Here is a 54,596-nt window from a genome sequence, read left to right on the forward strand (position 1 = left end):
TGGCGGTACCCCAATTATGAAAAAGGACTTGCTCAATTTAGAGTAACAAAAGTTTGTGAAATAATTAGAATCGACTCATTCAGCAACTGGGTGCGATGCTTTTAAAAGGCATTGCATTTTTTTATTAGCGTAGAGATTGTGAAAAAGTACACTTAAAGTAACGGGTAGCGTTAGTTCAACAAGAGAAAGTAGTTAAGATCTTCAACAATCGAGCGTTATTATTGAACAACATAAATAAAATATGTCCAAAAAATATGCAGGATTTTATGCGAAAAGTAGAGAGGATTATCAAAAAATGAGGAAGCCAAAAGCCACGCCACTCAGGCATTGCATAAAATCCTGCATACTTGATAATTTCGGAGATTGCGAGAAACCCAGTGTTGGTGCGGATGCCCTGGGCATGGCTACTTCCGATAATGAGATGTTATGTAAACTTGATATGAATGCGGTATGTATAAAAACCCTCCAATCTTATGTACCTTCGAGATGGTACAAGAAAGATGGCATTGGCGAAGAGGGAGAACTTTACTTGGAGGGGTGGGTATAAATAGGCTTGTACGCCTACTGAAACATCTGCTTCAGCCTTTCAAGACCAATCATGCCCACTGAGGCTCCAAGTCAAGTCCTTGACCATTTCATGTAAACAAAGATAAAAAGTGCATTCTATCAATCATTTTAGGCTGATCCTGTATATAAGAGGAAGTTACTTTAATAATGTACACCTTCAATTATTGGGTCAGATTATTAAGGAATATTTTAAAATAAATCTTCTTCTTCAATTTTCATGTCTTTATAATAATACTTCATATCATGCTCATTGATTTCCCGCATTACCCTGCAAGGGCTTCCTATTGCTACTACATTGGATGGAATATCTTTTGTAACTACACTACCAGCACCGATTACTGTGTTTTCCCCAATACGAACCCCTGGTAAGATAATTGCACCTGCACCAATCCAAACATTATCTTCAATTACCACTGGCAGGTTATACTGTGCTGATTTTCTCCGCAATTCTGGATGAATCGGATGAGTTCCAGTATCAATCGTTACATTGGGACCAATTAATACATTATTTCCTATATAAATATCGGTGTCATCTACCAATGTCAGGTTAAAATTGGCGTAGACATCATTTCCTACATGTGTGTGTTGTCCCCAGTTTGCATGAAGTGGTGGTTCGATATAAACGTTGGTACCTACTTCCGCAAACAATTTATGCAAAAATTCCTTTCTCTTTTCTACTTCAGAAGGTCTAGTGCGGTTAAAGTCATATAATACCTCTAGACATTGCATCTGTTCTTTCCCCAAAGCTTCATCATTGCAGCGATATAATCTTCCACTTTTCATTTTTTCCCTAATTGACATATATACTCACTCCTATTTTCAATAGTTTATTCAATTTTCATTGTTTGTCTAACTTTATTTCAATATTTTACTTTTAAGATATTTGCAATAAACTTACCTCCAGAGAAGTGAAACAGAGACCATCTATCTTCTGAAAGAGGATAAAAAATTGCTTTTAAAAGTAGATTATTACCTCTTATTCAACTTTGTATTTTTTGTTGTTATAATAATGGTAAAACGATTATACACTAACTTCAATGGTAAGTTAGTGTGGTTGGAGGGTAAAATATTGTCTTTTACTCGTGAGAGAAAAAATGTGAAGGATCATGGAACGTACGGTTTTCGTTTTCAGGAAACACTTCCTAACGATGTGGCAACCGTTATAGATTTTAACGTTTGCTTCAATACATAGCATTGTTGAACTAAATTGCTGCTATTTAGAATAATACCAATTACTTCAAATTCACAATATTTGCGTAATCGCTTATTAAACAATCTGGACTCTTTAATGGAATAATATGATTGGCATTTTTAAAGGACTTTATTATTTTTCAACCAACTTTATTGTCACTTAACATCCATTTTGAACGCAATTTAGCGTTTAAAAAGTGTGCAATTCATCTCTTAAAGTCACAGTTGGTATAGCTACATTTTATTCCTGTGTCCAATAGCATAGGATTATGTGAACACGAATCCCCTTCAGATCGCTTAGCTGGAGGGGATTTTTTGTAGGCTCCTAGATACATTGAATTCCGATAATGAGGGGTTATGTAAACTTGACATGAATAGAATATACATCGTTCCTTGTTCAACTACCATGAGTGCTTCCCCTAAAGGAGCGACAGTCTGTGGTGCACTGTGGTCGTTGGAGTCAGACTAACAGGTGGGCTCTAAGGCACATAGTTCATCGGCCTTCCTCTCCCAGCCTTAGCTTAGAACCAGTATGGACGGATTCAATACATTTTCATTCTCTGTGGTGAAATGCTGATTTTTGCGATTCATAGATGGCTAACGGGACAGTTTAGTGAAATAAGGGGGAAGGGATTTCTGGATAAAAGTATAGCAGAATATACTTTGAATAGAGGAGAATACTAAGCAAAATATTAAAAGGGAGATTTTGCTATGTATACGCTAAAACCGATACAATTAACTTCAAGTAAAACAAACACTACAGAACCATTAACATCATCAGAAATGGGTAAACTTTGGGCGACATATATGGGAAACAGTATGGCAAAATGCATATTAAGCTATTTTCTTCAACACGTTGAGGATGAGGATATTAAAACATTAGTGGAAAATGCGTATAATTTAAGCGTAGATTTCATGGAAATCATTACAGAAATATTTGAAAAGGAAAAATTTCCTATCCCTCAAGGGTTCGGCAAAGAAGACGTTAACCTTAGTGCACCTCGGTTATTCCAAGATGAATTCTACGTCCATTATTTAAAATACACAGCAAAAGCAGGAGCGAGTATTTATATGGTCGCCTATCCCCTTGTTTATAGAAATGATGTAAAAGAGTTTTTTAATTATTGTATAGATTCTACCAAGGCTTTGATGGACCAAATCAAAGAAATTTTAATGAATAAAGGATTCATCATGAAACCACCTATTATTCCAGTACCAGAAAAAGTTGAATTTGTTCATAAGGACTTTTTAAATGGTTTTTTAGGACATGTGCGTCCTATGCAAGCATTGGAAATTACCCATTTATACGATAATACTGAAAACGATGTCGCGAGTAAAGCACTCATTATGGCATTTGCCCAGGTTGCCAAAAATGAAAAAATTCGGGACCTATTTGAAAGAGGGAAAACCCTTACACATTTAAATGTGGAACGCTATATGAAAAAGCTACATGATGAAAATTTGCCTTCTCCATCTTTTTTAGACCATTTGGTTACAACATCAACGTTTTCACCCTTTTCAGACAAAATAATGTTATACCATAAGATGGACATGTTCTCCATGAAAGTGAGAGCGTTTGGAAATTCAGTAGCAGTAAGTGCAAGACATGATTTTGGGTTGCTCTATTCTAGGGCCTTAATAAACATCCAAGGTTTTGTAGAAGATGCAGTGGAAATTTACATAGAGAACGGCTGGATGGAAAAACCCCCCTATGCAGTTGATAGAGAATAACATGGCATCTGATAAATAATCATCCCGTATCCTACAAGAACATATTTTGCATTCGAAAAAAATACAATAAAGGGTTAGAAAAAGGTGAATCCAAAAGAAAAATTGTTATGGAGTATAGCACTTCCAGGGTTTGGTCAATTACTTAATGGAAGGTATCTCAAAGGGATTCTTTTTATCGTATTAGAATTTACGATTAATGTTCAATCTCATTTTAATGAGCTAATCCTGTTTAGTTTTAATTGGGATATTGAAAAAGCCGTTGAACATACTGAATACCAATGGCTCATGTTTTATCCTTGTGTTTATTTCTTTGCGATGTGGGACGCATTTAAAGATGCAGGTGGGGGCAAGGAACCATATTCCTTTTTACCATTTGTTTTTTCAGCCTATTTTGTTACTGCAGGACTTATGTTTTCTGCAAAAGTAAAAATATTTGGGATATTGTTAGGGACTGTGTGGTTTCCTATGCTATGTGTAATTCCTGGGGTTATTATAGGTTTACTGTTAAAAAAATTCTTAGGAAAAGGATAATCGTATTTTGGTGTAAAGGAAAATTGAAAAGGGAAACATCAACGGGTGTTCCCTTTATTTTTATATAAAAGTTAACCAAAAAATCAAGATTGTGAAATAATGCACTTAAACTACCATGAGTACTTCCTGTAAGGGAGCGACAGTCTGTGGTGCACCGTGGTCGTTGGAATCAGACTAACGGATGGGCCCTAAGACACCATAGTTTATCGACCTTCTTCTCCCAGCCTTAGAACCAGTATGGACGGATTCCATACATTTTACGTATCCTACAATTTAGGAACGGAACTACCAATAATGACGGGTTATGTAAATCTGACGTGAATATCCTATACAGCCAAATATCCACGTCCAGTTTCCCATTCTGAATGTTGTATTTCAGAACGGCAGAGAACTTTATAAAAAGATTGAGTACTAATCCCATTTTTAGATTTTTACTTTAAAATACTTTGTTGTCACAGTATGGTTAGAAGAAGGACTTTGTATTGTCCTTGCGTTTTAATAGTCTTGGCAGCATCTTTCTTAAGTTATATTTTCTCCCTAACAAAAAGGGAAATAAGTGGTTTATGATAAAACTAACTGGAATCAGCATTAAGATAGCGAAACCTGTTATAAATATGGCTAATATATTCGGATGGTCTTCTAAAGACAACGGTTCTCGAAAATATGTGTTAAACACATTGAAAGCTAAAGTCACATGCAAGGCCATAAAAATGATTGAGTTTTTCCCTACATAATTAATCAAGGGACTGTACACTAAAAATTGGGAAATGTAGATAACAAAAGATATCGCTAGACAAGCCCAAATAACACCACTGAAATAACCATAAAACTCCGGAGGGAAGTCTAATAACTGCCATCCTTTTTGATAAACAGTTGAATCAATAACAAACCAAATATAGAGACTTGAAAGACCTATTAAAACTACTGATTTCTTTATGTCTCTTTCAAGCCAATGCATACGCCGTACAAAATACCCTATACCAAAATAGGTAAGATAATAAAGAGACTGGTCTAAACTCCATGGTAATATACGGGTTCCCATTGTAGCTCCTAATTTTGCGAACGCTAAGAAACCGATAATAAAGACCAATAGTAATATAGCAATCTTATTCTTTATAAACTTCACAATAAAATAAAATAAGACTTCCATTAAGAATAGAGAAGTTAAAAACCACAAAGGGACATTATAATAAATGAAATTTCTTTTTGATTCTAAAGTTGACTCTAAAAAAGCTCTAAACTCAATAGGTTGACCTGAGTAATGAGAAAATAAAAATAGCGTTAAAATAGCGAAAGCAAAATAAGGAACTAATATTGACCTAAGTTTAACTAAAAGAAATTCCTTAAAACTACCTTTAGAAGAAAATAAAAAACCTGATAAAAAGAAAAACAACGGCATATGAAAAGAATAAATCTGAAGTCGAGGTTTACCGATCAACATTGTGTGTCCAAGTATAACTAAAAATATACCAATGCCTTTGCAAGTATCAATCCAAGTTATCCGATTATGCATAGGAGTTATGTCCCTCCCTATCTTAATTTTTAACTTCAACAAATAAGACAAAATAAAAACCCTCTTAAGAGGGTTTTTATCGTACCCATGATATTGTAACTGCATGACCTTTATTAAACTACTGGATATTTTTTCCTGTATTGAAGCTTTTGTCAATAGACAACCAAAAGGGCTGTTTTTTTATTGTCATTTCTTAGGAATTCTGAAACCTCGCAGAACGTGACAATCGTATATTTAAGGTTTTGGCACTTCCCTTGCTTTTGGTCTGTCGGCTTGGTGAGAAAGCAAGAACGAGCCGAAAAAAATACTACCCGTTCCTTTACAGATAGTGATAATAAGAGAGATTCGGTTGAAAGTGTGTTAAAACCTTGATATGACTGGGTTTGTTGAGGTTTTGAGGGTGTCACGAAAAGGTGACACCTAAAATTACCCAAAATCAATAAAAAGTTAGACGGAAATAAATGAAGTCATGTCTTTGCCCTTCTATTTATGAACCACAACACGAGAAGAATAATTGTAAAGAAAGCCGGTAAGCAGTTAAAAAAATAATTCGAATATAAGGTGACCTGATATTTTGTTAGGTGGGAGGAGTTTACCTTTCATTTCCTAGAACCGGAATTATGTAAACATGAACCCCTTTCAGTGATCTGAAGGAGGTTTTTAGCATTCTAAATACATTGACTTCCGAATAATAAACTATTATGTAAATGTGACGTGTATAGCATATTCATTATGCTTTACTTAGCTAAAAGGAACATTTCGTTGAAGAAGAGAGATGAAAATCCATCTCTCTTTTATATCATAATTGATCCAAATCCCAGAAGTGCAATGCTCCATAATAATCTTTCTGTTTTCTCTTGATGCAGAACTTTCACCACTTACTCATCTTTGATCAGAGCATCTCGTTCAACTGCACCTGGCATCTTTTCCATCCACCTATTTTTAATCATTAACTCGGCACAATCATCGACATAGGTCCCAACCTCCGCAGCAAGCCGGAGGTAATTTGCTGCCAAGTCTCTTCTGGCATTTGCAGCAAGTGACAGCCCATAATTGCCCAATCCCATTGCAGAAAGACTCATGGTGTGAAAAAGCATCAATTTATCAGAAAAAGGGGATTCTGTCGCCTTTGACACTTCTGCTCCCCAGGTCACAGGAGCAGGTAAATTATCATCACGTAATAAAGAACTGAATACCTCTATATGCTTCGTTGCTATGTCTCGTCCTCTAACAATGAGGTCAATCACTTTCTCTGACTTTGCTACTTGAGAGAATCCAATCATCAGTGCTTGACCTATCGTATTTGTTGCTATATTTAAGTACAAATGAGTGATTTCAGCAGCATTAAGCGGTCTTCGGTCTCCCAATATTCCATTTAACCAGCCTTCCTTTTGGACATACTCAACTGCTTCTGGATATTCGATATGTGGGGATCTTGTGAAAAGTCCCTTAGACTCCAATAACGTTGTGGCTTTATTTAGTAGCTCAGCTGCGGTTTTTAGATTGTGATTAAAAAACTCACGTATATCTGCACGAGCAGAACTTCCCAAGGCTAAAGCATACGTCCCTACTCCAGAGATACCCATTTGTCTTATGTACAGCAGCATAAACCCATCCGAAAATAGTCTTGGCACATGAATATTTACATCTTCATCTGTAAAAGCATGAGGGATAGGAAATTTCTCGTTTTGAAATAGTCTGTTTTTAAATTCCATATGTTCTCCCGTTAAATCGAGGGCATATTCAATAATAGGTTTTATTTCAGTGTCTTCAACTGTATTGAGGAAGTATTTAAGTACACAGTTTGCCATACTGTCAGCTAAATATCCACTCCAAAGAGGGGCTATTTCAGACGAAGTTAATCGAATGTTATATTTTGTTTCCATGTTTTTTCCTTTCGAAGTTTGATTAAGATACAATTTATATATATTTGTTTCTATACAGTTTTATAATGTCCTAATAATTGAATTAATCTCCAAGTAATGAGGGTTTTTCAAAATAGACAGACTGTTTTGTTTTCAACTTCCGAGAACGGGAATTATGTCAAATCATAAGAAACTGTCTGTCATTTTATAAGAATCTTTGTCATATGTATTCCAATCCTATAGGTTTTTTCACATAATATTACTTGTACATAAAGAATTCTATTACAATGTACAATGGATGATCAGGGGAATTATTTATTATGTTGTTTACAGATATTAAGGACTTAGAAAAAAAGATTAACCAGTTTAGAGTAATATTACATCAAACAGTTAAAGAAACAAGCTTAAATAGTCTTGAAACAGTTAATTGTAGTCAACAACTAGACCAACTTATCCTAATCCATCAAAAACTTTCTTATGAAAAAAAATAGAACTATGTTGTTGAATGTGAAGCTGGCGCAGGCCGGCTTTTTGTTTTTCTCCCTACTTTTTCTGCTTGTAATTTATTATGGGATCTTTGTAGGCATCCTAGATGCATTGAATTCCGATAATTCCGACTTATGCAAACTGGAAATGTATATAATATACAGTAGATATCATAGGAAATTCTTTAAAATCATAACATTGAAAATAGTTAGATGTCTAACTATAATAGGCGTATGATTAGAAAAAACGCAATTGCATTAATCAGTCGGATTAGGGAAAATGCAAGTAAATTAATTGTTTCTGAACTAGAGAAACATGGAATAAAGGGCATGGCACCGTCTCATGGTGATGTTTTAATGGTTCTTTATCACCATGAACGAGTGACGATGAAGCAATTAGCAGAAAGTATTAAACGAACGAAGCCGACTGTTACAATTCTAGTGAACAAACTGGTTGATTTAGGTTTTGTGCAAAAGCAAAAAGATAACAATGACAGTAGGGTTACGTATATTACATTAACCAAGGAAGGCGAAAAATTAAGAAGTATGTTCTTTGAAATATCGGATAAACTAAATGCGGTAGTTTATAATGGTTTATCGAATGAGGAACAAGAACAACTACACAATATATTAGAAAAGATTTTAGACAGATTTTAAATCTGTCTTCTCTTTGAATAAAAGGTTAGATATCAAACTATATAAGTAAGGAGAGACGAACATGAAACATTTAATTATTTACGCACATGCAAACCCTGAAAGTTTGAACCATTCCATATTAGAAACGACAGTCAGTACATTAGAGAAAAATGGTCATGAGGTTGTCGTCCGTGATTTGTATGCACTTGATTTCCAACCTGTTTTAAAACCAGCAGATACAAATGCTATGAAGGCTGGAGAAACTCCGAAAGATATTAAAACAGAACAGGAGTTTATCACTCAGGCAGATGTTATTACATTTATTTATCCTATTTGGTGGACAGGACTTCCTGCTATCCTTAAAGGATATGTTGACCGTGTATTCTCCTACGGTTTTGCTTATGCTTATGGTGAAGAAGGTATTGTTAAAATGCTGACAGGCAAGAAAGGTTTCATCATTAATACACACGGTACTCCAAAGGAGTATTATGATGAGATTGGTATGACTGAAGGTCTAAAAATCACGTCTGATATTGGTATCTTCGGGTTTGTTGGCATTGAACCTGTTGGACATTTACTTTTTGGAGGTGTGGGTTCTCTCAATGAAGAAGCATATAAAGGGATGTTAAAGGAAGTTGAACATACTGTTGATTCTCTCTTCTCGTAAATAAATACAATTAAAAAGGACTGCCTAGGTAGCCCTTTTTGTTTGGTAAAGTTCAGTTCCTACTAAAAGGACTAATGTTTAAAGAGCAATTCAATTTACTTCCTATATAAGGAATTATGTAAACATGAACCCCCTTCAGTGATCTGAAGGAGGTTTTTAGCATTCTAGATACATTGACTCCCGATAATTAGAGATTATGTAAACCTACTATGTATACACTATACATGAGTCTTTGTTCAACTAACGAGGCAGTTGGTTGAAGAAGGAACTTGTTTTTATTTCTTGAATTTCTAATTTAATCGAAAAATTAAAGAAATTAGAGAAGGGAGCGAGTTTATTATGATGATAAAAGGTTTCGGGGGAATATTTTGGAGGACTAAAAATCTAGATGCTATAAAAAAATGGTACAGTGAAGCGTTGAAGATTGAAATTGAAAATTGGAATGGGACTATTATTAAACCCCATTCAGGAAATGAAACTATCTTTTCTTTCTTTACTGAAGATGACCTTTACTTCCCAACAGAACAGCAAGTGATGTTAAATTTCCAAGTTTATAATCTAAACGAGACTATTAAGCATCTTGAACAAATTGGTGTACCTCTTGTAAAGGAAAAAGAGATTAGTGAATTTGGTAAGTTTATTTGGATTAAAGATCCTGAAGGTAGACTGGTTGAGCTATGGGAAAAATAACGGGTTGTAATTATTCATATTTGGTTGAATAAACGGGTGCTTGAGCGAAACAAGGAGTTGTAGTTGCGGCTCCTTTTTCTTGTTCCACGATAGGGCAGGATAGTGGAACAAGACATTTATCGAAAGTGAAACTTTGCTAATCTCCTGATTAAAAATTTTGATTATATTTCATATTGGTAATCAAGTCCATCATAAAAAGGATAAAACAACATAGTTGACACGAGCAACTATGTTGTTTTATCCTTTTTTGATATAGTTGACAAAGTCAATCATTTCAATTTAAAGGAGTTGTTTAGGTATGACGCAATCCACTGATTCAACAGTATCTGAAGTTAGAAAGTTTAATCGTTTTTATACCAATGTTCTTGGTTTACTTAACCAGCAAGTATACGATAGTCCTTTTTCTTTAACAGAAACACGGATTTTATTTGAAATCAATAGTACAAGTAATTGTACGGCAAAGTTATTACAAGAAGAACTAGGTTTAGATCGTGGGTATGTAAGTAGAATATTAAAACGTTTCGAAGAACAAAATATGATCTATAAACAGAAATGGGAGGAAGATGGTCGTACTTATTTTATTCATTTAACTGAGAAAGGGGAAAAAATTTACCGTGATTTGGAAAATAAAGCAGATCAGCAAGTTAAATTTCTACTAAGAAATTTAGATATTGACAAACAACAAAAGCTTATCGACTCAATGAGTACAATTAAAGGGATTTTGTCGGAACACATTGATCAAAATGAATCAGTTATTTCCATAAGAGACGATTATACTGCTGAAGATAAAAAATATCTCATTATCGAAAAGCAAAGAGCTTTTTATACAGATAACTTTGGGTTTGATGAAACATTTTTAGACTATCTTCACGAGACCTTTGATGCGGAAATTGAAAAAGTTTGGATTGCTGAAGATAACAAGGAATTTGCAGGCTGTGTGGGATTAGTCAAAGAAAATGAAAAAACGGCTATGTTAAGATGGTTCATCGTTGAATCATCCATTCGCGGAAAAGGAGTAGGTACACAATTGGTTCAAACGGTACTTGATTACTGTAAAGAACAACAATATGAACGAGTGTTTTTATGGACAGTGAGTAGCTTACCGATAGCAAGACGATTATATGAAAAATTCGGGTTCAAAATTACTGAAACAAAGGATGAAAAAGTAGTGTGGGGGCAAAGGCTTGTGGAAGAACGCTGGGATTTGGAATTGATATAATCAATAAGCTCTCCCTTTTGTCCCATAGCGAAAAGCTTCAAAATGTATAATGACGTTGATTTTATCAATTTATTCTTATTCAATTAAAGGAGTGCGTTAGTTCAACAAGAAAAAGTAGTTAAGATCTTTGATCGAATGCTATTATTGAACAACATAAATAAAATATGCAAAAAAATATGCAAAAAGGCTTGTCAAAAGACCGGGAGGTCAAAAGCCGCGCCGCTAGGGCATTGCATAAAATCCTGCATACTAGAAAGTCTATTTATCAAAAAATATGGTACAGGAAATGAGGGATGAAAAAATGTACAGTCAAACTGACAAGATGGGAAGCAAATTTCATTCCTTGCAAACAGATATATGGCTTCATCACGATTTATTCATTTCTTCTATTAACGAAACACCGGAAGAAGTCATTAATAGACTGTGTATCAGGATGTAAAAATTAAATTCAAATTATATAGCAATATTTTTTGAGAGTTGCTTGTACACTGTTTATCATTTTCCGACAGAAGACCCCCGCTTCAAGCAAGTGATGGGCGTAGCCCAGTGGTAAGGAGGCCACTGAAAAAGTGTGTGATTTCGGTAAATAAAGAAACTTTTATCAATATACAGAAAATAAAAACAAGCTAATCCTCTACATATAGTAGATGGTCAGCTTGTTTTTCTCTTTAAGTGGACTTTTTCAGTGCCCTCGTGGTAAGTGGGGGATGAATGTCCGCTAGGCAACTGCCTAGCATGTTTGATAAATAGGGAAATGCAACTAGACAAACGTATGTTCTTTTGGTGGTATAAAATTACCAAAATAAACCAAAAAGAGAAGGGGGACTACTGGAAGCAATAGGGTGCTTTGACAAGGAGATGCAAAGCGCTTCACCCGCATTTGTCCAAAAGTTTGGTGAGAAGAAATAGAAACCTGACCTCGTTTGGAATAGCGCAGCCTGTTCTTGTATCACCACCATTTTGCTGCAAAGGCCAGAGGATCTAGCTCCAGAATGGTGGGCGCATTGGTGCAAGAACATCGCAACACGTATAGGGTGAAAAAAGAGAAGCAGCTATCACTCCTTGTAAGGGACAAAGTCACCTCGGTGATGTTTGCTCCTTACAAGGAAGTGTGAGCTCTCCCTATTTGCTCTATGAGAAGCCTGTTGAACGGCTCTGTATTTCGCTTCCTAGGAAGAGGATACGGAATCTCCCACCTCAAGGAGCGTTAGCGAGTAGGTGGGGGTAGTTCAATAGAGTAACAGGAGCTAAAGGTAAATAAACCAAGTATGGTTTACTTCCGCTTTCGATTGTTATGTTAACTGGTAGCTCCAAACAGGCTGTTTTCTTGTTCTTGGCGTAGTGAGATTCCCTTAGATAGAGGAAAAGAGACAAATGAAATCACTCTCATTTGCCTCTTTTGTTTTCAAAACCATTACTGCTTTTCTTCTTTATCTGTATGTTGCGTTGTATCTGTCACTTCATCTGTTTCGGATGTTAATCCAAGATGTTGTTTTAATGTTTCTTTGATTTCCTTTACGCTCTGTTCATCAGGCTTCGCGTAATAAATGCCGTTAATGTACTCATCAATATCTTTAACCTGCAGTTTTTCCATGTTTAGCTGTGTTCCCAGCATGGTTTTTACAACACCGATCATATCATCAAAAGTCAAGTTGGTCTCCATCTTGCTTCCTGCTGCTTCAATTAAATCTGCCATTTTTGTGACAGAATTAAGGGAAAGAGCTTTTTTTGCAATTGCTTCAATGATCAGTTGCTGACGCTGTCCGCGCATAAAATCATTATCAATATGACGCGCTCTTGCTAGAACAAGTGCCTGTTCTCCATTCAACTTTTGCTGCCCTTTTTCCACTGTCACAAAACCACTTTTTTTACTGTTAAAATCGGTAACGGAAATCGGAACATCCATTTCAATTCCGCCTAAAGTATCAACAATTTTTACAAAGGAATCGAAGTTTACTTTTACGTAATAATCAACCGGTACATCTAAAAAGTTTTCTACGGTTTGAATCGTACCGTTTGCACCATCATATGCGTAGGCATGAGTAATTTTATCTTTTCGTTCTTTACTTGGAATGTATACATATGTATCACGAGGAATACTTACCAGCTTAATGGATTTATCATCTTTATTTAACGTAGCTAAAAGTAACGCATCTGTTCGGAAAGAACCTCCAAAATTTTTTGTATCCTCCTTCCGTGCTTCGCTTTCATCCACACCCATAATTAAGATGGAAATATTGTCTTCTAAGGGCTTTACTGCTTCTAAGCGTTTACTAGATTTATTGCCGCGATCTAAGCCTTTATAGGCTGCCTGAGCGACATGTTCCGCTTTTGTATATAAATACGCTGCATAACCTATTCCCCCAATGAGAATGCAGAGAAGGGGGAGCATTAGGAATACAGTGACTCTTCTCCTTCGTTTTTTATATTGAGAGCTATGACGGAAACTGTGAGACATTAGTAATCCTCCTGCTACTATTTTATACGTAACTCCAAATGAGCATTTTAAATCGAAAACATTACCATCCAAATGGAAATGACAGATATCCTATGCTACCTGTACCTCTTTTTTTAATTTGTTCAAGGGACATAACGTTTGTTGATACTTGATATACAAACCCAATGATATTATCCATTTTCCGTGCTCTGGTTTCTAGAATCGCAAGAGAAAATGCTGTCTTTCGCAGCTGCATCGCAAACACATACGTAAACTGGGCGATGATCCCAAAATGACGAATGGCTCGTTCACTTTGGACTTGGTAGCCGTGAAAACCAACCATTCCCTTCATGTGTTTAAAGTATGTCTCGATGCATCAGCGCTGACAGTAATAAGTCAGAATTTCTTCTGTTTTCATCATCAGCTACACAACCTGATGGCCCAGAACGTCTTGCCAGCACTGTGCGAAAAGTGATACATCCATTCCCGTGTTTATATGAGTTTTATCCTTCTATTGATAGTAAACTTGTAACAATTTGGACAGCACTAGCGTCATCTATATATCCAATCGGAAAAATATAATCCGGAATAACATCTACTGGTAAAATGAAATAGATTAGCGCACTTCCAATTAAGACGAGCGCACGCTTTGTACTCTTCTTCAAGAAAAATGTCTCATACATAGCCATCAACTGATTAATAAATGGACCTATACTGCCTACTTTCTGAAGCTTCTCCTCAAATCCTTTAAGTATGATTTCTTTCCCTTCTTCTGTTTGCGAAAATTGTTCATACTTAGCTAACTCTTGTTCAACACTCTCTATACTAAATTTTTTAGTATGAAAATTAGAAGAATCGAGGAGATCTTGAATACTATCAATCGATGTATGAATATCTGGCTGTTTCTGTTCAATAGGGTAACCAGCGGCTACAAACAACTCTGACATAGGAATTCCAAGGCAGTCAGCAAATCGTTGTAAGTGTTCTGGAGTTGCCTTTCGTTTTCCGTTTATAATTCGTGAGATTGTAGCTGTATCAACTCCAGCGATCTCACTAAATTTCCGTAAGGACAATGACCGTTCTTTCAATAACTCTTTTAATATCAAACCTAGATTACTCATTTTTTTTTCTTCAGACATATTTTATTTCCTTTCTATTAATCAATCAGGATCGTCATAGAATGGTATCTATAGATGAATGAATACATTCTTCTTCCTACAATTCATATCATAATATTATATGGAAAATAAAAAATAGTATAGCATTCCTTTGTAGAACTATACATAATCGTTGACAACATGTCAACGGTATGAGTTAATATTACCAACATTACTTGTTATTTCCTTAACAATGTATAGAAAGATGAGTGTTGTAGAAAAAACAATCAGGGTCTTGCCGTTACTATGTCTTGTATGAAAAATTTGTTATAGATGTTGAGGATGTAGATACAATGGGTGGATGAATCATGGTGCAAGATCATGATATCCAAGAGGGACAGATCATAGAAGCAGATGGCTGTGAGTTTAAGGTATCGTCAAAAGATGTACATCAAATCAAACGAATTGAGATTTGCAAAATACAGTTGGAACAACAAACAGCAACCCCTTAAGTTGCTGTTTGTCTCTATATATTTCATTCATACATATATGTACAACAACACAGAAAAATAAAATATGAGGGAGAGACAAATATGTTTAAGAAATTTTTAGCTCGTTTTGGGAAAGGTGCCGCTACGGTTGATTTGCGTTTTGAAAATCGTCCCTACTTTGCCGGAGAAACAATACATGGCGAAGTTCATATTCACGGGGGGGAAGTAGAGCAGAAAATCAATCACGCTTCTGCCCGTTTCATGATGAGTGTAGCGACGAAGCAAGGAACTGCTACGCGCGAAGTGGCTGTGGTTCCATTAAGCGGAGCGTATTCCATTCTTGCAAAAGAACAAAAAGTGATTCCTTTTACGTATCAAATTCCAACAAACTTGCCTGTTTCCAGAGGTTCAATTGCTTATTATTTTGACACGCAGTTAGACATTGAAGGCGGTGTGGATCGTACGGATGTGGATCGTCTGATTGTTGAAGCTCCTAAGAGGGTACAATCCATCTTTCGAGCGCTGGAAGGCTTAGGGTTTCGGGAAAAACCGAACTCTGGAAAAGTAGATCAATATGGACAAGAATTTGCGTTTTTTCCAACACATCTCTTTGCAGGACACGTAAGCGAGGTAGAACTTCGGTTCTCTTATGAAGAAACAGGGGTTTATATTTGGATGGAAATAGATTGCCGAAGCGGGTATCAAGAGATAGAAGCTAAGCGGGAATTCTTCTTAGAGGATTCTATTTTGCAAAATGAAGAGCGATTGGCAGAACTGTTACATCAATATATCACAGAATCTGTGGAGCATCCTTATTCTTATACACAGCCGTTCTCCTATGCTTCGCATTACGGGCATGCCTCTCATCATAGTCATGGTCATCATCATGGTGGCAGTTCGCTAGGTGGAATGATAGGCGGATTGGCTCTGGGGATTTTGGGCGGTGTGCTGATGAGTGAGATGCTGGATGCTTTAGGTGTCGATGAAATGGTAGATGAAATGATTGAAGATACAGCAGAAGCATTTGGATTCGATGGAGAAGATGAAGGGGAAGAGGATGAAGGCGGTTTTGGCGATTTCTTTGGCGGTGATGACGAAGAGATGTAAAGAACAAGACTCCTTGCCTGTGTTTCTCCACAAGTGTTCTGTAGTCTGTGATGACACATACAAAAAAACCAAGGGATCCCTTGGTTTTTTGTATGTGTCATGCTAAATAAGATGTTTCCAAACTCATCCTTGTATAAAAAGTACTCTTTAGTACATTCTCCATCATGGGGATTTTTTTTTGTACTTTTGTCGTATAGGTAAAATCCCCGAAGCAATACAGATAACAGAAATTCCCTTTGAATCGGCCGCAAGTGTACAGATCTGGAGGGCGCTTTTATAGGAGTTTAGATACATATTGACTCCCGGCAATGTGACATTATTTCTATCCGACATGCATGGAATATACATTGTTGCTTGTTCAACTAAAATTATTGCTTTCTAAGCTATTCCTTGTTCTTGACCAACATTTGCCTAAAATCTACTTCCATAAGAATAATGGAAAGCATAATAAGCATTCCTCCAACAACTAACTTAACTGTAAATGTTTCAAAACCAAACACCACTGAAAAAATACTTCCAAAAACTCCTTCAAGCATCATAATTAGTCCAGCAGACGTTGCGGAGGTATGCTTTTGAGCTAAAACCTGAACAGTTTGACCAACAAATGAACATATGATTCCCATATATAGCAATGGTACTATTGCAACAGACCAATTGACACCTGTAAGCTGTCCTTTCTCTACAAAGAAGAAAAAAGTCCTTCTCTAAGCACCAAGTGTCATTTAAAATGTTAGGATAGTTGTAAGCAAACAGAATGGAGGAACAGGAAATGAGCATAATTGCCAAAACACCTCAGCCGCCCTACTATGCTGTTATATTTGTCTCTCAACGGACTGAAGGTGACAATGGGTATACAAAAATGGCAGAGAAAATGATAGAATTAGCATCCAAACAGGAAGGATTCCTGGGCATAGAGAGTGCAAGGGGTTCTGAATTAGGCATTACTGTTTCTTATTGGGATTCATTACATGCTATCCAACGATGGAAGGAACATTCTGCACACCAAGTTGCACAGAATAGAGGGAAAGAAGAGTGGTACAAAACCTTTGTATTACGGGTATGCAAAGTTGAGAGAGATAGTTTCTCTGGTCTATAAATACTTAGTGTATTTGAGGAGCAAGTACATATCAGTAACTTCTTGCAACGCTAATTATATGAACACAAAAGCCTTTCAGGTTATTAACCGAAGGGCTTTTTGCAGTGTCCTACATACATTGACCCCCGATAGTGATGGGATAGAGTATACAACATCAGTTTCCAACACTTGACTTATATAACCATAAAGGGATCGCCTTCTCATAGACAGCCTGAAATAAATGGAATTATTCTTTTGAAATGTAGGATATCAGTTTTTCAAAAAACTCAATATTATTTGTAATAAGAAAAACTGGAAGGAGCAACATAGCAAGGGGTATAACTAAATTAGATCCAATCCCGACTATTAAAAACTTTTTTAAGAACTTCATAGTACTTATTTTCCCTCCTATCATTTGATATAAATATATTATTCAAATTGATAGAAATGGATTGGGCAAGTTCTCCATTTTATAGTTACATAACTGGCAAACACCTAGATCGTCCTAAAATAAAACATAGGGGATAAACGTCCATATTGATTATAGTAGTTCAAATGTCTAGTTCTTTTTTAATAGATTTGCATATAAATAAAGTAGAATAAGAATTGGACAAGCAAGTATGCAAATTACTTAGGACTCCAAAAAAGAAAGGAAGAAACAATACAACAATGAATATTCAAATCATCATTCCAATTTTGGTGTTCCTTCTGACAACAGTAGTCATATTTTGGAGACCAAAGGGAATCAATGAAGCGTGGCCAGCTGCAATTGGCGCAGGGATTATCTTATTAACAGGGACTGTATCCTATGCCAATATTATGGACATTATCAGTAAAATCGGCGGCGCCTCAATCACTATTATGGCAACGATTGTTATGGCAGTTATACTAGAAAGCTTTGGCTTTTTCCACTGGTCAGCTGCACGGCTCGCAAATGCGGCAAAAGGTTCAGGTTACCGTTTATATTGGTATATCCAGTTATTGTGTTTTTTAATGACGCTTTTATTTAATAACGATGGCAGTATCTTAATCACTACCCCTATTTTAATCCTACTCCTCAAAAATCTTAGACTAAAGCCACACCAACAAATTCCATATCTTTTAACAGGAGCGTTGATTGCCACAGCTTCCAGTGCTCCCATCGGTGTAAGCAATATCGTTAATTTAATTGCTTTGAATATTGTTCATATGACCCTTTATATGCACACTGCCATGATGTTTGTACCGGCAACGTTAGGACTATTGTTTATGTCGTGGTTGATGTACGTAGTAGTAAAACGGAAACTGCCTAAACGTTTGCCAGATTCAGTATATGATATCGAGCACATATTCTTCACGAAAAACTTTCATCCGTTAAAAGGGAGTCTTACGGTTGAGACGAAACGGCAACGTACAAGATTTATGTTAAAAGTATTATTGTTTGTTTTCATCATGCGCTGTCTTCTTTTTGTTGCATCCTATTTCGCAATCCCAATCGAAATTGTTGCGGTACTCGGATCAGTTGTTTTACTTGTGTGGAGATGGTATCACTTACGTACAAATCCCGTAGATATATTGAAAAAGACACCTTGGCACATTTTGATTTTCGCCTTTTCTATGTATGTGATCATTTACGGTCTCCATAATGCGGGACTAACAGCAATGCTGGTAAAACTATGTGAACCGATTGTAAATGAAGGATTACTTTATGCAAGCTTTGTCATGGGTGGTTTGGTTTCTGTGCTATCTAATTTCTTCAACAATCATCCAGCTTTGATGGTCGGAACAATCACTTTAACAGAAATGGGATTGGATCCGGTCACATTGAAGACGATTTATCTAGCGAATATCATTGGCAGTGACATGGGCTCTTTACTCTTGCCTATCGGGACACTTGCCTCCCTCATCTGGATGCACATACTAAGACAAAATAAAATCAAGGTCAAATGGAAGGATTACTTGAGCGTATCGTTAGTTGTAATTCCGCCAGTAACAATCGTAACGTTATTTCTATTGTTCTATTGGGTACAGATGATCTTTGCGTAATACAATACGAAACTGCTTTGAATACTTAAAAAGAACTCCACTGGAGTTCTTTTTAAGATTTTATTCCCTTTTCTTTCATAACCTTGACCCTTCCCTTACGTTTGGGAAGAGGCGGTAGAGCCCACCACGTATGCGTGTAGGCATATGGTGAGAGCAACAGCTTTATTTTCTTTACACCAGGATTGATTTTTTACTCGCTATTACTTACTCTAATGTTAATCAAACAAAGTGAATTATCGGTTAGTCACTTCATCATCTGTTTGAGCATCTACTGGAACACGTTTTCCCATTCCGAAAGCATAAAAACTAATGACAACGACAACCAGGAAAATAACCCCTACAATAAGCGAGATACGTGTATCTTCATTAAACCACATACCGATTAATACCAAAATTAAATAGGCAATCGTTAAATAGTTTGTAACAGGCGCAAAGGGCATTTTGAATGGATGATTGTCCATTTCAGCTCCCTTTACTTTTCTGAATCGAATTTGACTAATTAGAATGACAAACCATGGAACCATACCAGGAAGAACACTTGCACTATATACATACACGAATAAGTTTTTTGGTGCAATATAATTTAAAATAACGCCAATTGCTAAACCAATTAGCACACCAATCGTACCGAATAAAGGCACACCATTATGGGAGACTTTTGTAAAGTATTTTGGTGCTTGTCCATTCATTCCTAATGTATAAAGCATACGTCCTGCACTGTAAATACCACTATTACAGCCAGACATTGCAGCTGTAATCACGACAAAGTTAATAAGTCCAGCTGCTGCTGTAATCCCAACCTTTGCAAAAGTTACAACAAACGGGCTGCCAATTGAATGTAGTTGATCCCACGGGTAAACAGTTACAATAACAAAAATCGCACCAATATAGAAGATTAAAATACGCCAAATAATATTTTGAACCGCCTCAGTTAGCGTTTTTTTCGGATCTTTTGCTTCGCCAGCTGTAATCCCAATTAATTCGACACCTTGATAAGCTCCAACAACTAATGATAGAGCAAAGAAGAACCCTGACCATCCACCTGTAAAGAAGCCGCCATTTTCCCAAAGGTTAGATAATCCGATTGCATCTCCTCCGTTACCAAATCCGAAGAAAATAAGACCAAATCCTGCAATAATCATCAACACAATTGTAACGACTTTAATCATTGCAAACCAAAATTCAAATTCACCAAATGATTTAACAGAAATTAAGTTCGCTGTACCAAGAATCATCATTGTGACGATACCTGGCACCCAAGCAGGCAGATCCGGGAACCAGTACTGCATGTATGCCCCAACTGCTATAATTTCTGACATTCCAACGATAACCCACTGGAACCAGTTACTCCATGCAGTAATATACCCTGCTAATGGATGTATGTATTTATGACCAAATAACGCAAATGAACCTGTACTTGGCTCTAAGTACAACATTTCTCCCATTGCACGCATAATGAAGAATATAAAAATTCCTGAAATTGCATAAGCAAGCATTACTGACGGGCCTGTCCATTGAATTGTGCTCGTTGAACCCATAAATAAACCAACACCAATTGTACCGCCCAAAGCAATCATCTGAATATGACGAGCTTCCAAGCCCCTTTTCAGTTCTTTGTGTGCCACTCTATTTCCTCTCCTTACACCATTAATAGCGAAATTTTAACCAAAATACTATCATACAATTTCTAAAATGATGAAGCAAGCATCACTTTTTTGAGTCTATCTTAAAAGCTTCCCCCTAAAAAAAGCATTCTTCACTTCTTGTTAAACATTCCAGTTCTGGTACTATGGTCTATATAAGGCGTATATTGTTAACGTAGGTCAATTTGAGTGGGCTCATGAAGGGGGCGGACAGGGGGGGTAATACTATATTTCGGAGGTTATAGAGCCAAATTTGCAGGATAAAATTCAACAATCATGGCTTAAAACAGTTAAATTAGATTGAATAAACGCTTTCTTAGGCCTCCGACAGAAATATCCATCGGTATAATTTGGATTCAGGAAAGAAACAAAAGGTAGATTATGCTTCCATACAGAATTGATAGTAGTGAGGTGAAAGTATGAAAGAAAATACTATTAAGAATTTAAAACACGAAATCATAAAAAAGCACGAAAGGTTATTTGTAAAGAGATTGGAACTGGAGAGTGAAGCAAGCCGTTTGATGTTAGAAATTAATTTATTGGATGCCCAGCATACGCTTGAGAAAGTAAGTCAGTTAAACCAACAGATAGACGATATAACCTCTGAAATGGATTATTTGAAACAAGCACTTGAATCCTTTTTGGAGTAAGAAATACAAATAATAATTTACAATGATTATCGTTATTATTTATTATTTATTATTTATTATTTGTATTGTCGATGATTGCTCTCACGACAGTTGTTCACCATCTCAATACATATTCCAAAGGGACTGATTATTTTTCCCTTTGGAACCTTTTTCATAAATAAGTTCGTAAAACTTGAAGCATTCTGAATGATTCGCTTCATTACGATCATCAGCTTAACTTTTATCAATTTACTTACTTCATACCGTCTACCTAAACGACATGCTCAAGCAAATACTGCTAGATTCAATAGTGAGAATTATATAAATACGCGGTTGGTTTCCTCGTTGAGCAGGGGTTTCAAGCATTTATCCTTTGGTCAGATTTTACTTTCAAGCGCTTTGTATGTTCTTTAGGTGGAAAACCAAACATGCGCGAATATTCACGGCTAAATTGCGTTGGACTTTCATAACCTACCCGAAATGCCACATCAGCGGCATCTGTTGACTCGGATAATAACAGACGCCGTGCTTCCTGAAGTCTCAGTTGTTTTTGGAACTGAATGGGACTCATGGCAGTTACCTCTTTAAAGTGTCTATGAAGCGAAGAAACGCTCATATTGGCAATTTTCGCAAGCTCCTCAATCCGAAAAGGCCTATCATAGTGATTCTTAATTTGTTCGATAACATCTTTAATGCGATAGATAGAGCTTCCTTCTATTGCTATTTGTTTTAGCGTATTCCCATGCGGCCCTTGCAGAATTCTATATAAAATTTCCTTTGTAAATAGAGGGGCAAATACTGGAATGTCTTCAGGAGTATCCAGTAGACGGGCTAATCTGATTACCGCATCCAGCATAAATGATCCTATCCGCTCAACAAACATCCCTCGCTTAGTATGTTCTTTTAGGACAGCTTTGGTTTCAAAATCTCTTAAAACCTCTAAGATTTGACTCGGCGTAAATTCAAGCTTGAGAGCTAAATACGGAACGTCGGAAGAGGCTTCCATGACTTGGCTGATAGCTGGTAAGTCAACGGATGCAACAAGGTAATGGGCAGGATCGTATCTAAAGCGCTCCTGTGCTAGTAATACCTCCTTCATACCTTGCACGATAATACATAAAGAAGGCTTGTAAACGCTGTAAGTGGGGACGGTGACATCAGAGCGACGAACAAAAGATAAAGACGGAACAGCTGTCGTATGAACACCATCCCGGTCTGTATAACGTTCAATGAGTTTAGCAAGTTCCCCCTGCTGTATATATATTTGTTCAGGCATAGGTCCGATCCCCCTTGTTTCTTTGTTCTTAATACCCTCATTGTAATGCTTATTCGTTGGCTACGTAAACATTTGTGAGAGGATTAGGCAATCATTTGGGAGGAATGGGCTAACCATCTCTCCTGCCCTTGTTCCATAATAAGGATACAAGGCTTTTTCAATAACCTTTATTATGATCGAAAGGTTGCTAAATCCTTCTGGTAAAGAATAGAGAAAATCCATGTTGAAAAGAGTGTTTGATCATTTTTGGGGTTGAAATAATTCCATAACACTCTGGCTAAGAAAGGAAGATAAATGATGAAAAAGCGTACATTAGGCAAAAGTGGATTGGAAGTTTCGGCGATTGGGCTCGGTTGTATGGGAATGAGTAGTGGTTTTGGTCCGGCTTCTGAAAAGAAAGAGATGATTTCTCTGATTCATGAGGCAGTTGATCGCGGCATTACTTTCTTTGATACCGCCGAAGTTTATGGGCCTTATCTGAATGAGGAATTGGTAGGTGAAGCGCTTACCCCGTTTAAGGGGAAAGTGGTTATCGCTACCAAATTCGGAATCAAAAATATGAATGGCAAGCAGGTGCTTGATAGTAAGCCTGAGACTATTCGGCAATCCGTTGAAGGCTCACTCAAACGCCTTAACATTGAAACCATTGATCTGTATTATCAGCATCGAGTTGATCCAAATATACCAGTTGAAGAAGTAGCTGGAGTAGTGCAAGACCTAATCCGGGAAGGGAAAGTTAAATATTGGGGACTCTCTGAAGCAGGCGTGCAAACGATTCGCCGCGCACACGCGGTTCATCCGGTTACTGCCATTCAAAGTGAATACTCCATGATGTGGAGAAGTCCTGAAGAAGAACTGCTGCCTACACTCGAAGAACTTGGTATCGGCTTCGTTCCGTTCGCCCCGCTAGGCAAGGGTTTTCTTACTGGAACAATTGATAAGAATGCAACGTTTGTTAGCTCTGACTTCCGCAGCATTGTTCCTCGCTTCAAACCGGAGAATCTTGAAGCAAATCAGGTCTTGGTCGAACTGATAAAGACGATTGCAGCAGAGAAAGATGCAACATCGGCACAAATCGCACTCGCTTGGGTGCTTGCTCAGAAGCTATGGATTATCCCGATTCCCGGTACGCGTAAATTGGAACGACTGGAAGAAAACCTTGGCGCAGCGGACGTTGAGTTGAGCGCAGGGGAACTAAGGGATTTGAACGAGGCACTCTCGAAAATTGAGATTTCAGGAGATCGCTATCCAGCAGAATATGCGAATAGGGTGGGTAAATAACAGACACTTATTATTAAAAAGCAGGAGGATTTCATATGCAAAGCGTAATTTTGAACAATGGCGTTGAGATGCCGATACTCGGATTTGGCGTGTATCAGATTCAAGATGCAAAGGAATGTGAACAATCCGTTTATGATGCTATTATGGCAGGTTATCGTCTGATTGATACCGCTGCGTCTTATTTAAATGAAGAAGCAGTCGGCAGAGCAATCAAGCGTAGCGGTGTGCCGCGTGAGGAATTGTTTATTACTACAAAACTCTGGGTTCAGGATACTGGCTATGAGAGCACAAAGAAGGCATTTGCAAAGTCACTAGAAAGACTGCAATTGGACTATTTGGACTTGTATTTAATTCATCAGCCATTTGGCGACGTATATGGTTCTTGGCGTGCGATGGAGGAATTGTATCACGAGGGGAAAATCAAGGCAATCGGAGTTAGTAACTTCTATCCTGACCGTCTGGCGGATTTGATCACTCATAATGATGTGGTTCCTGCTGTAAACCAGGTTGAAACGCATCCTTTCTGCCAGCAAATAGAAAGTGCTAGACTGATGAAGGAGAACAATGTTCAGATCGAATCCTGGGGGCCATTTGCTGAAGGAAGAAATAACATGTTCCACAATGAGATTTTAGTATCAATAGCTGAACAGTATATTGAACTACCCCCACCTACTCGCTAATGCTCCTTGAGGTGGGGGATTCTGTATTTTCTTCCTAAGAAGCGAAATACAGAGCCGTTCAACAGGCTTCTCATAGGGCAAATAGGGAGAGCTCACACTTCCTTGTACGTGACAAAGCCACCGAGGTGACCTTGTCTCATACAAGTAGTGATAGCTGCTTCTCTTTTTTCACCCTATACGTGTTGCGATGTTCTTGCACCAATGCACCCACCATTCTGGAGCTAGATCCTCTGGCCTTTGCGGCAAAATGATGGTGATGCAAGAACAGATGATGCCATTCCAAACGAAGTCAGGTTTCCCTTTCTTCTAACCAAATTTTTGGTACATACTTCTGCAAACTATCACGTTCTGCTTGTGTCAGCCCATAGTTACAAATCTCTTTATTGAATAATGGATAAGATTGGCCCGATACATGATAGAATACATGCGGACGAAGCGCTTTGAATGCTTTTGTCAACACACTCCATTGTTTCCAGTGATGCTCCCCATCCTTGCGTTCTGTATAGATTCGCAACAGCTTTGGTACCTGCTCCTTCAGATTCATGCCGCGTCTGCCAATGACGTAGGACGCCGCTTGATGGATCGAAATCATATACTTCATCTTCCCGATCTGGCTTGTGAAGGCAGGATTCACCTCAAATACAGCGATTCCCATTTTGGCAGCTCGGCTGTGAATGCTATCCTGCATCTTTTTATAGGCAAACAGGCTCATTCTTCGGTTTTGCTTCCGATTGCGGTAACGTCCGGCAGACTTTGATAGAGTTGTATCTAATACTTCTAAAACAATCGGTTTATTTCTTTGAATGGCGATGTCCACCAAACGAATCGCTTCTGCTTCTAGAATTTTTATGATTTGTCCGCTTCGTTTTCCTTCTAAGGAGAAATAGAGACAAGAGGAGGAAAGTAATTGTCCTTGTCCATTCACGTTGGAGAAGGCAATATGATTGTAGTTGACGTCCACACCGATGACACCGTCTGCTTTTGAGTGATTGAGATGAGGATGTTCTGGATCTTCTACGATACATTTAATGATGTAGTACGTACCATGGTCTTCGATGGACCAACCCATTGACTGGCCATCCTTCTTTTTATTTTGACAGGAAAGCTGCGTGGCGATGGATTCTTGCATCCGGTCTTGTCCATAAGGAACATACACATACGGAAGTATAAGCGCTCGCCCCGTGGTACTTCTGATATGTAAGGTTTGGCTTGGCGCATCATATTGGAACACAAAGTTCCCATACTTCGCATCCTTCCGTCCAGAGATGGTCATCTTGGCGTTTCGTTTGTAACGGAATGCATGTCTCCACGCCGCATGACTCTTTTGATCTTTATGCATTGTATATTGCTTACGAAAGAAGGAACGAGAGCCAAACAAAGCAGAAGAAATCGTCTGTTTCAATTTCTCCTTTTTCTGCTCCTGCCGAAGGAGACGATGCCGGAGTTGTCCAATTCTTGCCTTGAGGCGTTTGATTTCTTTATCTAGATGCCGATGTTCAAACAGATAGAGGGAGAAACAAATGTGTGTCTCGTTCTTACGATGAAGCGCATATACCGCACCGGAAGCTGTTTGATGCACTCGATACCCCATTCTCTTATGCAATTTCGGTTTTCTATCCACAATTGATTGCTTCATGTTTCGCAATGCCGTCAGCTTGCGGCGTTCGTTTTTTAATTTCTTTTGAATCGATTTCATGACACTGTCTATCTGTTTGACATACAACGCTTGTAGTTCCTTTTGCGATGTCCGAAGGGCGTTTGCTTGTTGGACTGCGCTATTCGTATAGTAGTCATCCAGTTGAAATCGTTTCTTAATCGCAAGGTGAAGAGTGCCTTCATACGGCTTGTTCCCCGTGCGTAGATGTTTTGTTTGCCAAGCATAAGCCGTGCGCATGGCTCTATTATAGAGACGGAGAGAATGAGAGAGTTCCTGATTCAAATCGTGGGGGACCTTGTGTTTATAGATTCGATTGGAAAAATAGCACTTCTTCATTCCTTCCTTCTCCCTTCTGGTTCATTTTGATAATTACATATTACCAAAGGAACGTACGTTTGTCTAGTTGCATTTCCTATTCACCAAACAGGCTAGGCGATTGCCTAGTCGACATTCATCCTCCACTTACCACTGGGCTACGCCCTTCGCATTCCTTGAGGAAGGGGACTTCTTTTCAGAAAATCTGTTAAAAATATTATCTGATATTGCATTTGATATATTTTAATTTTTGGAAAATATATCAAATTTCATTGACTAACAATTATAGGAAAATATATAATTTTTTGTATTAGTATATATTTCCATATCTATTTTTGCAGAAATAGAAAAAGTCTAATTTTACTAAGGAGGAATTTTTCTGATTGCCTTCAAGGACGTTAACAAATATTACGGATATTTTCATGTTTTGAAAAATATTAATCTCGAAATAAAAAAAGGCGAAGTCGTTGTGGTTATCGGCCCTTCCGGCTCTGGAAAAAGTACGCTTCTTCGCTGTATGAATTATTTAGAGACCATCTCAGACGGCGAGCTTATCGTAAATGATGTAAGAGTAAACGACAAAAAGACGGATCTCAACAAGTTGCGCCGCAACATCGGCATGGTATTTCAGCATTTTAACCTCTATCCGCACAGAACCGTTCTCGAAAATATCACGCTGGCGCCAATGAAGGCTCTTGGAGTCTCAAAATCTGAAGCTACTCAAACGGCCATGTTTTACTTAGACAAAGTAGGCATTGCTGATAAGGCGGATTCCTACCCTTCTCAATTGTCCGGCGGTCAGCAGCAGCGTGTGGCCATCGCAAGAGGCCTTGCGATGAAGCCGCAATTAATGCTGTTTGACGAACCTACTTCCGCATTGGATCCGGAAATGATCGGGGAAGTGCTTGATGTTATGAAAGCATTAACGCAGGATGGCATGACGATGGTTGTCGTGACACATGAAATGGGATTTGCACGCGAAGTGGCAGATCGCATTTTGTTCATGGATGAAGGACGAATTGTTGAAGAGGCAACTCCGGCTGAGTTTTTTGCGAATCCGCGTGAAGAACGTGCTCGCCAATTTCTCAGTCGTGTATTAAACCATTAAATGAGGGGGCTGACTATGTTTAAGCTAAAGAATTTTTTCCTATTCACCATCCTTTCTTGCCTGTTGATCGCGCTTGTTGGTTGCGGCAGTGCAAAGGAAACATCAACGAAAGAAACTTCAAACGAAGCACAAAATGCACTTGAGAAAATCAAAAAACGGGACAAGCTTATTGTTGGCGTAAAGTATGATACAAATCTTTTCGGCTTAAAGAATCCATCCACTGGAAAAGTAGAAGGCTTTGACATCGACATCGCAAAAGCTCTTGCAAAAAAGATTCTCGGTGATGAAAGCAAAGTGGAGCTCAAGGAAGTAACGTCCAAAACGCGTATACCAATGCTGAAAAATGGCGATATCGACATGATCATCGCTACTATGACGATCACAGAAGAGCGCAAACAAGAAGTAGATTTCTCTGATGTTTACTTTAAAGCTGGACAAGCCCTTCTTGTAAAGAAAGGCAGCAATATCAAAGGAATCGACGATATTAAAAAAGGCACAACGGTTCTTGCGGTAAAAGGTTCTACCTCTGCCGTAAACATCCGTCAAAAAGCGCCTGAAGCAACAGTGCTTGAATTCGAGAACTACAGCGAAGCATTCCAAGCATTAAAAGCTGGGCAAGGAGACGCATTGACTACAGATAACTCCATTCTCTTGGGAATGCAAAAGCAAGATCCGAACTATGTGATTGCTGGTGACATCTTTACTGACGAGCCTTACGGCATCGCTGTGAAAAAAGGCGAAACTGAGCTTCTACAAGCAGTCAACGATTTCTTGAAAGAATACAATGCAAGCGGCGAGTACGACAAGCTGTATGAAAAATGGTTAGGCGAAAAGCCGAAAAAATAATAAATTGCAAACAGGATGATTCTATCATCCTGTTTGCTTTCATATTCAGAAAGGAGCGGCAGCCATGTTGGATTTCTCCATCTTAACCGAAAATCTTGATATGTACTTACAGGGCTTTAAAAATACATTAATTGCAAGCCTTATCGCTTTAGGGGGCAGCTTCGTGGCCGGCACCTTAATAGCGGTCCTGCGCATTGCTCCTTCTCGCCCGCTAAACTGGATCGGTGCGGCCTATGTGGAATTCATTCGAAATATTCCAATTATATTAATTACCTTTATTTTTTACTTCGGATTGCCCACGTTGAATATTCGGATGGATGGTTTCACTGCCGGAACGATCGGCCTGGCTGTATACACGGCTGCGTTTATTGCGGAAGCGATCCGTGCCGGTATTCAATCCGTTCCAAACGGACAAATGGAGGCTGCTCGTTCATCTGGTCTCACCTACGTACAAGCAATGTATTATGTGATCTTGCCACAAGCCATCAAAATCGTCATTCCGCCACTTGGCAATCAATTCATTAATCTGGTCAAAAACTCTTCTATACTTGGTGTAGTTGCTGGTCTCGATTTAATGTATTTTGGGGATTTAGTTGCTTCCAAGACATTCGTTACATTTGATGTATATATTTTCGTTTCGCTTTTCTATCTTATTATAACGGTTCCATTAAGTCTGAGCGTCAGTTATTTAGAAAAACGTCTGGCGAGAGGCTATTGAAGGAGGGAATGTCTTGGACTTTGCAGGTGCTTATACAGGAGATCACGTCAAATTTTTGCTGGAAGGCTTTCTCGTTACATTACAAGTAGCATTCATCTCCATTATTTTTAGCTTTTTGATTGGCAGCATTATCGGAATTTTACGATATGCAAAAATACCCGTTCTTTCTCAAGTACTCATGCTGTTAGTGGAAACAATCCGAAATTTACCGCTTCTGCTGATTATCTTCTTTACCTATTTTGCACTTCCAGAGATGGGCATGAAGCTGGAGATTAAAACTGCCGCCATCGTAGCCCTTACTATTTTTGAAGCAGCCATGCTTTCGGAAATCGTTCGCAGCGGTCTTCTGTCCATTGAAAAAGGGCAAATTGAAGCTGCACGCTCATCAGGACTTACTTATTTACAAACACTGCAGTACGTTATTTTACCGCAAGCGCTCCGCCGCATGGTTCCGCCAATCGTCAGTCAATTCATTTCCTTGCTGAAGGATACATCATTGGCTGTTATTATCGCGCTACCCGAGCTTACACACAATGCGCAAATTATTAACGGACAGAGTGTAAACTATACGATTCCGACTTACTTGCTAGTCGCTGTCATGTTTTTTGTCGTGAACTTCAGTTTATCCCTTGTAGCTAGGCGGCTCGAAACAAGGCAAAAAGCAGGAAAACATAAAACAGAAATACAAAAACTCAAAACACAGAATTTGCAAGCATAGCCATGCGGTCGGATCCCCGAAATAAACATTGAAATGAAAAGTCTGTATCAATAATTACCAAGTAATTGTTAATACAGACTTTGGTTCTGGTGCAAAAAACTCCAGCCCACTTACAAATAATTTCTAACTCTTGGACATACTAATACTACTATTCTAAAAAAGGACGTGATTAGTATGGAAAAGCAAAATTTATTTAAGTGGAAACATTATCAGCCCGACATTATTTTGTTAACAGTAAGATGGTACCTGCGGTACAACTTGAGCTTTCGTAACGTAGTGGAGATGATGGAGGAACGTGGTTTATCAATGGCTCACACAACGATTATGCGTTGGGTTCATCAATATGGACCGGAATTAGACGAAAGAGTACGACATCATCTTAAGACAACAAATGACTCCTGGAGAGTCGATGAAACGTATGTGAAAGTAAAATGTCAATGGATGTATTTATATCGTGCAGTCGATTCAGAAGGGAATACCATTGATTTTTATCTAAGTGAATCAAGAGATAAACAAGCAGCCAAGCGCTTTTTCAAGAAAGCCTTGGCTGCATATCATATTTGTAAACCTCGTATCATAACAGTAGACAAAAATCCAGCCTATCCTATAGCAATTCAAGAGTTAAAGGAAGAGAAAGGTATGCCAAAAGGCATACAAATCAGGCAAGTTAAATATCTTAACAATATCGTGGAACAGGATCATCGCTTTATTAAAAAGCGTATTCGCCCGATGCTTGGCTTAAAGTCCTTCCGAACTGCCAAATGGATTATTGCGGGAATAGAAGCTATGCATATGATCAAAAAAAGACAAACTCTCTAAGGGGAGAAGTCTGTCCAAAGCCAAGTGAACCTCGTTCATCAACTATTCGGCTTTCCAGCATAAAATAGTTCCACTAGGAAATTTCTCGTCTCTTTATATATCTCTCAAGTGTTTGCACCAGAACCGAAACTACAAAGTTGGCAACGAATTTGTAGTTTGGGTTCCGGTGCAAAATAATTCGCTAGAGCCATAGAACAGCAATATCCTATTAACCCTGGGATTAAGCAGCTAACTTAAATAACTTATGAATAGTTTCAACCTCATTTTGGGCATAGTTCATCCTTTGGTGAAGTTGCCCTTTTTTTATGGATTCGTAATGTTTCCATTTAAATTTTGTTGGCTTTTTCATACGGATACACATCTTTTTTAGAATAATAGTATCAGTATGTCCAAGTTCCCTAGATTTTTTTGCACCAGAACCAAATTATTTTTATCCTTCTTGAAAGAGGTGATTGATTGAAAAATAAGAACACCCAAATAAAAAAATGATTGGAGATATACTATATACTATGGCTCTTTTAAGCGATTTTTATTTATCAAATAGTAAACCTGAAGATATTGCCATCAAATATCAAGATAAGAAAATAACATACAACAAAATGCATGAAAATATAATCAAATATGCTGCCTACTATCAAAAAATAGGTATACAACACGGAGACACAATTGCGCTTAGTTCAATTAATTCTCCTGAGTTTATATACGCCTATTTTGGAGCAACAAAAATTGGGGCAACTGTTGTTCCTCTGAATTTTATGTTGACGTTAGAGGAAATCTCATACATTATTTCAGATTCTAAAAGTAACACTTTAGTCATTCATAAAAAGATTTTTGAAAAAATTGGAGTTACCGAAGAAATTATAAAATGTAAATTGAGTTTAAAAAATGTCATCGTAATTGATTCTATATTTACAGATTCTATAATTGAAAATGATAATATTTCTATGCCTGTATTATCCGAAAATGAAGTTTCAACTTTACTTTATACATCAGGAACGACGGGCAAACCTAAGGGTGTAATGTTAACACATCATAATCTTTTATCAAATACAAAGTCATTTATTAAAGTCTTGGATGTAAAAAATGATGAAATCTTCTTGTGTGTGTTACCGATGTTTCACACGTTCGGATTTACAGTGACTATTTTAGCTCCTTTTTATTTGGGTGCATCAATTGTGATTCATGAGACTTTTCACCCTAAAGAAACTATTCGTTCATTAATAGAAGATAAAATCACAATATTATGTGCTGTTCCATCCATGTATGTAATTTTATCTCAACTATTAAAAGCAGAAAATATTTCTCTTCCTCAATTGAAATTAGCTATTTCAGGAGGTGCACCTTTACCTGTTGAGGTTCTTCAATCATTTAGGAATCAGTATAAAATACCTATGTTAGAAGGATACGGATTGACGGAAGCTTCCCCCGCATTATGTTTTACTCCGATGAATGGTAAGCCTAAAGTCGGTTCGATAGGACTTCCTATTCCTGATGTAGAGATCAAAATAGTGGACGAAAATGGGGATGAATTAAAGACTGGTGAAATTGGAGAAATACTTGCAAAGGGACCAAATATCATGAAAGGATATTTAGGAAAACCTGAAGCAACTGCAGAAACTGTAGTGGATGGATGGTTACACACGGGGGATTTGGCATATAAAGATGAAGACGGTTATATTTTTATTGTTGATCGAAAAAAAGATTTGATTATAACAAGAGGATTAAATGTTTATCCTAGGGAAATTGAAGAATTGTTGTATCAATATCCGGGGGTTTTAGAAACAGCTGTTATCGGTGTAAAAGAAGAAACTAGAGGAGAAGTTGTGAAGGCAATTATTGTTCTAAAAGAGCACGCTACTGTAACTAAAAAAGAAATAATGGATTATTTAAAATTACACTTGGCAAGTTATAAATTACCTAAAATTGTCGAATTTGTACAGTCGCTCCCTAAGAATGCTACGGGGAAAATTTTGAAAAAAGAACTTAGTTAATCAAGAAGCCTCAACCTAAAATTAGTTGGGGCTTTTCTTGTTTAAAAAATAGTTATTAAAATTATTATCAATCATTCTTACTTAGCGAAAAGAGTGGCGGCTAGTAAAATAATGCCAAAAACAAAGAAAGAACATGCGTTTAAAGTATTTATAATAAATTCTTTTTTATTGTTGTTATACACGGCACTACCCCTATTTTAAAAAGTCCATAAAGTTGAATTTTGCAACGAATTCTTGTTTCTCTTACAAATATCGAAATTGATATTAGAATATTCAGAAAAAATACGGTATAATAGAAAAAAGGATAAGGAGTTGATTTCTCGATGGAAAATAATTTACTTAGTGTATCAAAACAATCTGAAGTAGAAGTCCTGGATTCTGTATATGCTAAAATGGTGTTAGACAAAGCTCTTCGTGATTTTCGAAAAAAGCAAATCCAAAAAGAAATCGACCAATCATTACAAGATAGAAATAAAGAAGAATTCCTACGATTAACAGCGGAATTAAAGGATATTTCTTAAAATGGATGTATGTATATCAGACAGATTTTGAGATAAAGTGGACAAAACCATAACAAGAAGAGGAAGAGGTAAAACACTTCTTCCTTTTTTATTTGGTCTAGGAGAATCAACATTACTTGAGTCGATCATAACATAACCGAGATTACAAGAAGTAAAGAAGTACAATCCGGAGTTCTTTGTTTGTTCGTAAAGATGTATCTGTAAATATTTGATAATGTTTGAGATTGCGAGGAGCCCAGTGTTGGCGCGGATTCCCTCGGGCAGGGCACTTCTGATAATGCCGACTTATGTTAACCTACCATGAATATCCTATACATCCAAGAATATACAACAACGCATTTCTTTTGAATGGTACAATAAGGAAAGGGAGGTGTAAAATCATGGATAAGCTTTTAGGATTCCTGTTTGTTGCGGTTGGTATGTGCTTCCTCATGTTGACTTTGACAATGAAGGTTCAGAATGTTGCATGGGCTGTAATGTTAGGAGCCAGCATTGTGTCTAATATAGCAGGGACAACCTTGTTGTTCAGATACATTAAGGAGTATAGGAAACAAGCATTTTAATCATTTTTACATTGTTGAAAACAGTGTAAAGCATGAACCCCTCTCCATTTCGGGAGGGGTTTGCTCTTTTTTTAAAGAGACAACAGAAACTTACGTTGGAGGGAAATATGAATTTTTGGTTTTTAGCAATTTTAACAGATTTTCTGAAAAGAAGTCCCCTTCCTCAAGGAATGCGATGGGCGTAGCCCAATGAGTAGGGAGGCCACTGAAAAAGTGTGTGATTTCGGTAAATAAAGAAACTTTTGTCAATATACAGAAAATAAAAACAAGCTAATCCTCTGCATATAGTAGGTGGTCAGCTTGTTTTTCTCTTTAAGTGGACTTTTTCAGTGCCCTCATGAGTAGGTGGGGGATGAATTTTCAGTAGGCGTAAGCCTATTTTTTCTCTTCTTGCGCGCCCAGGCAAGCTGTGGCCTGCTAGCTGGTGAAAATCCAGTCCGAGTAAGTACCAAGACGCTCGGTAGCACGATTGGCAACTGGTGGAGAAATCCTAAGGTTGAAGCCCGACGACAACGCATCTTCTTTAGGAAGGGCAAGCAACTCAATAGGTTGTAACATAAAGTGAATCCTGCCGCCTCGTCAAAAAGCCCTCTTTAAGAGAATAAAGGGAAGTCGAGCCTGGAGGAAGTAGGCGAAGACCATGGACGGTGTGAAGAACTTGGAATGCAACACCTAAGAATCCCTCGGGGTAAGGGGAGCGACATGTTGAGAAAGTAGACCACGGAACTGGGGAGACCCTCCCCCGCACTTTTTTTTAGTAAAGCAGATACCTATAAGGAAAACCAAAATGGTGGATGGCGGGAAGGGAGTCGGAGGAGGTCATAGTACCGAAGACATTCATGATAACATAACGTGAATGAGGGAAGGACCTCTACTTTGTTCACAGGTTGAAAGGAGGTAAGAGTCGTGAATGCCGGAAAACTGGCTAACTACACCAATATCAAAACTCGAGAACTTTGGACAACCCTATATCTTTGTGCCAAGGAAGCACCAAAACGACGATTTCACGCCCTGTATGACAAGATGTATCGCCCAGATATTTTGGCGGAAGCTTGGAGAAGAGTGAAGCGAAACGGTGGCTCGGTCAAATCGATCGGTATGTAATAGAACGGCTTACACTGTTTTGGAATAAGAAGAGAAATCGGAGAAAGAAACACGGAAGAGTTGGAGATATCGTAAAATGGACAGAACCGATACTCGCGAAATTAGCGTTGTAAGGAGCACGAACGCCAAAGAAAGAAGAACATCGGAAAGCCGTATGAGGGAAAACCTCACGTACGGTTTGATGAGGAGGAACTGAAAGTAAACGAGAAAGCCCTTGAGCTGTCTTGAAGAAATCAGTTCTTTACTCTACTAATTCTTAAATTTATATAGGATAAGTCTGATTTTTATCCGCTGTTATGACACGTGTCTGAGAAACATGAAAAGACCGCAAAGCTTTCTTGGAGAAGCGTTTTGCAGCCTTATAATCTCTTGTTTTGTTTAGGTGAAAATCAATCGTACTTCCTTCGGAATCAACTGTACGATATAAATACATCCACTGACCTTTTACCTTGATATACGTCACCAAGAATCGTTGGTTTTCTTAAGATAATGACGAAATCTCTCATCTAGCTCAGGACCATGTTGGTGAACCAAACGCATAATCGTTGTATGAGCAATGAATAATCCCTGTTCCTCCATCATTTCGACTAAATCACGAAAACTTAGGTTGTATCGTAGATCCCATCTTACCGTTAATAAGATGACATCAGGTTGATAATGCTTCTACTTGAATACATATTCCTTTTCCATACCAATCACACCTTTTGTAAAGTAATAGGATCAGTATATACGAGTTTTAGAGATTACTATCGCGTATATTAAAATTTTTGCACCAGAACCCTTTATGTCTGGGAGTGTGACTTTCCTACGCTCTAATTTATTTTACCCATTGTTTTATAAAGACCCATAATAGATAAACGGGTTAGTTGTAAAGCCATATAATGAGGGGCATAAATCATATTATTTTCCACCCATACCTTTGTAATGCCTAAAGTAGATGAACTACTATAATCGAGCAATATTTCTAATGGTACTAATAATTTTTGATCTTTCTCCATACTTGATACGCGGATGTAAAAACTCTCCCTAATCACTTCAAACATTTTTGAGGTAAATTGGGAAGGTTCCACTTTGGTGAACATTGTGTGGTAGAATTTGTTATTCTTAGCTAAATGTTCAAAGAAAGTTAAAAAGTAGGGATCGGGAACATCAATGTTGGACTGATAATTCATATAGTCGGATTTGGATTTTATTAATAATTCATTTAATTCTGTTAATTTTTCTTGAATCATTTTATCTAATAAATCATATTTGTCTTGATAGTGTGCATAAAAGGTAGATCGGCTGATATTAGCCTGATGAGTAATTTCTTTTATAGATATTTGGGTAAATTCTTTTTCTGAAATTAAAGATATAAAAGTTTCATATATGATTTTACAAGTTTTAGCAATTCGGCGATCTAGATTTGGTTGAAATCTCTCCATTTTGCATCCTCCAAACGTAATGAACAAAATCATTTAACTTATTCCTAGTCATAAATTTTCTATTCTTTTAGATTTTTTTCTGAAATCTATAGAAGAGTAATAATTTAAGTAGAACATAAAGTACTACTCTACGGAGAAAATTGTGATATATACAAAATTCCATCCTCTCTTTACTAATAGGATTTTTCAGTTTGATTTATGACACAGCAATTTTATATCAAATTAAAGATCTGAATATACATGTCGTACACTTCTGAATCAATTGTCCATTAAGCGTCAAAAAGTACTGAATTGTTTGTTAATAAGATCTCACTGAATGCTATTATAATAAACATAAAATCCCTATTTAATCAATAGGAATTATTAGTTTTGGTATAGGGATTTTGTGAAATTGATGTGAATTAGATACAATGGCAAATTATTTTAACTCACTACTTGTGTTAAATTTTCAGCATGGTTAATTTCCATATGTATCAACATACGGAAAAGGATGAAATAAGTAAAAGGTTTTATTGAATTTTTAAAATACAATTTAGGTAATAATGTAGTTTAAAATAAAAATATCGAACATTTTGAAGTTTAATATTTATTAAGCTTCAAAATAGTGTTAATTGTTTGTTGCAATGGAGCTTAGGTTTGCTATAATAAATATCAAATTCCGATTTTATTCATATGAATTATAGGATTGTAATAACCTCCCTTAATTTAATATGTTCGACTGGACCACCAGAGACATTTATGTAGGCTTTAATCTCCCTAAAGTTTAAGCCAACAATAAAGGTCTCTTTTTTGTTTGTTGACATTTTGACGACAAAAGAAATTTGTCGTTTGATCATTTTCATTTGAATGGAGAGAGATTACTAATGCTAAGCAGGGGAGATCGCTTTATTAATAGCTTAAATGATGGACGTAGTGTATTTCTTGAAGGTGAAAGAATAGGGGATGTGGCAGGTCATCCAGCGTTTAAAGGAACTCTTGAAACCATTTCACGTCTTTTTGATTCACTGGATGATCCCAGTGAAAAAGATCACATTGGTTTTAAAGTTCCAGATAGGGGGGCATATGCACACAGTTCATTTTTAGTACCTTATACACTAGAGGATTTACGAAAGCGCAGCATGGCGTTTCATTACTGGTCTAAAGAAACCCATGGGATGATGAGCCGGTTATCTGATTATGCACGATCTATGATAACGGGATGGTATGCTGCTAGGAAAGAACTGGGGAAGTTAGATCCACATTTTGAATCTAAGATTACGGCTTACTATACAGCAGCAAGAGATCAAGATTTGTTTTTAACCACTGCTATTATCGATCCACAAATTGATCGCTCCAGTGGTTTGGAGGATTTCAGGGTGGCTGATCGGTTTCTCCATGTTGTAAGAGAAACTAGTGATGGAATTATTGTACGTGGTGCTAAAATGATTGCGACAGGAGCTCCATATGCGCATGATATCATCATCTCTTCCTTTCTCGAATTTAAACCTGAACATACGAAACACTCACACGTTCTAATTGTTCCAGCAAACTCTCAGGGGCTTCATATCGTTTGTCGGGAATCCTTCGCTGATGTAAGGAAAAACGATCATATTTTAAGCTCTAGATATGATGAAATGGATGCAGTACTATTTTTCGATGATGTCTTAATCCCTTGGGAAAGGGTCTTACTTCATGGAAACTCAGAAACTATGGCAGCATTTCGGACTAATACAACAGCCAATTCCCTTGCTTTTCATCAGAATATTGTTCGTTATGTAGCAAAGTTGGAATTCGTAACTGGTATCGCCTTTGCGATAGCAGAGTCAATTGGTGTTAATGAATATTTGCATGTGCAAGAAAAGCTTGGTGAGCTGCTTACCCAGATTGATACCATAAAAGCACTTGTTATTGCATCAGAAGTTCAAGCAAAGCCGGACGAATTGGGAGTTTTAGTGCCTGAACTATCCTATATCAATACAGCCCGAAACATCGGAACCCGTTTTTATCCGAGGGCCATCGAGATTTTACAGCAAATAGGTGGAGGAGGATTTGTTCAGGTTCCTTCTAGGTTAGAAGATTTCTTTGGAGTGGTTTCTAAACATATGCATCAGTACTTTGAAGGAAAAACGGTCAGCGCAGAGAAAAAAGTACAACTATTTAAATTAGCATGGGATTTAATCGGGAGCCCTTTAGGGTCACGACATGAACTTTATGAACGATTTTATGCGGGGGATCCGGTTCGTGCTTATGCCAAACAATATATTGAAGCAGACCAAGATTCGTTCACAGAGCCAATTTGGCGGTTATTAAGGGAAACAAGTAAGTAGATTGAAAAATACCTTACAAGTTGAAATTTTAAATCATGGCAGAAAAAGCGAAGTCAATTGCTTACTATTAAACATTTTAAACATCAATTATTGAGGGATATTCAGTATGAAATATGAAAATTTAAGCTCATTAAATCTTTTTGAAAATCTAACACAAAAGGAAAGTCTAGAAGAAATTGAATATCTCAATTTACCAGATTTAGACTTTTTTCTTTGGTGCCAACAGCAATATAGGGTGAATAAGGGGGTATATAACACGATCGATCATTGGTTTTATGAATATGGGATTATTAATATTATTCAACGTCGAATCTATCTTTTAGCCTTTTTGGAATATGTTACAGAAGGAAGTTTGAAATCTGATCATCATAAATATATAAGATTTGGAAATGGGGGACTAACAAGAAAGCTCCACCAATTTAATAAGGAAAAGGAACCGAAGAATATATTATATAAACACGGTACTTTTAATCTAAGTGGTAGGGTTGAAGAAATACTGAGTCCTCTTTAAGGATTTACTTCAGTTTAAAGAAAAAGAAGGAGGGGTATTCTCATTTATGGATATGGTAACAAAAGAAACAAAACTTGATTACCTTGAAATGGCCAACGTATTAGCAAAAGAATTTGCCAAAACGGCAATCGAACGGGATAAAAAAGGTGGAACAGCAAAAGTAGAACGTGATCTACTTCGTAAAAGTGGATTACTCTCTCTTATCATTCCAAAATCCTTAGGGGGACATGGTGAGAATTGGAAAATTGTTTTTCAAATAACCCGTGAACTTGCGAAGGTGGATGGGTCGATGGCCCATTTATTCGGCTATCATTTTTTGTGCTTGACCTCTGTTTATTTATACGGATCTCCACAGCAAAAAGAAAAGCTTTATAGAGAAACGGCTGAAAATAACTTATTTTGGGGAAATGCCTTTAATCCTAGAGATGAAAATTTAATCATTAAGCAAGATGGAACCAAGTGGAGACTAAATGGAAAGAAAACCTTTTGTTCCGGCTCCAGAGATTCAGACCGACTGCTTATTTCAGCTAAAAGTCCAGAACATAGCAGACCTGTTATTGCTGTTATTCCTACTAAACGAACAGGAATAGTAGTAAAAAGTGATTGGGATAGCTTTGGGCAGCGGCAAACGGACAGCGGAACTGTTATTTTTAATGAAGTGCTGCTAGAAAAAGATGAAGTACTGAATTTTTATGAACAACATCCAGTAGGTTTGTTTTCTACAATACGGACGCATATTGCTCAAACGATTTTAGTTCATGTTCTCCTGGGAGTGGCAGAAGGAGCATTTGAAGCAGCCAAACATTACACAAAAAACGTTTCTCGTCCTTGGTTAACCTCCGGTGTTGAGCAGGCAAATAATGACCCCTATACGATTCGCCAATATGGAGATCTGTTTGTGCAGTTAAAAGCTTCCGAAGCACTGGCTCAAAATGCAGTAGATGCTTTACAAGAAGCATGGGAAAAACAGTGGTCGCTAACAGAACAGGAGCGAGGCGAATGCGGGATTATGATAGCAACAGCAAAAGTTTCAACTGCAAAAACGGCACTAGAGGTGACGAATCGCATGTTTGACGTTATGGGAGCAAGGGCAACTTCAGCGCAGTATCAATTCGATCGTTTTTGGCGTAATGTGAGAACTCATACCTTGCATGATCCGATTGAATATAAAATACGGGATCTTGGAAACTGGGCTCTAAATTATCAGCTTCCTGAGATTACCTCCTATTCTTAAAAAATAAAAACACATTATTTAGGTTCCATCTCAATATACGGAAAAAAGGAGAAAAGCAATATGTCAAGTATCGTTATTATTTCCGGAAGTCCTTCACAACCATCCAGAACTTCAGCTATTTCTACCTATTTGGAAAAAATATTAGTCATTGGAGGAAAGCAGGTAAGTACCATCACTGTTCGTGATTTGCCAGCAGAAGACCTTTTATTTGCAAACTTTAATAGTCCGAAGATTAAGCAAGCTCAATCCCTGATTGAACAGGCTCAGGCCGTAATTATTGTAAGTCCGATATATAAGGCAAGCTACCCAGGCTTGTTAAAAGCATTTTTAGATTTGATACCAGAAAAAGGACTTGTTAATAAAGTAATTCTTCCGGTTGCAACAGGTGGAACAATTGCACATCTTTTATCATTGGAGTATGCATTTAAGCCACTTTTCTCAGTATTAGGAAGTCGGGAGATCATTAACGGAGTCTTTATTGTCGATTCAGACATTAACTACAAGAATCAGCTTGCTTTTGCTGATACAGGCATCGAACAAAGACTAAAAACTGCCTTGAATGATTTAGTAAATCAGCTACCAAAGGAAGTAACAATAAAATAATAAACTTGATTACATACAGAGAGGATGGATAATTAATGGAAATTTTTTGGTTTATTCCTACAAATGGTGATTTTCGTCAATTAAATAATAGTGAGGGTTCCCGTTCTGCAACGTATAACTATTGTAAGCAAATTGCAGAGGCAGTCGATGATTTAGGCTACACGGGTGTTTTAATTCCAACAGGAAAAACATGTGAGGAAGGATTTATTGTTGCTTCTACACTTGTACCTTTAACAAAAAAACTAAAGTATCTAGTAGCGGTACGTCCGGGTCTAATGTCACCAAGCTTTGCGGCACGCATGTCTGCAACATTAGACAGATTTTCTGATGGCCGGTTATTAATTAATGTTGTTGCTGGAGGTGATCCGGTCGAACTTGCAGGTGAGGGTGTATTTTTAGATCACGATAAACGCTATGAGTTAACAGATGAGTTTTTAACTATTTGGCGTCAATTATTTACAGAAGAAGAAGTGAGTTTAAACGGAGACCATTTACGAATTGAAGGAGGACAATTACCATACCCAACAGTTCAAAAACCATATCCACCACTATATTTTGGAGGATCTTCACCTGCTGCGATGAATGTTGCTGCAGAGCACGTCGATGTTTATTTAACATGGGGCGAGCCGCCAGCCCAAGTGGAGAAAAAGATTAAGACAATGCGTGAGCTCGCAGCAACTCAAGGAAGAACATTAAAATTTGGTATACGACTACACGTCATTGTACGTCCAACAGAAGAGGAAGCATGGGTAGCCGCTAATAAGCTAATTGAACACGTGGACGACGAAACCATTGAACAGGCGCAAAAAGTATTTAAGCGGATGGATTCAGAAGGTCAGCGCTTAATGACGAGCCTTCACGAAGGAGACCGTGCTCGATTAGAAGTGAGTCCAAATCTATGGGCTGGCGTGGGATTAGTGCGAACAGGCGCAGGTACAGCACTTGTAGGAGATCCTGATACGGTTGCAGCACGTATGAAAGAATACGCTGATTTAGGCATCGAAACGTTCATTCTATCCGGTTACCCACATTTAGAAGAGGCCTATACAACAGCAGAATTATTATTTCCTAAACTTCCAATAGAAAGAAAGGATACTTCAAATAAACGAACATTCCTTAGTCCATTCGGTGGTGATATTAAATCTGCCATTGTTAAATAACAAGATTAATAGAATAAACCAACTAGAAAGCTAGAGGTCTTTCGCTTATATAAAATTTAGTCACTAGAATGTTGATTTAATTTCTCAAGACGACCTTTTTACACCGACTTTTTATGAGAATAATAAGAAGAATTTATTGGAGGTCTTTTGTTTTTATTAGGATTTCTAACACCTTTAGCTGCCATTTCTAAATTTATTCTTTCAGGAATAGAAGCCATGTAATAATGCAAAAGGATAACTTCCTTCACAGGGGAGGATCTGCATCATAATCTGTCATTAAGCAGTTCATGTAGGCTCTATCAAATGATTTTTGTACCAGGATCAACCGCTAGACTAATTTTCAAAAAACTCTTAATACTTACTTAACATATATATTTAGTTTGAATTTCTGTAATCGGAAAATTAAATTAATAGTGTTTAAATTCCGTCTATAAAGTTTTTTGAAATCTTCTAAGAATAAAATAATGCCTACCAGGCTACTGGCGGCTTCTATCATTTCTGACTTAAGGAAATTGATAGAAGTTTTTTTATCAGTTAGGGAGGTGATCATTTTCTAGTACGTAAAAATACATTTAAGACAATTAAATAAGGAGGCTCTATCAAATGAGTTTACAATTTGCCTACTGGGCCCCGAACGTAAGTGGGGGGCTAGTAATTTCCAACATTTCACAAGCATATTTAAAATAAAATGTAAGGAGTTGCATTAATTTATGTCTTATCAAAAACAATTAAATTTCGAAGAGAACATTAAAAATAGGGGGTATTCAACTTCACCAACATTTACTACTCCCGTAAAAATGGATTCTCCTGATTTTAATTTATTGCTAAATAAAATAGTTCAAGATGCCAAGGAACGTAGAAATGCTGGTAGTGAAGCGCGTCCTTACTATGCAATAGATTTAATTCGTCAAGCTCGACTAGGCGCCCTCCGTTTACCTGTTGAACTTGGTGGTGGAGGTGCTAGTATTCGCGATGTTTTCGATGTCATCATACGTTTAGCTGAAGCAGACCCCGATGTTGCACATTCCCTGCGTTTTCATTATTACCAAGTGGAAATTTTACTTCTAAATCGCGATACCGAACAAAATAAAATATGGTTGAAGAAAGTTGCGTCAGGAGAAATTATTGGAAATGCATTTACTGAGATATCGTCAAAAAATGTTGGAACTTTATCCTTTGAAACAACTTTATCACCGGAAGGTAAGGGCTACCGATTAAACGGAACGAAATATTTTAGTACAGGTACATTATACGCAGACTGGGTAGTTGTGATGGCATCAACTACAGATGGAAAAACAGCATCAGTATTCATACCAACTAATCGCGAAGGTCTCATTATTGAAGATGATTGGGATGGAATCGGACAAAGATTGACTGGAAGTGGAACAACTCGTTTAAACAATGTATTTGTTAATAAGGAAGAAGTGACTTTTATTCATGAGGACGAGACACCATTTAATTCACATTTACAGCTTTATTTGCAGGCAGTTATAGCGGGTATATTGCGTAATATAGTAACGGATGCAGCAGCCCTACTTCATGGAAGGTCCCGATCATTTACTTTTGCGGCTGCTGACACTCCGGCGTCTGATCCACAACTTTTACAAATTATCGGTGAACTTTCAAGCAGCGCATTTGCTGCTGAAGCGATTGTACTAGCTGCTGCCGATGCACAGGACAAAGTTATAAATGCTGCAGTAAATGGAGTGATTGACTTTTCTCTTAGTCATGAGGCTTCCCTTCTTGCTGCTCAAGCTAAGGTTGTTGTGGATAAACTTGCTTTGCAGGCTTCCACATTGCTTTTTGATGTAGGTGGAGCATCAGCGACAAAACAGTCGGCAAATCTTGATCGCCACTGGCGTAACATTCGCACTATTGCTTCTCATAATCCAGTGGTCTATAAAGCTCGTGCTATTGGTAATTATGTTGTGAACGATACTGAACTTCCAATAAGAAATGTTTATTTTTAATTAAGGAAATTATTTTTATAAAGTAGTTTATTAGTTTTTTATCACTTTAATTAGGAGGAAAATAAAATGAGTTTACAATTTGCTTATTGGGCTCCAAACGTGAGCGGAGGCTTAGTGATTTCTAATCTTCCACAAAACACAGGATGGTCTTTTGAGGACAATAAACGCTATGCACAAATTGCTGAAGAAAATGGATTTGAGTATGTATTATTACAAACGAGATTTTTTGCAAGCTATGGTGCTGAAAATCAATTAGAAGCAGCTGCCCTTGCATCAGCTCTTGCTGCAACAACAAAAAAGCTCAATATTATCACGGCTGTGCTTCCGGGCTTATGGCATCCTGGTGTTATGGCTAAGATTATTTCAACAATTGATCAAATTAGTAATGGTCGTGCCTCAGTTAATATTGTCAGTGGCTGGTTTAAAGGGGAATTTAACGGATATGGGGAACCTTGGTTAGATCATGATGAACGCTATCGTCGTTCTGAAGAATTTATTAATGTCCTTCGCGAACTGTGGACAAAGGATTCTTCCAGTTATCGTGGAGATTTTTATCGCCTGAACAATGCACCATTAAAACCAAAACCAATTAAACTACCAAAAATCTTTCAGGGTGGTAACTCAAAAGCAGCTAAAGAAATGGCTGGTCGTGCAACAGACGTATACTTCATGAATGGAGGCACTCTTGAAAAGATTAAAGAACAAATTGATGAAGTAAAAGCATTAAGAAAAGCAAATGGCACTGGGGATATCCAGTTCGGTTTAAATGGATTCGTTATCGTTCGTGATACAGAAGAAGAGGCCAAACAAGTATTACGCGATATCGTAACGAATGCTAATAAAGAAGCTGTTGAAGGTTTCGGTGATTCGGTGAAAACAGCTGGGGCATCTTCTCCTGAAGGAAAAGGAATGTGGGCTGAATCGACTTTTGAAGACCTAGTTCAATACAATGACGGTTTCAAAACTGGCCTAATTGGAACAGCTGAACAAGTAGCAGATCGCATTATTGAGTATAAAAAAATTGGAGTAGATATCATCTTAACTGGCTTCCTCCATTATGATGAAGAATTACAAGCATTTGGTGAAAAAGTAATTCCGCTCGTAAGACAAAAGGAAGAACAACTAAAGGAAAAAGCAGGGACAGTATAAGACTTCAGCCTGCTTATAAAAAATGATAGCACTATTTTATTATAGAAATTCATTCTTAATATAAAGATAAGTCTTAGAGGAGGTAGAAACCATTATGTCTTTAGAGATTGTGGCACGAACATTATATAATAAAACGAACCGTGAATATTACGAGAGAATCCGTCAAGAGATTCGTAAAGTTGTAGATACAGTGGTACGACCTAATGCAGAAATTACTGACAGGGAAGGAAAGTTTCCTAGAGAAAACTTAGAAGCTCTTATTAAAGCGGGATGGGGAAATATTCTTGTTCCTAAGAAATATAACGGTTTGGAGCTAGACCATGTAGCGTTTGCTATTGTGGCAGAAGAAATCGGAAAAGCATGCGCCTCCACTGCCCTTGTTTATGTGATGCATGTAGGGGCCGTCCAAACCATTACTCTTTTTGGAAATGATGAGCAGAAGGAGCGCTGGTTAAAACCAATTGAACGAGGGTTGATTAGCACCTACTCAACAAGTGAAAAGGCTTCCGGCGGACACTGGTGGTACAATTTCAGCCAGGCACAGCGTGATGGTGAGGATTATATTTTAAATGCCGATAAATCTTTTACTACAAGTGCCGGTCAAGCGGATTTTTATATCGTCCAAACAAGGAGTCCTGAAGCACAGGATGCTGCTGATATCAGTTTCTTTATTGTAGATGGAAAGCTGCCCGGAATCAAAGCCAGCCCGTGGGAAGCTCTGGGTGTACGCGGGAATCACAGCGGTCCTATCTCCTATAAGGATGTATTTGTTCATAAACGTGATATTTTAGGAAGAGAAGGTCGGGGAAAAGAAATCCTTTTGCATGGCGTATCCCCTATTTACCTAATCGGTTTAGGTTCCGCGTGGTTAGGCGTAGCACAACATGCTCTCCAATTAGCGGCAGAACACGTTACAAACACTATCCATCGGGATTTTGATAACCGTTTAAGTGACTATCAAGTAATCCGCCAGCAAATTGCAGAAGCCAAAGTATTAATTGAAAGTACAAAACCATGGCAATTCGATCTTGCTGAGCAATTAGATATATTACAATCAGAAGGAAAAGAACAGGGAGTGCTGACCCTTCCTCTTACAGAATTCAAAGTTCATGCTTCCGAGGTAGCGAATAAGGTTACGAAAATTGCATTGGATGTGAGCGGGGGATACGGATATAAAAAAGGGCCGATTGAACGCCTTTTCCGTGATGCACGTGCTGGGATTGCTATGGGGCCATCGAACAATATTGCAAGAGAATGGATCGGTAAGGATCTCGTAGGACTACCTCTCGAGCTTTGGGTCAAGGGCGGAGAATAAAGAAACATAAAAAAGGAGAGAAAGAATGGGGAGCGTAAGGAAGCAGGAATTTCAACGCAAAATGCAAGAACGGCATATCGTCATGCTCTCGCTTGGAGGGGTCATTGGAACTGGATTGTTCCTAAGTTCGGGGTATACGATTCAACAGGCAGGCCCATTAGGTACAATTCTGTCTTACCTTGTTGGAGCAGTATTCGTATATCTCGTCATGCTCTGTTTAGGAGAACTATCCGTTCATATGCCGGAGACAGGTGCGTTCCATAGCTATGCAGCTAAATACATTGGACCAGGGACAGGTTATACCGTAGCTTGGCTGTACTGGCTCACCTGGACGGTTGCATTGGGTTCGGAATTTACGGCTGCAGGATTATTGATGCAGCGATGGTTTCCATCCATCAGTGTCTGGATTTGGAGTGCGTTATTTGCTGCTTTAATCTTTGGGTTAAATGTAGTGACTGTTAAATTTTTCGCAGAATCTGAATTCTGGTTTTCGTCGGTCAAGGTCATAGCTATTGTCATTTTTATTTTGTTAGGAGCGGGCACAATGGTAGGTGTGATTCCTATGACGAATTCACAACAAGCTCCATTTTTCTCTAACTTAACAAATGCAGGTCTCTTTCCCAATGGGGCTTTTGCCATTCTCATGACGATGCTTGCAGTTAATTTTGCATTTTCGGGAACAGAATTAATCGGCATTGCAGCTGGAGAAACGGTAGAACCAGACAAAACGATACCCAAGGCCATTCGTACAACCTTGTGGAGACTGATTTTCTTTTTTGTAGGTACCATAGTTGTTTTATCTGCGTTATTGCCCATGTCGGATGCGGGAGTTTTAAAGAGTCCCTTCGTCGCTGTCCTTGAGCGAATTGGAGTTCCCTATGCAGCGGATATCATGAACTTTGTGATCTTAACGGCTATTTTATCTGCCGCGAACTCCGGCCTATACGCGTCTTCTAGAATGCTTTGGTCACTTGCCGATAAGCAAATGATATGGCCAATTTTTTTGAAATTAACAAAACAAGGTGTACCAATTTATGCAGTTATTTTCAGTATGTTGGGCGGTGGTTTAGCTTTATTCTCCAGTATTGTTGCACCTGATACGGTTTATATCGTACTGGTATCCATTTCGGGTCTGGCAGTGGTGGTCGTTTGGATGAGCATTAGTCTTTCACAATATTTGTTTCGCAAACGCTATATACAAGAGGGTCATTCCGTAAAAGACCTAGTCTACCGAACGCCATTTTATCCACTGATACCAATTGCTTCGATTGTGCTATGTCTGGCTTCATGTATCGGGATTGCTTTTGATCCTACTCAGCGTATTGCACTCTATTGTGGAATTTCATTTATCTTGTTTTGCTATGGAAGCTATTATGTAACCCAAAAAGTTAAGAAAAGAGGGTTCGAGTATGTCGGTCAAAATCAATCCAATTGAAGCAATCCTACGTGATTATTCTATTATGATTCTGGATGGAGCACTTGCCACAGAGCTAGAGAAGCATGGATGTGACCTGAACGATCCGCTATGGTCAGCTCGTATATTGCTTGAGAACCCAGAAGTGATATATCAGGTTCATGCTGACTATTTTCGAGCGGGAGCGGATTGTGCGATAACGGCAAGTTATCAGGCTACATTTGATGGTTTTATCAAGCGTGGATTAAGCAAACAACAAGCAGTGGAAGTTATCAAAAATACGGTGGTGCTTGCTAAAAGAGCAAGAGATGACTTTTGGAAGGAAGAGATGCAGAGTATTAGACCGAAGCCATTGGTTGTTGCATCCGTTGGACCTTATGGAGCTTACCTAGCAGATGGTTCAGAGTATATAGGAAACTATGATGTAACCGATGAAGCTTTAGCTGATTTTCATCGTCCCAGAATGGCAGCATTGATTGACGCAGGTGCTGATTTATTAGCACTTGAAACCATTCCTTCTTTGAAGGAAGCTAAAGTACTGGATTCGCTTTTGAAAGATTACCCAGAGGTGTGTGCCTGGCTGTCTTTTTCTTTGAAAAATGAGCAAGCCATTAGTGATGGCACCTTGCTTGGGGAGTGCGCGAGAGTGTTTGAGAGCAGCAAACAGATTGCTGCCATTGGGCTCAATTGTGCACCATCATCAGTTGTTACGGAGGCCATAAAAGTGTTGAAGGCAAATACGCAAAAGCCGATTATTGTGTATCCAAACTCTGGTGAAATCTATGATTCAGAAACGAAAACTTGGTATGGCAAGGAAGCATGTAACGAGCTCGACCTTCAATCTGAAGAATGGTATCGAGTTGGAGCGCGTTTAATTGGAGGATGCTGCCGAACAACACCCCGTCTTATTGAACAAATCTCCCGGAAATGGAGGAATTTTGATAAAGTATCCTCATCGTCATGAGGAAGTAAATCAAGGAAGTTCTAACAACGAACCTACTTCTTTAAAAGAGGTGGGTTTATCTAACATTGTTGGTGCAAAAACCTCGAACATCTTGCAATAAATCTCTAACACCTGAACATACTGATACTATTACTCTAAAACAAGGGGCATGATCAGTCTGACATTATTTTGCTAACTGTAAGATGGTACCTACGGTACAGCCTCAGTTTTCGTGATTTGGTGGAAATGATGGAGGAACGAGGCTTATCCATCGCTCATACAACCATCATACGTTGGGTTCATCAATATGGTCCTGAACTAAATAAGAGAGTTCGCCGTCAACTTAAGAAAACAAACGATTCTTGGCGAGTAGATGAGACATATATCAAGGTAAAAGGTCAATGGATGTATTTATATCGTGCAGTTGATTCAGAAGGTAATACCATTGATTTTTATCTAAGTGAATCAAGAGATAAACAAGCAGCCAAGCGCCTTTTCAAGAAAGCCTTGGCTGCTTCTCATGTTTGTAAACCTCGTGTCATAACAGTGGACAAAACCCATCCTATCCTGTAACGATTCAAGAGTTAAAAGAAGAGAAGCGTATGCCTGAAGGTATACAAATAAGGCAAGTGAAATATCTCAATAACATTGTGGAACAGGATCATCGTTTTATCAAGAAGCGAGTTCGTTTGATGTTAGGATTGAAATTATTTTATACAGCTACTTACATACTGAGTAGCATAGAAGCGATGCATATGATCAAAAAGAAGCAGGTTCATCAAGGGGTGAAATCTACCCAAAATCGCAAAGAATTCATTGATAAGCTGTTCGGTATCGTATCATAATCCGTAAGTTAGTAGAAAATTCATATCCTACGTTTTTTATAAATTATCTTTGTACCAGCACCCATATATCAATATAACTCTTCGGCATATAAAGACAACTCTTGTTTTTAATGCATCTTCATAAAAAGCACGTCATCCTTTCTCATTAACGTAAAAGAATCGTAACGTGCTTTTCATTTTGAGTATAGTCTAAGCTTTTAAGTTGATGGATGTATGGGGCTACCACTAATTGAATTATCAATACGAATTGTTACAATTTAATCCTATATTCGACATATTAAGTGTGGTTAAAGAGAGTGTTAAAAATATGTAAATGGGGTCCCAAAATATATTCGTACATAAAACTGTTTGGATTTTTACCTATCAATATTAATTGAAAATTCGTTAAAATATGTATGTAAATCACCGTTTATAGCCTATTTCTGATCAAACCTTTTTATAAAGCTACAGTAGTATTATTCGTTCTTCATGTCGATGACAATTGAACAACGTTAATGCGAAATTTGTCGAAAAAAATTTTTTTTGATTTTAGTTTTCTATGCTATTCTTTTGTCTTTTATTCGCTTTCATTGCCTAGATCTCAGTTTTAATGATCTATTTAGATTTCCAGATGTTTCCGATATTGATTTACAACACCGGTTGACTCCCCCTAGGGAAGAATGTAAATTAATAACGGAACCGGTTCCCTAAAACTTTCTTAAGAAAATATAGGGATAGAAAAAATTTAATCCAAGTTTTTAGAAATCTATTTCTTTGATCAATGGTGCACCTAATTCAATGATTTGTTTTAGTTCATGTCTTTCTTGTCTAATGAGTAAGGTGGTTTTCCAGATGTGTGAAGCCATAATAAATAACTTTGTCCATCTGCTGCAATGATGACTAGTTCTGCAGCTCTCGAAAAATACATAGATGGTGTTGGTCAGTACTTTATTAGAACTCATTCCTTTAGTTAAGACATAAATGAAGAATGCTTGGAATTAACATCTAATGAAGGTTAAGAGGAGGAGAAAACTTATGAATATCAAAAAATTTATCGGAAAAACAACAGCATTAACCTTTACAACAGCATTAGTAATGAGCGGTGGAATTCAAGCTTTTGCTGCAGAAAAAGACAGTCGGGATTTTAACAAAAATTATGGAGTTTCCCATATTACACGTTATGACACGCTTAAAATACCTCAACAACAAAACAGTGATCAATTTAAAGTGCCACAATTCGATGCATCAACCATTAAAAACATCGCTTCGGCAAAAGGTTATGATAAATACGGCAATCTAATTGACTTAGACGTATGGGATAGCTGGCCATTGCAAAACGCTGATGGAACAATGGCAAATTATCATGGTTACCATGTTGTTTTTGCTTTAGCAGGAGACCCTAAAGACGCAAATGATACGTCTATTTACCTTTTCTATCAAAAAGTTGGCGATACTTCGATCGACAGCTGGAAAAACGCTGGAAGAGTGTTCAAGGATAGTGATAAATTCGTTCCAAACGATCCTTATCTTAAGTATCAAACACAAGAGTGGTCAGGTTCCGCAACTTTAACATCCGATGGAAAAGTTCGTTTATTTTACACAGATTTCTCAGGTACGCACTATGGTAAACAAACTTTAACAACGGCTCAAGTTAATTTATCTCAACCGGATTCTGATACGATTAAGGTTGATGGTGTAGAAGATCACAAATCTATCTTTGATGGTGACAGTAAAACATATCAAAATGTTCAACAATTTATCGATGAGGGGAACTATAGTTCAGGCGATAACCATACTTTAAGAGATCCTCATTATGTTGAAGACAATGGTCATAAATACCTTGTTTTTGAAGCTAATACAGGAACAGAAGATGGTTACCAAGGAGATGAATCTCTATTTAATAAAGCTTATTATGGCGGAAGTGAAGTCTTTTTCCAACAAGAAAAAAATAAGCTGTTACAAAGTCCTAAAAAACGTGACGCTTCCTTAGCTAATGGTGCACTAGGTATTGTTGAATTAAACGACGATTATACTTTGAAAAATGTAATGAAACCATTGATCACATCCAATACAGTAACAGATGAAATCGAACGTGCTAACGTATTTAAAAAGGATGGTAAATGGTACTTATTCACGGATTCACGAGGATCTAAAATGACCATTGACGGAATTGATAAAGAAGATATTTATATGTTAGGATACGTATCTGATTCTCTAACTGGACCATACAAACCACTAAACGGAAGTGGACTTGTATTACACCTTGATCTTGATCCTAGTGACGTCACATTTACGTACTCTCACTTTGCTGTACCGCAACCTGAAGGCAATAATGTGGTAATCACAAGTTATATGACAAATAGAGGTTTCTATGCAGACCGTCATTCTACTTTTGCGCCAAGCTTTTTGCTTAACATTAACGGATCAAAAACTTCCGTCGTAAAAGATAGTATCCTTGAACAAGGGCAGTTAACAGTTGGCGATAACAACAAATAATTTTTCACAGTTAAGATTGTCCCGGAAACTATAAAAAGCAAATTCGGGTGAAAGAAAATGCCGACAAAATATCGGCATTTTCTTTCTTTTTCAGCGAGATTTTTTGAAAAGTAATTTAATTTATCCATTCCTAAATCGCAGAAAAACTACTCCCACCACAATTAAAAGGGGATGAATCAAATTTGAAAAATAGAGTATTTAATAAAAAAGTCTATAAATGGATAGGTGTTTTTTTCATCATCTGCCTAGGAAGTATATTTCTTATACGATTATTGTTCCCTCCAATAGATAAGAAGATAAACCAAGCCGCTAATAAATCCCCTTTAACCTATCGTCCCGTCTATCATTTTAGTGCACCTGACAAATGGATAAACGATCCTCAAAGACCCGTCTTTTTCGATGGTAAGTACCATTATTATTACTTATATAATAAGGATTATCCAAACGGTAACGGTACAGAATGGCGGCAAGCGACATCTCAGGATTTGGTACACTGGAAAGATGAAGGGGTGGCAATTCCTAAATACACTACAAGAAATGGTGATCCATGGACTGGATCATTTATCGTAGATGATCAAAATACTGCAGGATTTGGAAAGGGAACCGTTATAGCGATTGTCACACAACCATCTACTGATGGTGGAAAACAAGAACAGTATTTATGGTACAGTACAGATCGTGGTAAAACATTCAAGTCATATAGTGACCATCCCATTCTTCCAAATCCAGGAGAAAAAGATTTTCGAGATCCAAAAATTATCTGGGATAGTCAAGCTAATAAGTGGATGATGGTTTTGGCAGAGGGAACGAAGATTGGTTTTTATGAATCCCGTAATCTAAAGGAGTGGCATTATACAGATGGGTTCTTCACGCAAGATATAGGTGTTATAGAATGTCCGGATCTTTTCAAGATACAGGCAAATGACGGGACATATAAGTGGGTTCTAGGGGCCAGTGCGAATGGAAAATCTATAGGTAAACCTAATACCTACGCATATTGGATCGGTAACTATAATGGAAAAGACTTTATCGCAGATTACAGTGAACCACAGTGGTTGGATTATGGCTTCGATTGGTATGGCGGCGTTACTTTTGAAGATGGTACAAGCAGCAATAAATTTGATAAACGTTACGCTTTGGCTTGGATGAATAATTGGGATTATCCGAACAATACACCAACATTGCAAGACGATTTTAACGGGGTTGATTCCATTGTTCGTCAAATTAAACTAAAAAAACAAAATAACGATGCATACATTCTTACTTCACAGCCTATTGAAGCATTGGATCAATTAACCTTCTCAACGAATTCTTTTAAACATATCGAGGTTAATGGTTCAAAAACCCTTAAGGTAAAAAGTGATGTTTATCAGCTTGATGCTGATATATCTTGGTCAGATGCCAAGAATGTAGGATTAAGAATTCGAGAGTCAACAGACAAAACACGTCATATTGATGTGGGCTTTTTTATACCAGATAACTTTTCTTATGTTAATAGAGTTTTTACAGACCAACCCGATAAGAGTAAAAAGTATGTTGAAAGTAAAGCCCCGTTTGATGCAAGCAAGAAGAAAGTTCATTTGAAAGTTCTTGTTGATAAAACAAGTATCGAAGTATTCATTGACGATGGTAATGTAACCCATTCGAATGAAGTCTTTCCTCATTTAAATGATAAAGGAATAACACTTTTTTCTGAAGGAGGCCCATCTACCTTTAAAAATGTTGTGATTAAGCACTTTCGTTCTATCCATTAGGCGGTTCTGGTGCAAATACTTGGGAGAGATATAAAGAGACGAGAAATTTCCTAGTGGGACTATTTTATGCTGGGAAGCCGAATAGTTGATGAACGAGGTTCACTTGGCTTCGGATAGATTTCTCCCCTTCGAGGGTTTGTCCTTTTTTGATCATATGCATAGCTTCTAAGCGAGGATCTAATACATGTATGAATTTAAACGTGAAGTTCAAAGAAAAAACAAAACTTTTAAAGTGTACATTAGTTTATTCCTCTTATCTGCGCTGATAAATCTATATAATTTCCTTATAGACTTTGA

General features: G+C 37.6%; 44 protein-coding genes and 6 pseudogenes. 37 read left to right on the plus strand and 13 right to left on the minus strand.

The features are described from left to right. Positions 1-756 precede the first annotated feature (756 nt). A complete protein-coding gene (locus AAHB12_RS22790) occupies positions 757-1,368 on the minus strand; it encodes a sugar O-acetyltransferase (RefSeq protein WP_342047272.1) in 612 nt (203 codons plus the stop codon). Between the two features lie 268 nt (positions 1,369-1,636). On the opposite strand from AAHB12_RS22790, the gene AAHB12_RS22795 reads away from it, so the two are divergent. From AAHB12_RS22795 to AAHB12_RS22805, 3 genes are all read left to right on the plus strand, one after another. Next, positions 1,637-1,759, plus strand: a complete 123-nt coding sequence (locus tag AAHB12_RS22795; RefSeq protein WP_342047274.1) for a hypothetical protein — start codon at positions 1,637-1,639, stop codon at positions 1,757-1,759. 710 nt (positions 1,760-2,469) lie between these two features. Further along, positions 2,470-3,489 (plus strand): DUF3231 family protein, encoded by a 1,020-nt coding sequence (locus tag AAHB12_RS22800; RefSeq protein ID WP_342047275.1) that lies wholly within the window; start codon positions 2,470-2,472, stop codon positions 3,487-3,489. Between the two features lie 84 nt (positions 3,490-3,573). Continuing rightward, the gene (locus tag AAHB12_RS22805) at positions 3,574-4,020 is read left to right on the plus strand and encodes a hypothetical protein (RefSeq protein WP_342047277.1); all 447 of its coding nucleotides are present in this window, start codon (positions 3,574-3,576) and stop codon (positions 4,018-4,020) included. A gap of 463 nt (positions 4,021-4,483) precedes the next feature. Here the strand turns inward: AAHB12_RS22805 and AAHB12_RS22810 are convergent, their stop codons facing one another. Together AAHB12_RS22810 and AAHB12_RS22815 are read right to left on the minus strand one after the other, a co-directional pair. Continuing rightward, positions 4,484-5,533 carry an acyltransferase family protein gene (locus AAHB12_RS22810; protein ID WP_342047278.1) on the minus strand — a complete coding sequence of 350 codons (1,050 nt, stop codon included), beginning with the start codon at positions 5,531-5,533 and terminating at the stop codon, positions 4,484-4,486. Between the two features lie 878 nt (positions 5,534-6,411). Next, on the minus strand, positions 6,412-7,419 hold the full coding sequence (locus AAHB12_RS22815; RefSeq protein WP_342047280.1) for a DUF3231 family protein: 1,008 nt from the start codon (positions 7,417-7,419) through the stop codon (positions 6,412-6,414). 299 nt (positions 7,420-7,718) lie between these two features. Between AAHB12_RS22815 and AAHB12_RS22820 the strand changes: the two genes are divergently transcribed. From AAHB12_RS22820 to AAHB12_RS22840, 5 genes are all read left to right on the plus strand, one after another. Then, positions 7,719-7,889, plus strand: a complete 171-nt coding sequence (locus tag AAHB12_RS22820) for an aspartyl-phosphate phosphatase Spo0E family protein (protein ID WP_342047281.1) — start codon at positions 7,719-7,721, stop codon at positions 7,887-7,889. Positions 7,890-8,117: 228 nt separating this feature from the next. Then, positions 8,118-8,540, plus strand: a complete 423-nt coding sequence (locus tag AAHB12_RS22825; protein WP_342047283.1) for a MarR family winged helix-turn-helix transcriptional regulator — start codon at positions 8,118-8,120, stop codon at positions 8,538-8,540. A gap of 61 nt (positions 8,541-8,601) precedes the next feature. Further along, positions 8,602-9,186 (plus strand): NAD(P)H-dependent oxidoreductase, encoded by a 585-nt coding sequence (locus tag AAHB12_RS22830; protein WP_342047285.1) that lies wholly within the window; start codon positions 8,602-8,604, stop codon positions 9,184-9,186. Between the two features lie 342 nt (positions 9,187-9,528). Beyond that, positions 9,529-9,876, plus strand: a complete 348-nt coding sequence (locus AAHB12_RS22835; protein ID WP_342047331.1) for a VOC family protein — start codon at positions 9,529-9,531, stop codon at positions 9,874-9,876. 298 nt (positions 9,877-10,174) lie between these two features. Continuing rightward, on the plus strand, positions 10,175-11,095 hold the full coding sequence (locus tag AAHB12_RS22840; protein ID WP_342047287.1) for a bifunctional helix-turn-helix transcriptional regulator/GNAT family N-acetyltransferase: 921 nt from the start codon (positions 10,175-10,177) through the stop codon (positions 11,093-11,095). A gap of 1,414 nt (positions 11,096-12,509) precedes the next feature. On the opposite strand, the gene AAHB12_RS22845 is transcribed toward AAHB12_RS22840, so the two are convergent. The 3 genes from AAHB12_RS22845 to AAHB12_RS22855 all read right to left on the minus strand — a co-directional run bounded on the left by AAHB12_RS22845 (position 12,510) and on the right by AAHB12_RS22855 (position 14,671). Next, positions 12,510-13,553, minus strand: coding sequence for an LCP family protein (locus tag AAHB12_RS22845; RefSeq protein ID WP_342047288.1), 1,044 nt, complete (start codon positions 13,551-13,553; stop codon positions 12,510-12,512). 61 nt (positions 13,554-13,614) lie between these two features. Continuing rightward, positions 13,615-13,875 carry a hypothetical protein gene (locus tag AAHB12_RS22850; protein ID WP_342047289.1) on the minus strand — a complete coding sequence of 87 codons (261 nt, stop codon included), beginning with the start codon at positions 13,873-13,875 and terminating at the stop codon, positions 13,615-13,617. A 160-nt stretch (positions 13,876-14,035) separates the two neighbouring features. Then, positions 14,036-14,671 (minus strand): helix-turn-helix domain-containing protein, encoded by a 636-nt coding sequence (locus AAHB12_RS22855; protein WP_342047290.1) that lies wholly within the window; start codon positions 14,669-14,671, stop codon positions 14,036-14,038. Positions 14,672-14,997: 326 nt separating this feature from the next. On the opposite strand from AAHB12_RS22855, the gene AAHB12_RS22860 reads away from it, so the two are divergent. Further along, the gene (locus AAHB12_RS22860; protein WP_342047291.1) at positions 14,998-15,141 is read left to right on the plus strand and encodes a hypothetical protein; all 144 of its coding nucleotides are present in this window, start codon (positions 14,998-15,000) and stop codon (positions 15,139-15,141) included. An 81-nt stretch (positions 15,142-15,222) separates the two neighbouring features. Beyond that, the gene (locus AAHB12_RS22865; RefSeq protein ID WP_342047293.1) at positions 15,223-16,227 is read left to right on the plus strand and encodes a sporulation protein; all 1,005 of its coding nucleotides are present in this window, start codon (positions 15,223-15,225) and stop codon (positions 16,225-16,227) included. 383 nt (positions 16,228-16,610) lie between these two features. Here AAHB12_RS22865 and AAHB12_RS22870 read toward each other — a convergent pair. Continuing rightward, positions 16,611-16,907: pseudogene (locus AAHB12_RS22870) on the minus strand (EamA family transporter); the annotation flags it as partial. Between the two features lie 89 nt (positions 16,908-16,996). Between AAHB12_RS22870 and AAHB12_RS22875 the strand changes: the two are divergent. Further along, on the plus strand, positions 16,997-17,323 hold the full coding sequence (locus tag AAHB12_RS22875) for an antibiotic biosynthesis monooxygenase family protein (RefSeq protein ID WP_342047294.1): 327 nt from the start codon (positions 16,997-16,999) through the stop codon (positions 17,321-17,323). Positions 17,324-17,971: 648 nt separating this feature from the next. After that, positions 17,972-19,327 carry an arsenic transporter gene (locus AAHB12_RS22880; protein WP_342047295.1) on the plus strand — a complete coding sequence of 452 codons (1,356 nt, stop codon included), beginning with the start codon at positions 17,972-17,974 and terminating at the stop codon, positions 19,325-19,327. Positions 19,328-19,560: 233 nt separating this feature from the next. Here AAHB12_RS22880 and AAHB12_RS22885 read toward each other — a convergent pair whose 3' ends face one another. Next, a complete protein-coding gene (locus tag AAHB12_RS22885) occupies positions 19,561-20,952 on the minus strand; it encodes an amino acid permease (protein ID WP_342047297.1) in 1,392 nt (463 codons plus the stop codon). A 437-nt stretch (positions 20,953-21,389) separates the two neighbouring features. On the opposite strand from AAHB12_RS22885, the gene AAHB12_RS22890 reads away from it, so the two are divergent. Beyond that, positions 21,390-21,620 carry a hypothetical protein gene (locus AAHB12_RS22890; protein ID WP_342047298.1) on the plus strand — a complete coding sequence of 77 codons (231 nt, stop codon included), beginning with the start codon at positions 21,390-21,392 and terminating at the stop codon, positions 21,618-21,620. Between the two features lie 337 nt (positions 21,621-21,957). On the opposite strand, the gene AAHB12_RS22895 is transcribed toward AAHB12_RS22890, so the two are convergent. After that, positions 21,958-22,875, minus strand: coding sequence for an AraC family transcriptional regulator (locus AAHB12_RS22895; RefSeq protein ID WP_342047300.1), 918 nt, complete (start codon positions 22,873-22,875; stop codon positions 21,958-21,960). Between the two features lie 297 nt (positions 22,876-23,172). Between AAHB12_RS22895 and AAHB12_RS22900 the strand changes: the two genes are divergently transcribed. Both AAHB12_RS22900 and AAHB12_RS22905 read left to right on the plus strand, forming a co-directional pair. Continuing rightward, positions 23,173-24,156 carry an aldo/keto reductase gene (locus AAHB12_RS22900; protein WP_342047333.1) on the plus strand — a complete coding sequence of 328 codons (984 nt, stop codon included), beginning with the start codon at positions 23,173-23,175 and terminating at the stop codon, positions 24,154-24,156. A gap of 35 nt (positions 24,157-24,191) precedes the next feature. Beyond that, positions 24,192-24,809, plus strand: a pseudogene (locus AAHB12_RS22905) (aldo/keto reductase); the annotation flags it as partial. A 316-nt stretch (positions 24,810-25,125) separates the two neighbouring features. Here the strand turns inward: AAHB12_RS22905 and AAHB12_RS22910 are convergent. Next, a complete protein-coding gene (locus AAHB12_RS22910; protein WP_342047301.1) occupies positions 25,126-26,829 on the minus strand; it encodes an IS200/IS605 family accessory protein TnpB-related protein in 1,704 nt (567 codons plus the stop codon). A gap of 358 nt (positions 26,830-27,187) precedes the next feature. Here AAHB12_RS22910 and AAHB12_RS22915 point away from each other — a divergent pair, with 358 nt between their 5' ends. The 5 genes and pseudogenes from AAHB12_RS22915 (at position 27,188) to AAHB12_RS22935 (ending at position 31,080) form a co-directional block, all read left to right on the plus strand. Continuing rightward, entirely contained in the window at positions 27,188-27,916 is a 729-nt protein-coding gene (locus AAHB12_RS22915; protein WP_342047335.1) for an amino acid ABC transporter ATP-binding protein, read from the plus strand. Positions 27,917-27,931: 15 nt separating this feature from the next. After that, positions 27,932-28,762, plus strand: a complete 831-nt coding sequence (locus tag AAHB12_RS22920; RefSeq protein ID WP_342047303.1) for a glutamate ABC transporter substrate-binding protein — start codon at positions 27,932-27,934, stop codon at positions 28,760-28,762. A gap of 64 nt (positions 28,763-28,826) precedes the next feature. Next, positions 28,827-29,480 (plus strand): amino acid ABC transporter permease, encoded by a 654-nt coding sequence (locus tag AAHB12_RS22925; protein WP_342047304.1) that lies wholly within the window; start codon positions 28,827-28,829, stop codon positions 29,478-29,480. 13 nt (positions 29,481-29,493) lie between these two features. Further along, a complete protein-coding gene (locus tag AAHB12_RS22930) occupies positions 29,494-30,198 on the plus strand; it encodes an amino acid ABC transporter permease (RefSeq protein ID WP_342047305.1) in 705 nt (234 codons plus the stop codon). Positions 30,199-30,372: 174 nt separating this feature from the next. Continuing rightward, positions 30,373-31,080, plus strand: a pseudogene (locus tag AAHB12_RS22935) (IS6 family transposase). A gap of 157 nt (positions 31,081-31,237) precedes the next feature. Here the strand turns inward: AAHB12_RS22935 and AAHB12_RS31920 are convergent. Then, positions 31,238-31,324, minus strand: a pseudogene (locus tag AAHB12_RS31920) (IS6 family transposase); the annotation flags it as partial. A gap of 202 nt (positions 31,325-31,526) precedes the next feature. Here AAHB12_RS31920 and AAHB12_RS22940 point away from each other — a divergent pair. The 4 genes from AAHB12_RS22940 to AAHB12_RS22955 all read left to right on the plus strand — a co-directional run bounded on the left by AAHB12_RS22940 (position 31,527) and on the right by AAHB12_RS22955 (position 35,196). Further along, positions 31,527-33,008 carry a long-chain-fatty-acid--CoA ligase gene (locus AAHB12_RS22940; protein WP_342047306.1) on the plus strand — a complete coding sequence of 494 codons (1,482 nt, stop codon included), beginning with the start codon at positions 31,527-31,529 and terminating at the stop codon, positions 33,006-33,008. A 323-nt stretch (positions 33,009-33,331) separates the two neighbouring features. Beyond that, positions 33,332-33,529 carry an IDEAL domain-containing protein gene (locus AAHB12_RS22945; protein WP_342047308.1) on the plus strand — a complete coding sequence of 66 codons (198 nt, stop codon included), beginning with the start codon at positions 33,332-33,334 and terminating at the stop codon, positions 33,527-33,529. Between the two features lie 380 nt (positions 33,530-33,909). Further along, positions 33,910-34,092 (plus strand): hypothetical protein, encoded by a 183-nt coding sequence (locus AAHB12_RS22950; RefSeq protein ID WP_342047310.1) that lies wholly within the window; start codon positions 33,910-33,912, stop codon positions 34,090-34,092. 906 nt (positions 34,093-34,998) lie between these two features. Continuing rightward, positions 34,999-35,196 carry a TetR family transcriptional regulator gene (locus AAHB12_RS22955; RefSeq protein ID WP_446715601.1) on the plus strand — a complete coding sequence of 66 codons (198 nt, stop codon included), beginning with the start codon at positions 34,999-35,001 and terminating at the stop codon, positions 35,194-35,196. Positions 35,197-35,461: 265 nt separating this feature from the next. Here the strand turns inward: AAHB12_RS22955 and AAHB12_RS22960 are convergent. Then, positions 35,462-35,838: pseudogene (locus tag AAHB12_RS22960) on the minus strand (IS6 family transposase); the annotation flags it as partial. Positions 35,839-36,008: 170 nt separating this feature from the next. Then, on the minus strand, positions 36,009-36,620 hold the full coding sequence (locus AAHB12_RS22965; RefSeq protein ID WP_342047312.1) for a TetR/AcrR family transcriptional regulator: 612 nt from the start codon (positions 36,618-36,620) through the stop codon (positions 36,009-36,011). An 863-nt stretch (positions 36,621-37,483) separates the two neighbouring features. Between AAHB12_RS22965 and AAHB12_RS22970 the strand changes: the two genes are divergently transcribed. The 13 genes and pseudogenes from AAHB12_RS22970 to AAHB12_RS23030 all read left to right on the plus strand — a co-directional run bounded on the left by AAHB12_RS22970 (position 37,484) and on the right by AAHB12_RS23030 (position 54,299). Then, complete coding sequence (locus AAHB12_RS22970) at positions 37,484-38,926, plus strand: 4-hydroxyphenylacetate 3-hydroxylase family protein (RefSeq protein ID WP_342047313.1); 1,443 nt, start codon at positions 37,484-37,486, stop codon at positions 38,924-38,926. 106 nt (positions 38,927-39,032) lie between these two features. After that, the gene (locus tag AAHB12_RS22975) at positions 39,033-39,437 is read left to right on the plus strand and encodes a hypothetical protein (protein ID WP_342047315.1); all 405 of its coding nucleotides are present in this window, start codon (positions 39,033-39,035) and stop codon (positions 39,435-39,437) included. A gap of 46 nt (positions 39,438-39,483) precedes the next feature. After that, positions 39,484-40,671: an acyl-CoA dehydrogenase family protein gene (locus AAHB12_RS22980; protein WP_342047316.1), complete on the plus strand. Its 1,188-nt coding sequence runs from the start codon at positions 39,484-39,486 to the stop codon at positions 40,669-40,671. A 60-nt stretch (positions 40,672-40,731) separates the two neighbouring features. Next, positions 40,732-41,274 (plus strand): NADPH-dependent FMN reductase, encoded by a 543-nt coding sequence (ssuE, locus tag AAHB12_RS22985; RefSeq protein WP_342047317.1) that lies wholly within the window; start codon positions 40,732-40,734, stop codon positions 41,272-41,274. A gap of 35 nt (positions 41,275-41,309) precedes the next feature. Next, positions 41,310-42,434 carry an FMNH2-dependent alkanesulfonate monooxygenase gene (gene ssuD, locus AAHB12_RS22990; RefSeq protein WP_342047318.1) on the plus strand — a complete coding sequence of 375 codons (1,125 nt, stop codon included), beginning with the start codon at positions 41,310-41,312 and terminating at the stop codon, positions 42,432-42,434. Between the two features lie 710 nt (positions 42,435-43,144). Then, a complete protein-coding gene (locus tag AAHB12_RS22995; protein WP_342047319.1) occupies positions 43,145-44,404 on the plus strand; it encodes an acyl-CoA dehydrogenase family protein in 1,260 nt (419 codons plus the stop codon). A gap of 66 nt (positions 44,405-44,470) precedes the next feature. Further along, positions 44,471-45,553, plus strand: coding sequence for a dimethylsulfone monooxygenase SfnG (sfnG, locus tag AAHB12_RS23000; protein WP_342047320.1), 1,083 nt, complete (start codon positions 44,471-44,473; stop codon positions 45,551-45,553). Between the two features lie 94 nt (positions 45,554-45,647). Further along, positions 45,648-46,868, plus strand: coding sequence for an acyl-CoA dehydrogenase family protein (locus AAHB12_RS23005; protein WP_342047321.1), 1,221 nt, complete (start codon positions 45,648-45,650; stop codon positions 46,866-46,868). A 25-nt stretch (positions 46,869-46,893) separates the two neighbouring features. Then, positions 46,894-48,303 (plus strand): S-methylmethionine permease, encoded by a 1,410-nt coding sequence (gene mmuP, locus AAHB12_RS23010; RefSeq protein WP_342047322.1) that lies wholly within the window; start codon positions 46,894-46,896, stop codon positions 48,301-48,303. Then, on the plus strand, positions 48,278-49,246 hold the full coding sequence (gene mmuM / locus AAHB12_RS23015) for a homocysteine S-methyltransferase (protein ID WP_342047325.1): 969 nt from the start codon (positions 48,278-48,280) through the stop codon (positions 49,244-49,246). The genes mmuP and mmuM overlap by 26 nt, the downstream gene beginning before the upstream one ends. 162 nt (positions 49,247-49,408) lie before the next feature. Next, a pseudogene (locus AAHB12_RS23020) lies at positions 49,409-50,070 on the plus strand (IS6 family transposase). A gap of 1,014 nt (positions 50,071-51,084) precedes the next feature. Further along, the gene (locus AAHB12_RS23025) at positions 51,085-52,545 is read left to right on the plus strand and encodes a glycoside hydrolase family 68 protein (protein ID WP_342047327.1); all 1,461 of its coding nucleotides are present in this window, start codon (positions 51,085-51,087) and stop codon (positions 52,543-52,545) included. A gap of 182 nt (positions 52,546-52,727) precedes the next feature. Continuing rightward, the gene (locus AAHB12_RS23030) at positions 52,728-54,299 is read left to right on the plus strand and encodes a glycoside hydrolase family 32 protein (protein ID WP_342047329.1); all 1,572 of its coding nucleotides are present in this window, start codon (positions 52,728-52,730) and stop codon (positions 54,297-54,299) included. The last annotated feature ends 297 nt before the right edge of the window (positions 54,300-54,596 follow it).

Source organism: Bacillus sp. OTU530 (genome assembly GCF_038440375.1).

Coding starts and splice junctions, on each gene's coding strand:
- AAHB12_RS22980 (WP_342047316.1), top strand. CDS start 39,484: ATGGATATGGTAACAAAAGAAACAAAACTTGATTACCTTGAAATGGCC.
- AAHB12_RS23025 (WP_342047327.1), top strand. CDS start 51,085: ATGAATATCAAAAAATTTATCGGAAAAACAACAGCATTAACCTTTACA.
- AAHB12_RS23005 (WP_342047321.1), top strand. CDS start 45,648: ATGTCTTTAGAGATTGTGGCACGAACATTATATAATAAAACGAACCGT.
- AAHB12_RS22835 (WP_342047331.1), top strand. CDS start 9,529: ATGATAAAAGGTTTCGGGGGAATATTTTGGAGGACTAAAAATCTAGAT.
- AAHB12_RS22975 (WP_342047315.1), top strand. CDS start 39,033: ATGAAATATGAAAATTTAAGCTCATTAAATCTTTTTGAAAATCTAACA.
- AAHB12_RS22880 (WP_342047295.1), top strand. CDS start 17,972: ATGAATATTCAAATCATCATTCCAATTTTGGTGTTCCTTCTGACAACA.
- AAHB12_RS22910 (WP_342047301.1), bottom strand. CDS start 26,829: ATGAAGAAGTGCTATTTTTCCAATCGAATCTATAAACACAAGGTCCCC.
- sfnG (WP_342047320.1), top strand. CDS start 44,471: ATGAGTTTACAATTTGCTTATTGGGCTCCAAACGTGAGCGGAGGCTTA.
- AAHB12_RS22965 (WP_342047312.1), bottom strand. CDS start 36,620: ATGGAGAGATTTCAACCAAATCTAGATCGCCGAATTGCTAAAACTTGT.
- AAHB12_RS22950 (WP_342047310.1), top strand. CDS start 33,910: ATGGATAAGCTTTTAGGATTCCTGTTTGTTGCGGTTGGTATGTGCTTC.
- mmuM (WP_342047325.1), top strand. CDS start 48,278: ATGTCGGTCAAAATCAATCCAATTGAAGCAATCCTACGTGATTATTCT.
- AAHB12_RS22970 (WP_342047313.1), top strand. CDS start 37,484: ATGCTAAGCAGGGGAGATCGCTTTATTAATAGCTTAAATGATGGACGT.
- mmuP (WP_342047322.1), top strand. CDS start 46,894: ATGGGGAGCGTAAGGAAGCAGGAATTTCAACGCAAAATGCAAGAACGG.
- AAHB12_RS22850 (WP_342047289.1), bottom strand. CDS start 13,875: ATGGTTGGTTTTCACGGCTACCAAGTCCAAAGTGAACGAGCCATTCGT.
- AAHB12_RS22820 (WP_342047281.1), top strand. CDS start 7,719: ATGTTGTTTACAGATATTAAGGACTTAGAAAAAAAGATTAACCAGTTT.
- AAHB12_RS22830 (WP_342047285.1), top strand. CDS start 8,602: ATGAAACATTTAATTATTTACGCACATGCAAACCCTGAAAGTTTGAAC.
- AAHB12_RS22815 (WP_342047280.1), bottom strand. CDS start 7,419: ATGGAAACAAAATATAACATTCGATTAACTTCGTCTGAAATAGCCCCT.
- AAHB12_RS22875 (WP_342047294.1), top strand. CDS start 16,997: ATGAGCATAATTGCCAAAACACCTCAGCCGCCCTACTATGCTGTTATA.
- AAHB12_RS22925 (WP_342047304.1), top strand. CDS start 28,827: ATGTTGGATTTCTCCATCTTAACCGAAAATCTTGATATGTACTTACAG.
- AAHB12_RS22860 (WP_342047291.1), top strand. CDS start 14,998: ATGGTGCAAGATCATGATATCCAAGAGGGACAGATCATAGAAGCAGAT.
- AAHB12_RS22890 (WP_342047298.1), top strand. CDS start 21,390: ATGAAAGAAAATACTATTAAGAATTTAAAACACGAAATCATAAAAAAG.
- AAHB12_RS22995 (WP_342047319.1), top strand. CDS start 43,145: ATGTCTTATCAAAAACAATTAAATTTCGAAGAGAACATTAAAAATAGG.
- ssuD (WP_342047318.1), top strand. CDS start 41,310: ATGGAAATTTTTTGGTTTATTCCTACAAATGGTGATTTTCGTCAATTA.
- AAHB12_RS22810 (WP_342047278.1), bottom strand. CDS start 5,533: ATGCATAATCGGATAACTTGGATTGATACTTGCAAAGGCATTGGTATA.
- AAHB12_RS22825 (WP_342047283.1), top strand. CDS start 8,118: ATGATTAGAAAAAACGCAATTGCATTAATCAGTCGGATTAGGGAAAAT.
- AAHB12_RS22920 (WP_342047303.1), top strand. CDS start 27,932: ATGTTTAAGCTAAAGAATTTTTTCCTATTCACCATCCTTTCTTGCCTG.
- AAHB12_RS22895 (WP_342047300.1), bottom strand. CDS start 22,875: ATGCCTGAACAAATATATATACAGCAGGGGGAACTTGCTAAACTCATT.
- AAHB12_RS22945 (WP_342047308.1), top strand. CDS start 33,332: ATGGAAAATAATTTACTTAGTGTATCAAAACAATCTGAAGTAGAAGTC.
- AAHB12_RS22845 (WP_342047288.1), bottom strand. CDS start 13,553: ATGTCTCACAGTTTCCGTCATAGCTCTCAATATAAAAAACGAAGGAGA.
- ssuE (WP_342047317.1), top strand. CDS start 40,732: ATGTCAAGTATCGTTATTATTTCCGGAAGTCCTTCACAACCATCCAGA.
- AAHB12_RS22855 (WP_342047290.1), bottom strand. CDS start 14,671: ATGTCTGAAGAAAAAAAAATGAGTAATCTAGGTTTGATATTAAAAGAG.
- AAHB12_RS22900 (WP_342047333.1), top strand. CDS start 23,173: ATGAAAAAGCGTACATTAGGCAAAAGTGGATTGGAAGTTTCGGCGATT.
- AAHB12_RS22790 (WP_342047272.1), bottom strand. CDS start 1,368: ATGTCAATTAGGGAAAAAATGAAAAGTGGAAGATTATATCGCTGCAAT.
- AAHB12_RS22800 (WP_342047275.1), top strand. CDS start 2,470: ATGTATACGCTAAAACCGATACAATTAACTTCAAGTAAAACAAACACT.
- AAHB12_RS22865 (WP_342047293.1), top strand. CDS start 15,223: ATGTTTAAGAAATTTTTAGCTCGTTTTGGGAAAGGTGCCGCTACGGTT.
- AAHB12_RS22840 (WP_342047287.1), top strand. CDS start 10,175: ATGACGCAATCCACTGATTCAACAGTATCTGAAGTTAGAAAGTTTAAT.
- AAHB12_RS22940 (WP_342047306.1), top strand. CDS start 31,527: ATGGCTCTTTTAAGCGATTTTTATTTATCAAATAGTAAACCTGAAGAT.